The sequence below is a fragment of the Chryseobacterium sp. 1B4 genome (assembly GCF_036631475.1).
Taxonomy (GTDB): Bacteria; Bacteroidota; Bacteroidia; order Flavobacteriales; family Weeksellaceae; genus Chryseobacterium.
This window is the reverse complement of record NZ_JAPNUF010000011.1, coordinates 345229-402899: the sequence shown is the minus strand read 5'-3', so window position 1 is coordinate 402899 and position 57671 is coordinate 345229. Positions and strand designations below refer to the sequence as shown.

Annotated in this window: 57 protein-coding genes, 5 tRNA genes and 9 pseudogenes (2 of these 71 only partly in view); 19 read left to right on the top strand and 52 right to left on the bottom strand. The window is 37.7% G+C overall.

Annotated elements, in window-relative coordinates; all coding sequences use genetic code 11:
* From OWR28_RS24110 to OWR28_RS24065, 11 genes and pseudogenes are all read left to right on the top strand, one after another.
* Positions 1–33, top strand: the 3' end of a protein-coding gene (locus OWR28_RS24110; RefSeq protein WP_332388830.1) for an FtsW/RodA/SpoVE family cell cycle protein. The gene continues 1221 nt to the left of window position 1, outside the view; 33 of the gene's 1254 nt are visible here — the last part of the coding sequence; its start codon lies beyond the left edge, outside the window; its stop codon occupies positions 31–33.
* A gap of 1 nt (position 34) precedes the next feature.
* Positions 35–1126: an undecaprenyldiphospho-muramoylpentapeptide beta-N-acetylglucosaminyltransferase gene (murG, locus tag OWR28_RS24105; protein WP_332388829.1), complete on the top strand. Its 1092-nt coding sequence runs from the start codon at positions 35–37 to the stop codon at positions 1124–1126.
* 80 nt (positions 1127–1206) lie between these two features.
* Positions 1207–2577: a UDP-N-acetylmuramate--L-alanine ligase gene (murC, locus tag OWR28_RS24100; RefSeq protein WP_332388828.1), complete on the top strand. Its 1371-nt coding sequence runs from the start codon at positions 1207–1209 to the stop codon at positions 2575–2577.
* An 80-nt stretch (positions 2578–2657) separates the two neighbouring features.
* Positions 2658–2918, top strand: coding sequence for a hypothetical protein (locus tag OWR28_RS24095; RefSeq protein WP_332388827.1), 261 nt, complete (start codon positions 2658–2660; stop codon positions 2916–2918).
* 74 nt (positions 2919–2992) lie between these two features.
* Positions 2993–3601 (top strand): hypothetical protein, encoded by a 609-nt coding sequence (locus tag OWR28_RS24090; protein ID WP_332388826.1) that lies wholly within the window; start codon positions 2993–2995, stop codon positions 3599–3601.
* 104 nt (positions 3602–3705) lie between these two features.
* A pseudogene (gene ftsA / locus OWR28_RS24085) lies at positions 3706–5090 on the top strand (cell division protein FtsA).
* A 91-nt stretch (positions 5091–5181) separates the two neighbouring features.
* Positions 5182–6645, top strand: a pseudogene (gene ftsZ / locus OWR28_RS24080) (cell division protein FtsZ); the annotation flags it as partial.
* A gap of 198 nt (positions 6646–6843) precedes the next feature.
* The gene (locus OWR28_RS27370; protein ID WP_494168538.1) at positions 6844–7086 is read left to right on the top strand and encodes a hypothetical protein; all 243 of its coding nucleotides are present in this window, start codon (positions 6844–6846) and stop codon (positions 7084–7086) included.
* Positions 7087–7182: 96 nt separating this feature from the next.
* The gene (locus tag OWR28_RS24075) at positions 7183–7629 is read left to right on the top strand and encodes a GatB/YqeY domain-containing protein (protein WP_332388825.1); all 447 of its coding nucleotides are present in this window, start codon (positions 7183–7185) and stop codon (positions 7627–7629) included.
* Between the two features lie 454 nt (positions 7630–8083).
* The gene (locus tag OWR28_RS24070) at positions 8084–8494 is read left to right on the top strand and encodes a BrxA/BrxB family bacilliredoxin (protein ID WP_002981903.1); all 411 of its coding nucleotides are present in this window, start codon (positions 8084–8086) and stop codon (positions 8492–8494) included.
* Positions 8495–8599: 105 nt separating this feature from the next.
* Positions 8600–10114, top strand: a complete 1515-nt coding sequence (locus OWR28_RS24065) for a GH3 auxin-responsive promoter family protein (protein ID WP_332388824.1) — start codon at positions 8600–8602, stop codon at positions 10112–10114.
* 66 nt (positions 10115–10180) lie between these two features.
* Here OWR28_RS24065 and OWR28_RS24060 read toward each other — a convergent pair whose 3' ends face one another.
* From OWR28_RS24060 to OWR28_RS23990, 17 genes and pseudogenes are all read right to left on the bottom strand, one after another.
* Positions 10181–10591: a hypothetical protein gene (locus OWR28_RS24060; RefSeq protein WP_332388823.1), complete on the bottom strand. Its 411-nt coding sequence runs from the start codon at positions 10589–10591 to the stop codon at positions 10181–10183.
* 29 nt (positions 10592–10620) lie between these two features.
* Positions 10621–10983, bottom strand: a complete 363-nt coding sequence (locus OWR28_RS24055; protein ID WP_332388822.1) for a hypothetical protein — start codon at positions 10981–10983, stop codon at positions 10621–10623.
* A gap of 4 nt (positions 10984–10987) precedes the next feature.
* Positions 10988–11650 carry an endonuclease/exonuclease/phosphatase family protein gene (locus tag OWR28_RS24050; protein WP_332388821.1) on the bottom strand — a complete coding sequence of 221 codons (663 nt, stop codon included), beginning with the start codon at positions 11648–11650 and terminating at the stop codon, positions 10988–10990.
* Positions 11651–11732: 82 nt separating this feature from the next.
* Positions 11733–11957 (bottom strand): hypothetical protein, encoded by a 225-nt coding sequence (locus OWR28_RS27365; RefSeq protein ID WP_494168523.1) that lies wholly within the window; start codon positions 11955–11957, stop codon positions 11733–11735.
* A 74-nt stretch (positions 11958–12031) separates the two neighbouring features.
* Positions 12032–12817, bottom strand: a complete 786-nt coding sequence (locus OWR28_RS24045) for an endonuclease/exonuclease/phosphatase family protein (protein ID WP_332388820.1) — start codon at positions 12815–12817, stop codon at positions 12032–12034.
* Complete coding sequence (locus OWR28_RS27360) at positions 12793–13020, bottom strand: hypothetical protein (RefSeq protein WP_494168522.1); 228 nt, start codon at positions 13018–13020, stop codon at positions 12793–12795. The genes OWR28_RS24045 and OWR28_RS27360 overlap by 25 nt, the downstream gene beginning before the upstream one ends.
* A 9-nt stretch (positions 13021–13029) precedes the next feature.
* The gene (locus OWR28_RS24040; RefSeq protein ID WP_332388819.1) at positions 13030–13758 is read right to left on the bottom strand and encodes a rhomboid family intramembrane serine protease; all 729 of its coding nucleotides are present in this window, start codon (positions 13756–13758) and stop codon (positions 13030–13032) included.
* Positions 13759–13763: 5 nt separating this feature from the next.
* Positions 13764–15556, bottom strand: a pseudogene (gene mutL / locus OWR28_RS24035) (DNA mismatch repair endonuclease MutL).
* Between the two features lie 310 nt (positions 15557–15866).
* Positions 15867–16700 carry a YoaK family protein gene (locus OWR28_RS24030; RefSeq protein ID WP_332388818.1) on the bottom strand — a complete coding sequence of 278 codons (834 nt, stop codon included), beginning with the start codon at positions 16698–16700 and terminating at the stop codon, positions 15867–15869.
* 34 nt (positions 16701–16734) lie between these two features.
* On the bottom strand, positions 16735–17229 hold the full coding sequence (locus OWR28_RS24025; RefSeq protein WP_332388817.1) for a hypothetical protein: 495 nt from the start codon (positions 17227–17229) through the stop codon (positions 16735–16737).
* Positions 17230–17448: 219 nt separating this feature from the next.
* A complete protein-coding gene (locus OWR28_RS24020) occupies positions 17449–18342 on the bottom strand; it encodes a HAMP domain-containing sensor histidine kinase (RefSeq protein ID WP_332388816.1) in 894 nt (297 codons plus the stop codon).
* Positions 18343–18634: 292 nt separating this feature from the next.
* Positions 18635–18859 (bottom strand): hypothetical protein, encoded by a 225-nt coding sequence (locus OWR28_RS24015; protein ID WP_332388815.1) that lies wholly within the window; start codon positions 18857–18859, stop codon positions 18635–18637.
* A gap of 3 nt (positions 18860–18862) precedes the next feature.
* Complete coding sequence (locus tag OWR28_RS24010) at positions 18863–19570, bottom strand: response regulator transcription factor (protein WP_332388814.1); 708 nt, start codon at positions 19568–19570, stop codon at positions 18863–18865.
* A gap of 264 nt (positions 19571–19834) precedes the next feature.
* Positions 19835–20194, bottom strand: a complete 360-nt coding sequence (locus OWR28_RS24005; RefSeq protein ID WP_332388813.1) for a GNAT family N-acetyltransferase — start codon at positions 20192–20194, stop codon at positions 19835–19837.
* 14 nt (positions 20195–20208) lie between these two features.
* Positions 20209–21141 carry a PLP-dependent aminotransferase family protein gene (locus OWR28_RS24000; RefSeq protein ID WP_332388812.1) on the bottom strand — a complete coding sequence of 311 codons (933 nt, stop codon included), beginning with the start codon at positions 21139–21141 and terminating at the stop codon, positions 20209–20211.
* Positions 21096–21623, bottom strand: a complete 528-nt coding sequence (locus tag OWR28_RS23995) for a GntR family transcriptional regulator (RefSeq protein WP_332388811.1) — start codon at positions 21621–21623, stop codon at positions 21096–21098. The genes OWR28_RS24000 and OWR28_RS23995 overlap by 46 nt, the downstream gene beginning before the upstream one ends.
* A gap of 43 nt (positions 21624–21666) precedes the next feature.
* Positions 21667–22032 carry a hypothetical protein gene (locus tag OWR28_RS23990; RefSeq protein WP_332388810.1) on the bottom strand — a complete coding sequence of 122 codons (366 nt, stop codon included), beginning with the start codon at positions 22030–22032 and terminating at the stop codon, positions 21667–21669.
* A 206-nt stretch (positions 22033–22238) separates the two neighbouring features.
* Here OWR28_RS23990 and OWR28_RS23985 point away from each other — a divergent pair, with 206 nt between their 5' ends.
* Positions 22239–22856, top strand: coding sequence for a helix-turn-helix transcriptional regulator (locus OWR28_RS23985; RefSeq protein WP_332388809.1), 618 nt, complete (start codon positions 22239–22241; stop codon positions 22854–22856).
* 83 nt (positions 22857–22939) lie between these two features.
* Here OWR28_RS23985 and OWR28_RS23980 read toward each other — a convergent pair.
* The 5 genes from OWR28_RS23980 to OWR28_RS23960 all read right to left on the bottom strand — a co-directional run bounded on the left by OWR28_RS23980 (position 22940) and on the right by OWR28_RS23960 (position 23550).
* Positions 22940–23023 (bottom strand) — tRNA-Leu (locus tag OWR28_RS23980).
* Positions 23024–23096: 73 nt separating this feature from the next.
* A tRNA-Leu gene (locus OWR28_RS23975) sits at positions 23097–23178 on the bottom strand.
* 120 nt (positions 23179–23298) lie between these two features.
* Positions 23299–23382, bottom strand: a tRNA-Leu gene (locus tag OWR28_RS23970).
* A 6-nt stretch (positions 23383–23388) separates the two neighbouring features.
* Positions 23389–23464 (bottom strand) — tRNA-Gly (locus tag OWR28_RS23965).
* A gap of 4 nt (positions 23465–23468) precedes the next feature.
* Positions 23469–23550: transfer RNA gene (locus OWR28_RS23960), tRNA-Leu, on the bottom strand.
* 178 nt (positions 23551–23728) lie between these two features.
* Between OWR28_RS23960 and OWR28_RS23955 the strand changes: the two genes are divergently transcribed.
* The 4 genes from OWR28_RS23955 to OWR28_RS23940 are packed head-to-tail and all read left to right on the top strand — an operon-like array spanning position 23729 to position 26597.
* Positions 23729–24106, top strand: coding sequence for a DUF3127 domain-containing protein (locus OWR28_RS23955; protein ID WP_041461994.1), 378 nt, complete (start codon positions 23729–23731; stop codon positions 24104–24106).
* A gap of 57 nt (positions 24107–24163) precedes the next feature.
* The gene (gene aat / locus OWR28_RS23950) at positions 24164–24817 is read left to right on the top strand and encodes a leucyl/phenylalanyl-tRNA--protein transferase (protein WP_332388807.1); all 654 of its coding nucleotides are present in this window, start codon (positions 24164–24166) and stop codon (positions 24815–24817) included.
* Positions 24804–25682: an EamA family transporter gene (locus tag OWR28_RS23945; RefSeq protein ID WP_332388806.1), complete on the top strand. Its 879-nt coding sequence runs from the start codon at positions 24804–24806 to the stop codon at positions 25680–25682. Before aat ends, OWR28_RS23945 begins: the two co-directional genes overlap by 14 nt.
* 48 nt (positions 25683–25730) lie before the next feature.
* Positions 25731–26597, top strand: coding sequence for a hypothetical protein (locus tag OWR28_RS23940; RefSeq protein WP_332388805.1), 867 nt, complete (start codon positions 25731–25733; stop codon positions 26595–26597).
* Between the two features lie 45 nt (positions 26598–26642).
* Here the strand turns inward: OWR28_RS23940 and OWR28_RS23935 are convergent, their stop codons facing one another.
* From OWR28_RS23935 to OWR28_RS23895, 9 genes and pseudogenes are all read right to left on the bottom strand, one after another.
* Positions 26643–28025: a tetratricopeptide repeat protein gene (locus tag OWR28_RS23935; RefSeq protein WP_332388804.1), complete on the bottom strand. Its 1383-nt coding sequence runs from the start codon at positions 28023–28025 to the stop codon at positions 26643–26645.
* A gap of 206 nt (positions 28026–28231) precedes the next feature.
* Positions 28232–29200: a zinc-binding alcohol dehydrogenase family protein gene (locus tag OWR28_RS23930; RefSeq protein ID WP_332388803.1), complete on the bottom strand. Its 969-nt coding sequence runs from the start codon at positions 29198–29200 to the stop codon at positions 28232–28234.
* Between the two features lie 327 nt (positions 29201–29527).
* Positions 29528–29851 (bottom strand): hypothetical protein, encoded by a 324-nt coding sequence (locus OWR28_RS23925; RefSeq protein WP_332388802.1) that lies wholly within the window; start codon positions 29849–29851, stop codon positions 29528–29530.
* Positions 29830–30108 carry a hypothetical protein gene (locus tag OWR28_RS23920; RefSeq protein ID WP_332388801.1) on the bottom strand — a complete coding sequence of 93 codons (279 nt, stop codon included), beginning with the start codon at positions 30106–30108 and terminating at the stop codon, positions 29830–29832. Before OWR28_RS23920 ends, OWR28_RS23925 begins: the two co-directional genes overlap by 22 nt.
* Positions 30109–30156: 48 nt before the next feature.
* The gene (gene glmM / locus OWR28_RS23915; RefSeq protein WP_332388800.1) at positions 30157–31539 is read right to left on the bottom strand and encodes a phosphoglucosamine mutase; all 1383 of its coding nucleotides are present in this window, start codon (positions 31537–31539) and stop codon (positions 30157–30159) included.
* A 62-nt stretch (positions 31540–31601) separates the two neighbouring features.
* A complete protein-coding gene (locus OWR28_RS23910) occupies positions 31602–32618 on the bottom strand; it encodes a DUF4421 family protein (protein ID WP_332388799.1) in 1017 nt (338 codons plus the stop codon).
* Positions 32619–32835: 217 nt separating this feature from the next.
* A pseudogene (gene feoB / locus OWR28_RS23905) lies at positions 32836–34867 on the bottom strand (ferrous iron transport protein B).
* Positions 34867–35121, bottom strand: a complete 255-nt coding sequence (locus OWR28_RS23900; protein WP_332388798.1) for a FeoA family protein — start codon at positions 35119–35121, stop codon at positions 34867–34869. The pseudogene feoB and the gene OWR28_RS23900 overlap by 1 nt, the downstream one beginning before the upstream one ends.
* Positions 35122–35253: 132 nt before the next feature.
* On the bottom strand, positions 35254–36153 hold the full coding sequence (locus OWR28_RS23895) for a GLPGLI family protein (protein ID WP_332388797.1): 900 nt from the start codon (positions 36151–36153) through the stop codon (positions 35254–35256).
* Positions 36154–36453: 300 nt separating this feature from the next.
* Here OWR28_RS23895 and OWR28_RS23890 point away from each other — a divergent pair, with 300 nt between their 5' ends.
* On the top strand, positions 36454–36831 hold the full coding sequence (locus OWR28_RS23890; RefSeq protein WP_332388796.1) for a damage-inducible protein DinB: 378 nt from the start codon (positions 36454–36456) through the stop codon (positions 36829–36831).
* A 55-nt stretch (positions 36832–36886) separates the two neighbouring features.
* Here OWR28_RS23890 and OWR28_RS23885 read toward each other — a convergent pair.
* A pseudogene (locus tag OWR28_RS23885) lies at positions 36887–39570 on the bottom strand (hypothetical protein).
* 471 nt (positions 39571–40041) lie between these two features.
* Here OWR28_RS23885 and OWR28_RS23880 point away from each other — a divergent pair.
* The gene (locus OWR28_RS23880; RefSeq protein WP_232722697.1) at positions 40042–40923 is read left to right on the top strand and encodes a cupin-like domain-containing protein; all 882 of its coding nucleotides are present in this window, start codon (positions 40042–40044) and stop codon (positions 40921–40923) included.
* 59 nt (positions 40924–40982) lie between these two features.
* Here the strand turns inward: OWR28_RS23880 and OWR28_RS23875 are convergent.
* The 17 genes and pseudogenes from OWR28_RS23875 to OWR28_RS23795 form a co-directional block, all read right to left on the bottom strand.
* A pseudogene (locus tag OWR28_RS23875) lies at positions 40983–42706 on the bottom strand (M14 family metallopeptidase).
* A gap of 155 nt (positions 42707–42861) precedes the next feature.
* Positions 42862–43589 (bottom strand): annotated as a pseudogene (locus tag OWR28_RS23870) (metallophosphoesterase family protein).
* On the bottom strand, positions 43590–44087 hold the full coding sequence (locus tag OWR28_RS23865) for an RNA 2'-phosphotransferase (protein ID WP_494168534.1): 498 nt from the start codon (positions 44085–44087) through the stop codon (positions 43590–43592).
* A 56-nt stretch (positions 44088–44143) separates the two neighbouring features.
* On the bottom strand, positions 44144–44371 hold the full coding sequence (locus OWR28_RS23860) for an ADP-ribosylglycohydrolase family protein (RefSeq protein ID WP_494168533.1): 228 nt from the start codon (positions 44369–44371) through the stop codon (positions 44144–44146).
* Positions 44372–44493: 122 nt separating this feature from the next.
* Complete coding sequence (locus OWR28_RS23855; protein WP_332388794.1) at positions 44494–45084, bottom strand: ADP-ribosylglycohydrolase family protein; 591 nt, start codon at positions 45082–45084, stop codon at positions 44494–44496.
* Positions 45084–45770, bottom strand: coding sequence for an SIR2 family NAD-dependent protein deacylase (locus OWR28_RS23850; protein ID WP_332389000.1), 687 nt, complete (start codon positions 45768–45770; stop codon positions 45084–45086). The genes OWR28_RS23855 and OWR28_RS23850 overlap by 1 nt, the downstream gene beginning before the upstream one ends.
* Before the next feature lie 591 nt (positions 45771–46361).
* On the bottom strand, positions 46362–46994 hold the full coding sequence (locus OWR28_RS23845) for a DUF4291 domain-containing protein (RefSeq protein ID WP_332388793.1): 633 nt from the start codon (positions 46992–46994) through the stop codon (positions 46362–46364).
* Positions 46991–47790: pseudogene (locus OWR28_RS23840) on the bottom strand (TIGR02452 family protein). Before OWR28_RS23840 ends, OWR28_RS23845 begins: the two are co-directional and overlap by 4 nt.
* 489 nt (positions 47791–48279) lie before the next feature.
* Positions 48280–48753, bottom strand: a complete 474-nt coding sequence (locus tag OWR28_RS23835; RefSeq protein WP_332388792.1) for a macro domain-containing protein — start codon at positions 48751–48753, stop codon at positions 48280–48282.
* 52 nt (positions 48754–48805) lie between these two features.
* Positions 48806–49888, bottom strand: coding sequence for an adenylosuccinate synthetase (locus OWR28_RS23830; protein ID WP_332388791.1), 1083 nt, complete (start codon positions 49886–49888; stop codon positions 48806–48808).
* Positions 49889–49956: 68 nt separating this feature from the next.
* Entirely contained in the window at positions 49957–50595 is a 639-nt protein-coding gene (locus OWR28_RS23825) for a hypothetical protein (RefSeq protein WP_332388790.1), read from the bottom strand.
* Between the two features lie 217 nt (positions 50596–50812).
* Positions 50813–51148 carry a hypothetical protein gene (locus tag OWR28_RS23820; RefSeq protein ID WP_332388789.1) on the bottom strand — a complete coding sequence of 112 codons (336 nt, stop codon included), beginning with the start codon at positions 51146–51148 and terminating at the stop codon, positions 50813–50815.
* A 62-nt stretch (positions 51149–51210) separates the two neighbouring features.
* Complete coding sequence (locus OWR28_RS23815; protein ID WP_332388788.1) at positions 51211–51606, bottom strand: hypothetical protein; 396 nt, start codon at positions 51604–51606, stop codon at positions 51211–51213.
* 2 nt (positions 51607–51608) lie between these two features.
* Positions 51609–51788, bottom strand: coding sequence for a 2OG-Fe(II) oxygenase (locus OWR28_RS23810; protein WP_332388787.1), 180 nt, complete (start codon positions 51786–51788; stop codon positions 51609–51611).
* On the bottom strand, positions 51785–52060 hold the full coding sequence (locus tag OWR28_RS23805; RefSeq protein ID WP_332388786.1) for a hypothetical protein: 276 nt from the start codon (positions 52058–52060) through the stop codon (positions 51785–51787). Before OWR28_RS23805 ends, OWR28_RS23810 begins: the two co-directional genes overlap by 4 nt.
* A gap of 122 nt (positions 52061–52182) precedes the next feature.
* Positions 52183–52725 carry a riboflavin biosynthesis intermediates N-glycosidase gene (gene ybiA, locus OWR28_RS23800; protein ID WP_332388785.1) on the bottom strand — a complete coding sequence of 181 codons (543 nt, stop codon included), beginning with the start codon at positions 52723–52725 and terminating at the stop codon, positions 52183–52185.
* 316 nt (positions 52726–53041) lie between these two features.
* The gene (locus tag OWR28_RS23795) at positions 53042–53737 is read right to left on the bottom strand and encodes an NUDIX hydrolase (protein WP_332388784.1); all 696 of its coding nucleotides are present in this window, start codon (positions 53735–53737) and stop codon (positions 53042–53044) included.
* Positions 53738–53861: 124 nt separating this feature from the next.
* On the opposite strand from OWR28_RS23795, the pseudogene OWR28_RS23790 reads away from it, so the two are divergent.
* A pseudogene (locus tag OWR28_RS23790) lies at positions 53862–54505 on the top strand (DUF1579 domain-containing protein).
* A 47-nt stretch (positions 54506–54552) separates the two neighbouring features.
* On the opposite strand, the gene lepA reads toward OWR28_RS23790, so the two are convergent.
* The 3 genes from lepA to OWR28_RS23770 form a co-directional block, all read right to left on the bottom strand.
* The gene (gene lepA, locus OWR28_RS23780) at positions 54553–56349 is read right to left on the bottom strand and encodes a translation elongation factor 4 (protein WP_002982007.1); all 1797 of its coding nucleotides are present in this window, start codon (positions 56347–56349) and stop codon (positions 54553–54555) included.
* 124 nt (positions 56350–56473) lie between these two features.
* On the bottom strand, positions 56474–57493 hold the full coding sequence (locus tag OWR28_RS23775; protein WP_332388781.1) for a hypothetical protein: 1020 nt from the start codon (positions 57491–57493) through the stop codon (positions 56474–56476).
* A gap of 100 nt (positions 57494–57593) precedes the next feature.
* On the bottom strand, positions 57594–57671 hold the 3' portion of the coding sequence (locus OWR28_RS23770; protein ID WP_332388780.1) for a hypothetical protein. 54 nt of this gene lie beyond the right edge of the window; only the last 78 of its 132 coding nucleotides appear in the window; its start codon lies beyond the right edge, outside the window — the gene reads right to left on this strand; the stop codon is at positions 57594–57596.

The following is a 57671-nucleotide window of genomic DNA, read 5'->3' as shown; positions in this document are numbered from 1 at the left end:
CAAAGTATAGCAGAAATAAACGATATCGCTTAAAATGGACAAAAAATTAAGAATATTATTATCGGGCGGAGGAACCGGAGGACATATCTTCCCGGCCATCGCTATTGCTGATGAGATCAGAAAAAGATTTCCTGATGCAGAGTTTTTGTTCATTGGTGCCAACGGGAAAATGGAAATGGAAAAAGTTCCTCAGGCAGGCTATAAAATTGAGGGAATTGATATTGCTGGAATCGATAGAGGAAATCTGCTGTCCAACCTGGGACTCCCTTTCAAGATTTTGAAAAGCTTGTCCAAATCTAAAAGGATTATCAAAAACTTCGCTCCTGACTTTGCTGTAGGAACAGGAGGGTTTGCCAGCGGCCCCGCTCTTTATGAAGCCAGTAAAATGGGAATTCCGATTTTCATTCAGGAACAGAATGCCCACGCAGGGGTTACCAATAAAATCCTCAGCAAGAAAGCTAAAGCGGTCTTCACGGCTTATCCGAAAGTAGACGGCTTTCCCACAGAGAAAATAAAATTTCTGGGAAATCCGATTCGTTCAGCTATTATTTCAGGAATGCAGGAAACCGCTCAGGCAAAAGAGAAAATGGGACTGGATAAAGACAAACTTACCATTCTTTCAGTAGGAGGTTCTTTAGGATCCAGAACATTGAATAATGCCTGGAAAAATAACCTTGAAAATCTGAAAGAAAAAGGGTATCAGTTAATTTGGCAAACAGGAAAGCTGGATTACAACGAATTGTCAACCAGTCTTCAGCTTCCGGCTTCAATTCATTTGAAAGAATTTATTAAAGACATGGAACTGGCTTATTCTGCAGCTGATATCATCGTTTCCAGAGCCGGAGCTATTGCCATTTCAGAGCTGGCTGTAGCACAGAAACCGGTACTTTTGGTGCCTTTCCCTTTTGCCGCGGAAGACCATCAAACCAAAAATGCCATGAATCTGGTAGAAAAGAACGCGGCCAGAATGGTAAAAGACTCTGAAATGCAGGAAAAGTTCTGGAATACATTATCAGAAATCTGCGAAAATGAAAATATAAGAAAAGAAATGTCTGACAATCTGAAATATTTTGCCAAGCCAAATGCGGCAAAAGAGATTGTGGATGAAATATTTAATAAACTGTAAAAAGTACCATTGTAAAATGTATGAATGACAAAAAACTCATGAATACATTATACATGAATACAATAATACAAAACAAGAGAATGAACATTTTACAAACATATCAGACTTTTTACTTCGTCGGGATCGGAGGGATCGGAATGAGCGCACTGGCACGTTATTTCAACGCTTCCGGGAAAAAAGTATTGGGATATGATAAAACCAATACCAAACTTACCCGGAACCTGATGAATGAAGGCATTGATATTGTTTTTGAAGACCTCATTGATGAAAGGATAACTTCCCTTCAGAAAGAAGATACATTGGTGATCTATACTCCGGCCATCAAAACACTTGGCATATTGGATTACTTCAACCAAAATCAGTTTGAAGTTTTAAAAAGAGCCAAAGTCCTGGGATTAATTACAGAAAATACAGACTGTATTGCCATTGCAGGAACCCACGGGAAGACAACAACGTCTACCCTTGTTGCTCATTTATGCAAAGAAGCAAACCTTCCTTTCTCATGTTTTTTAGGGGGCATTTCTGAAAACTTTAAATCCAACTTCCTGTACAATGGTTCCACTTATTCTGTAGTTGAAGCTGACGAATATGACAGAAGCTTCCTGAACCTTTCTCCGGACTGGGCAGTGGTTACCTCTACAGACGCCGACCACCTGGATATCTATGGAGATAAGAACCACATTGAAGAAGGATTCAGACAGTTTGCCGCTTTAGTCCCTCAGGATAAACAGCTTTTTGTAAGAAAAGGATTGGAAATCGGCAGAGGACATCAGACTTATGCAGTCAATGAGCCTGCAGATTATTACTCAGACAACCTGCGTATGGATCATGATAAAATTTATTTTGATTTCCATACCCCAACTGAAACAGTAAAAGATTTTGTCTGGGAAATTCCGGGAATTCATAATGTGGAAAATGCTACTGCAGCACTGGCTATTCTGCATAATTTAGGCGCAGATTTTGATACGCTGAAAAAAGCAATTGCCAATTTTAAGGGAATTAAAAGAAGATATACCAAACATATTTATCAGAACGGTAAAATTTATATTGATGATTATGCTCACCATCCTACAGAAATCAATGCTGTAATGAGCTCAATCAGAACATTTTATCCTGATAAAAAACTTCTGGTAGCCTTCCAGCCTCATCTTTTCAGCAGAACACGAGATTTCGCAGACGGCTTTGCGGAAAGCTTAAGCAAGGCAGATGAACTTATCCTTCTTGATATTTATCCTGCAAGAGAACTGCAGGAAAATTTTGAAGGAATTACTTCAGACTGGCTGTTGGAAAAAGTAACATTAGATAAAAAAGAGGTATCGGCTTTATCCGATGCTTTTGAAAAAATAAAAGAAAAAGATTTTGATATCCTCCTTACGGTAGGGGCAGGAAATATAGACACCCTGTATGATCCTATTTGTGAATGGATAAGTGCTGTACAAAGTACAATGTAAGATGTACAATGTATTGCGGTGAAAAAATAATTAAGAAAAATATATAAGGTACACTGTACTTTTTACATTGTACAAAAAATATGAAAAATAAATACAGAATATTAAAAATTGTTGTCACTGTAATTATCTTAGGATTTTTACTGAGCTTCTCATTGAGGAGATTCAGCCGTGAGCAGATTACGGACAATAAGATTTCTGTAAAGATGAGCGAAAAAACGCCGGTGTATTTTGTGGATGAAAAAGACATCAGGGAGATTGTAAAAAAAGAAAACCCGTCAGGAAAAGTTGGAGATCTTAATATCCCTGCTTTAGAAAAAAGATCAACTCTTTACCGGCAGTAGACAGTGCCAATGTTTATCTGAACCTGAACGGAAAACTGAACCTGGATATCAAACAGAGAGTCCCGGTTTTCAGATTGAATAAAGATGGAAAAGACTTTTATGTGGATGAAAAAGGTGTTGAATTCCCGATCTCAAGAACCTATTCGCATCCTTGTATGCTGGTCACAGGAAATGTACAGCCGGATGAATATGAAAAGCTGGCGGAGCTGGTAGAAAAGATTGACAAAGATGATTTCAGCAAGAAATATTTTATCGGAATCTCAAAAAATAAAGACAGCTACAGCCTGCTTACAAGTGAAGGGAACTACAGAGTAGAAATCGGAGATCTTGATAATATTGATTTTAAAGTAAAAGGATTCAAAACCTTTGTGGAGAAATACCTGGTATATCAGGATCCTCAGAAGTACAGCATGGTTTCTGTGAAATACCAGAATCAGATTGTCACCACTTTAAACCCGTATTTTAAAGAAAATGACAGTATTTTAAAAGCAGGAAAAATGGAACTGGCAAAAGCGCCTACCGCAGCTGCAGCCAAAAAGACGGAGGTTAAGCCCAAAACAACGGAATCAAAAAAGCCAGCTCAAACACGGCAAAACCGCAAGAGAGTACAAAACCGAAAAACCATACAAAAGAAACGAAAAAAGCAGAAAAAAAGCCCCCGTCAAGGCACAGACCAAGTCTAAGCCAAAAGTAAAAATAGAATAAATCCGAAAGGACATTTATACACAAATAGGAGAATATCCTTATAGAAAAAAGGGAAAAGTAGAAAAAATCAAATCGATATAAAATGGAAAATCAAGAGTATTCAGTAGGTCTGGACATCGGGACAACGAAGATAGTCGCGATTGTCGGAAGAAGGAATGCACACGGGAAAATAGAAGTTCTCGGTGTAGGAAAAGCTAAAAGTCTTGGTGTTCATAAAGGTATTGTGAATAATATTTCGCAGACCATTAATTCAATCAAGGCTGCAGTATCCGAAGCACAATCCAGTGCCGGAGTTCCTATCCGCAAAGTCACGGTAGGTATTGCAGGAAAACACATCCGTTCTCTGCAGCACTCCGATTATATTATGCGTGAACATCCTGATAAATTTATTACAGACGACGACATCGAAGCATTAAAAGATCAGGTAAAAAAGCTGGTTATGCTTCCCGGAGAAGAAATTATCCACGTACTTCCTCAAGAATATAAAGTGGATTCCGAGGGGAGATTCAGGAACCTGTCGGAATGCATGGTAAGCGTTTAGAAGCCAACTTCCACGTTGTAGTGGGCCAGATGGGTAGCATCAGAAACATTGCAAGATGCGTTCGTGAAGCCGGATTAGAAATGGAAGCCCTTACTTTAGAACCATTGGCCTCTTCAGAAGCTGTCCTTACAAAAGAAGAAAAAGAAGCCGGTGTGGCGATTGTTGACATTGGTGGTGGTACAACCGATATCGCGATCTTCAAAGATAATATCATCCGTCATACCTGCGTGATTCCATACGGAGGCGGAATTATTACCGAAGATATCAAAGAAGGCTGCTCCATCATAGAGAAACATGCAGAACAACTGAAAGTAAAATTTGGTTCGGCTGTTCCCGAATTGGAAAAAGACAGTACTTTTGTAACAATTCCGGGGCTTCACGGAAGACCGGACAAAGAAATTTCTTTAAAAACGCTTGCCCAGATCATCAATGCAAGAGTAGAAGAAGTTCTTGAAATGGTAAATACCGAGTTGAAAGCATATGGCGCTTTTGAACAAAAGAAAAAGCTTATTGCAGGAATCGTGCTTACCGGCGGGGGTTCAAATTTAAAACACCTTCGTCAGCTGGCCAATTATACTACAGGTTTTGACAGCAGAATCGGTTTTGCGAATGAATATATCGCCAACGATAAAAATCAGTATCTGAAAGGCCCTGAATTTGCTACATCTATCGGATTGCTGATGGAAAGCTTGAAGATCAGGGACAAAAAGCAGAATATTGATGAAGTAACAGAAGTTGTCACTGAACAGCCAAAACCGGAAGTTGCTGCAGCACAGACAGAAACCGTTCAACCTGTTCAGCAGGCCGCTCCGGTCATGGAGCAGCATTCTGTTGAAAATGAAAGACAGGAGAACAGAAAAGCGAAATTAACCTTCGGGCAGTCGCTGATGGAAAAAGTAAAAAAATTCTTTGAAGAAGTAGAGTAAATTATAAATGATGAGTGATAAGCGATAAACGATCTTTTCCTTATCCATTATCATTAATCAATGACCAATTATAATTGTAAAAAGTATAGTTATGGAAAATATAGGTTCACAAGGATTTTCATTTGATTTACCAAAAGGAAATTCATCCATTATAAAAGTAATCGGTGTAGGGGGTGGCGGAAACAACGCTCTGAAGCACATGTACGAGAAAGGTATTCACGGCGTTGATTTCGTGATCTGTAATACAGATGCCCAGACTTTAGATAATAACCCGGTAGCCAATAAAGTTCAGCTGGGAACTTCTATCACAGAAGGTCTTGGAGCAGGTGCCGATCCTGAAGTTGGTGAGAAATCAGCCATTGAAAGTATTGAAGATATCAAAGCCGCTATGGGCCAGAACACAAAAATGGTGTTCATCACTGCCGGAATGGGTGGTGGTACAGGTACCGGAGCAGCTCCTGTCATTGCTAAAGTAGCAAAAGACATGGGAATTCTGACGGTAGGTATTGTTACCGTCCCTTTCAGTTTTGAAGGAAAAAGAAGATTGGAGCAGGCAGAAAACGGGCTTGATAAACTAAGAAACAATGTTGACTCGCTGATCGTGATCAACAATGATAAACTGAGACAGCAGTTCGGAAATCTTGGATTCAAGCAGGGATTCTCAAAAGCCGATGAAGTATTAACCAATGCTGCAAAAGGGATGGCAGAAGTTATTACAGGTTACTTTGATGTAAACATTGACTTCAGAGATGCTAAATCTGTACTTCAGAATTCAGGTACGGCATTGATGTCTACAGGGATTGCTTCAGGTGAAAATAAAGCGGAAGAAGCAGTAAGAAAGGCATTAGACTCTCCATTGCTGAACGACAATAAGATCACAGGAGCGAAAAACGTTCTTTTATTGATCAGAAGCGGTGCTGAAGAAGTTACCATGGATGAAATCGGTGTGATCATGGACCATATCCAGAAAGAGGCCGGGAATACCGCGGATATTATTTTCGGGGTAGGTGCTGATGAAGAATTGGGAGATGCGGTAAGCGTCCTTGTTATTGCTACAGGATTCTCTAACGATAATAAAAAATTTGCTGGTCCTACAGAGAAAATCAGAATCAGTCTTAATGACAGTTTCGAAGCTCCGAAAAATTCTCCTTTCAAAACAAGAGAAGAAAGAGAATCTGCAACAGAAACGACACACGATTTTGGAGGAAAAAACCTTTTCAGGCTGGATGACGAAGACCACGACATCTCTTTCAATGTGAAGTCTACTGAAAAAAAATGATCATTGAAGAAGAACAGCCAAGAACTGAAATAAAATTCTTTGATAAAGAAGAAGATACGGTCAATACTCCTGAACAGAACTGGAGAAATGAAGAAGGCGGAGAAGAAGAATACAGCTTATTTTCCATTGATGAGGAGCATGATGATCCTAACGATCTTGAGATCCAGTCTTTCTCATTTGATTTTGAAAATAAAAAGATGAGCCACAATCCGGAGCTCCCTTACAAGCTCTTTTTCAGAGGAAAAACCTGTTGAATTCAGTTTCTTTGTAAATGAGCCTGTCAGAAACGAACCGAATACGGATTTCGGACAGCCAAAAGCAGAATTTAATGCTCCAACAAACGCTGCTGTAGCTGAACCAGCTCAAAAGATTGAAACATTCTATCAGAAACAGGAAGAGCCTAAGGCTGAAACAAGACCAGCTTTTGAAAACAAAACTGAAACTCCGAAAACTGAAGAATCAGAATTCACTTTTGTGAATAAAACGATCGATCAGGAAAGAGTTATCGAAAGAAGAAATAAATTAAAAGAATTCAACTCCCGCTATCAAAGCTTTGACAGCACCAGTGAATTTGAATCTGTTCCTGCTTTCAAAAGAAAAAATATTTCGATCGACGGAAACAACGCATCGGACCAGAATATCAATACATACCTGTCTGATAACAACGGTTCCATGCAGATCAGAGAAAACAGGTTCTTAAATAAAGATGTAGACTAATTAATATATAACAATGTAGAAATGTACCGATGTAACAGTATGTATTAATCAATCATTGGTAAACTGCTACATTGATACATTGTTAAATTTGAAACCATGAGTTTAGAAAATACAATAAACGAAGCTATAAAAACAGCAATGAGAGCTAAAGACAAAGTGGCTTTAGATTCTCTGCGTGCTGTAAAATCTCAGATATTACTGCTTAAAACTGAGGCTGTAGGGGCTGAAGTAACAGCAGAACAGGAAATTGCTATTCTCCAGAGAATGGTAAAACAACGTAAGGATTCTTATGACCAGTTTACGGCACAGGGAAGAAATGACCTTGCTGAAGTAGAAGATGCTCAAATGAAAGTTATTGAGCAGTTTTTACCAAAACAGCTTTCTGCTGAGGAGCTGGAAACAGAAATGAAAAACATTATTTCTGAAACCGGAGCTGAATCTGTTAAAGATTTAGGGAAGGTAATGGGAGTGGCGTCAAAAACGCTAGCCGGAAAATCTGACGGAAAAAGTATTTCCGAGATGGCTAAAAAGCTCCTTTCTTAAACCGTGATCTGCGCGTTTGATTCAGAGTCATTCTGAAACCCAACAGCACGGTTCACACCATAACTATAGGATATACAACCTTTGCATATCGATTTGATTAAAGAAGCCCTGAACTGTTCGGTTCAGGGCTTCATTTCTTTGGATATTAAAGTTTATCAGTCAGTTGGATTCTAAACTGAAAAAAGCGTCAAAATACTACCATATTTCAGACAGTGTTTAAGTTGTTGATTGCTTGAGGGAAAGCTTCTAAATGTTTTTTCACGGTCGTTTGTTTTTCAGAATCATTTCAAATTTAATAATAATATTTCATTATTCCTAATCTTAATTCACTTTTTTGAATATTATTACATTATTAATATTCTATTAATTTTATATGACTAAACGATTGATAGTTTTTATATATTGAACAAACGCAAAGAATTGCTTAACTTTGTACAGATAAAAAACAAAATATATGTATCCAACAGATTTAGTAATGCCTATGAAGGCAGAGCTTACAGATAAAGGTTTCCAGGATTTAACAACTCCGGCTCAGGTAGAAGAAGCTTTGAAGCAATCCGGAACCACATTATTGGTAATCAACTCCGTATGTGGCTGTGCGGCAGGTGCGGCAAGACCAGGAGTAGTATACTCTTTAACAGGAGATAAAAAACCAGATCATTTAACAACCGTATTCGCAGGATATGATACTGAGGCGGTGGTAGAAGCAAGAAAACACCTTGCACCATTCCCTCCAAGTTCTCCATGTGTAGCGCTTTTCAAAGATGGTGAATTGGTTCACATGCTGGAAAGACACCACATTGAAGGAAACCCTGCAGGTGCTATTGCTGCTAACCTTCAGGCTGCATACGATGAGTACTGCTAACAAACAATCAACTAAATATCAAACCGTTACAAAATTTGTAACGGTTTTTTTATTTAATCACGTAAAAAATTTTCTGAAAATTCAAATATCATTATATTTGTTGGAATGGCAACCAAAGCACTTTTCAACACCGTAGTCAACTGGTTTATCCGTCAAAGGATTGATCAGATACAGAATTTCATGGACCATCCCATTGAAACACAAAAAGGGATACTCTTCTCCCAGCTGTTTCATGCAGAGGACACGGAATATGGTAAATTATACGGATTCAATTCTATATCAAGCTATCAGGATTTTAAAAATAAAGTTCCCATTGTCACTTATGAGGAAATGGAGCCTTATATTGAAAAAGCAAGACAAGGGCATAAGGACGTAAGCTGGCCAGGCCTCATCAAGCATTTTGCCAAATCATCCGGCACTACCAATGCCAGAAGCAAGTTTATCCCTATCTCTGCTGAAAGCCTTGAGTACTGCCACATGAAGGCAGGAAAGGACATGGTTTCCATGTATGCCAACAATCATCCGGAAAACCAGCTTTTTAACTATAAAAATTTACGTTTAGGCGGCAGCTCTGAACTGTATGCAGATTTCAACACCAAATTTGGAGATTTATCGGCTATTTTAATTGATAACCTTCCGTTCTGGGTAGAGATTACCACAACTCCCAGCAAGAAGGTTTCTCTGATGGGAGAATGGGAAAGTAAGCTGAAAGCAATCACTTCTGAGGTAAAAAATGAAGACGTTGGAAGTATCCTTGGCGTACCAAGCTGGATGATGGTTCTTTTGCAAAGAGTACTGAAGGAAACCAATGTAGGAAGCATTTCCGAGCTATGGCCTAATCTGGAGGTGTTTTTTCACGGTGGAATCAGCTTTAAGCCCTACAGAGAGCAATACAGACAGATCATCGGAAAAAACATCAATTACTACGAAATTTACAATGCTTCCGAAGGGTTCTTTGGGATCCAGGACAGATCAGACAGTGATGAGATGCTTCTGATGCTGGATTATGGTATATTTTATGAATTTATCCCGATGGACCAGTTCCATTTTTCAAATCCAAAGGTCGTAAGCCTGGAAGATGTGGAAGTAGGGAAAAATTATGCCATGGTCATTACAACCAACGGAGGGCTCTGGAGATACCTGATTGGTGACACTGTTGTCTTTACCTCAACCAATCCTTTCAGAATAAAAATAACAGGAAGAACAAAGCACTACATCAATGCTTTTGGCGAGGAACTCATGATTACCAATGTAGAATCTGCTCTTTCCAAAGCCTGTGAAGCTACAGGTGCACAAATCACCGATTTCACAGGAGCTCCTGTCTTTATGAAAGGAAATGAAGGTGGTGCCCACGAGTGGATCTTTGAATTCAGCCAGCATCCGGATAATCTGGACAACTTTATAGATGCTTTCGACAAACATCTGAAAGCTATTAATTCAGATTATGAGGCAAAAAGGTACAATAACATGACTTTGAAAAGGCCTATTGTACATATCGCCAAAGAAAACCTTTTCTATCAGTGGCTGGAGGCTAAAGGAAAGCTTGGCGGCCAGAATAAGGTGCCGAGACTGAGCAATGACAGAGAATATATCGATCCGTTGCTGGAGATGAATAAATAAGCGAGTCCTGACTCTCATTGCATATTAAAAAGCCGTAATTCTGTTGAACTACGGCTTTTTTATTATTTATTTGCTTAGATCTTGCTGCACTTTTTTGGCAGCTTCCTCAACTTTCGAAGCTCCTTTTTTGGCAGCTTCTTTTGCATCTTTTCCTACTTTATCAGCTTCAGCTTTAATGTCCTGACCGGCTTTGTTAAGATCCTGTTTTGTCTTGTCTGCAGTAGCATCAATTTTATCTTTCGCCTTTTGAGCAGCTTCGTCAATTTTATTCCCAGCTGCATCTACTTTAGTCTTTACATCTTCTTTAGCATTGTTAATCTTTGCTGTATCCACAACGTTCGGTGTTTCTGTAGTGGTAGTAGTTGTAGTAGTAACTGATCCGTCAGGATTTTCTACCTGTTCCGTTTTTGTTGTTGATTTTGTACATGCTACCGTGAATACTGAGATCACTACTGCAGCGAAAATTTGTTTTTTCATATTATTTATTTGTTTAATGTTTTTTGAATTTATTCTGATTTAGTTTCCTGGGCAGCCGGTTTTTCCGCTACCTTCTGCTTCTTTTCTGTTTCTGCCTTTTTCTTTTCCTCCTCCAGCTTTGCTTTATTTTCTTTTTCCAGCTCGGCTTTAATTTTATTTTCTTCGTCCTGAAGTTTTTTAGCCTGTTTTACCGAATCAATATACTGGGGAGAAGACATCCTTATTTTGCGTGCAATATCCACTGAAACAGCACCCGTAGAAAAGGAGTCAACAGCAGTAGTATCATAACTTATTTTAACATCCTGCTCGACTCCGAATCCCGGTGATTCTTTCTTGGAGCAGGCAGTAAAAAAGAGGGCAAAAATAAAAATTGCAGCCGGTAAATTTTTCATGGAACTAATTTAACAGAAATTCTGCAATTACAGGATAATGATCCGATAATTTCACAGACTGATCTACTTTATAGCTCAGCGGAATGATTGATTTCGAACTGAAAATATAATCAATTCTCAAAGGTACTTTATAATCATGGAAACTGCTTGCACTACCCTTTCCGGCTACCAAGAATGCGTCCTGAAGGTCTTTTCCAAGGTTATAATATTCATATGAATTGGGAACTGAATTAAAATCTCCTGCCAGAATAACAGGATACGGCGACAAGTCAACCATTTTTCTGATTCTTTTCACCTGATCTTCATGAGCCTGGAATGTAGGGGTCATATGAGAAAGTAATGTTGAAACATTTCCCAGCCCTAATGCATCCAGTTTTGTAAACATCGATTTATTAAGTCTGAAGGGCTCAAGGTACACATTAATAATTCTGACTACTTTTCCATTGATATCTATATCAGCGTAGAATGAATTTCCACGCGCTTTTTCATCAATTAATTCTGCCTGTCTTACAATTTTATGTTTTGTTTTAAGAATGACTGACGGATACTTTATAAGATCACGTTTTATAACACGGTTTGTATCTTTTTCCTGCACAAGAATAATATCGGCATCCTGCGCCTTGATATAGTCTTTTACTTTATCCCAGCCATATTCTCCGTATTTCACATTAAAAGTTAATACCTTGATATCCCGTATTGTTTTTAAATTCTCTGTTTTTGGGGAAAAGTTGATCCATCTTCTGATAGGGTTATAGAAGATAAGTGTACCTAAAGCAAAAGCTATTGCAATTTTTTCTTTTAAAGATCCAGATCAGGGTAAGCATCACATGGGCAAGAATCAGATAAGGAAAACCAAGAGACAGAAGATTCAGATTGCCCAGAATATTGGGTGGAATCCATGCATTCCCCAATGTGCATAAGAGCAAAACAGCAACAACGATATGTATAAATAGTAATATCTGATTCGACTTCATGAAAAAAAGGTCTTGGTACGGTTTTCTTTCAACAAAAATCCTACCAAGCATAAAAATTTTAACTATTTTTATGATTATTTGCTTTCCGAAGAAAATTTTACCATGACAGGATAATGATCTGAAATACTTACAGAACGGTCAACTTTGTAAGATATTGCCTTTAAAGATTTTGAAGAAAAAATATAGTCGATTCTGATAGGAAATTTATAGTCATGAAAGCTTGTTGCACTTCCTTTTCCGGCCGTTAAAAACGTATCTTCAAGCCCGTCTGATATATGGTAATATTCATAAGAATTAGGTACAGAATTGAAATCACCTGCAAGAATAACAGGGTAAGGTGAATTTTCAATAGCTTCATGAATCAGATCAATTTGTTCCTGATGCTTTTTAAAGGTGGGAATCAGCCTTTTAATAACATCTTTTATTTTTTGTTCGTTGGTATCGGTATTTCCATTAAGTTTCACCATCTCTTTGTCAAAGCGAAAAGGGTTGAGATAGACGTCAATGAACCTATAGGTCCTGCCATTAATTTCTATATCAGCCAGCAAACCGGGAATTCTTACCCCTTCATCCTTTGGATCTATAATCTGCTGTTTAATGATTTTATGTCTGGTCAGAATGGTTAAGCCTCCTCCGGGATTGGCTTTCTGATAACCTTCAAACTGATATTCATTACCTACATCCTCCTGCAGAAGAAAAACATCTGCATCCTGAGATTTCAGGTAGGGTGCAATTTCTTTGTTTCCTCTGCTGCCTGCCCTTGTATTGAAAGAAACAACCTTTATCTCCGGTGTTCCTTTCTGATCAGAATAATTAACCCATCTTTTTACGGGATTTATAAATGCCAAGCCGGCAAACATAAATACAAACGCTCTTTTTTCCAGCTGAATATCCAGAATACGGTCAGAATGAGATACAAGATAATAAGTACCGGAAACCCTAAAGAAAGCAGATTAAACCACGGAAACATCTTTGGCGGTACATAGGCATTCAACAAGGTACCCAACAATAGAAATAAAATTCCCAGGTGGATAATCAATACTATGAGTCGGAAAATCTTCACAACATTATTTTAATTGAACCGGTACAGGTGTTTTTTCCAGTTGAGTGCCAAGAGCCATCCTACCAGAGCACCCCCTACGTGAGCCAGATGGGCAATACCTCCGCCGTTTCCTGAAACCCCAAGATATATTGAAATCACAACAATAATAGGTAACAGATATTTTACTTTTATAGGAACAGGAATAAACATGATTCCAATTTTTGCATCCGGATATAATGTGGCAAAAGCGGCTACTACTCCGAAAATTGCTCCGGAAGCGCCTACCATTGGTGTAGCAACAATAGCTTTTAAGCTTTCCAGTAATTCTTTCTGTTTAAGAACAGAGCTCGTATTTCCTGCAAATTCAACACTTGCTCCGGACAAATAAGCATTTACATTGAACCCTAGCTGTTCCAGTTCACGGGAAAGTTGTTGAACCTCAACAAAATTCCATGCATTAAAAAGAAAAAATGCACCTAAGCCACTTGCAAAATATAAAAGCAAATATTTTTTGTCTCCTAATGTCTGTTCCAGAATTGGCCCAAAACTAAAGAGTGTCATCATATTGAATAAAATATGCATGATACTTCCATGCATGAACATATGGGTAATAATCTGCCATGAATGGAAAAATGGTGAGAAAGGATAAAAGCCCGCAAGGTAGCCAATCATCTGGTTTCCCATGAAGTAAGTCAAAATAAATATTACAACATTGATGATAATAATATTCCTTGTAATGGGCGGTATATTGTTAAACATAATTTTTAAAATTTGTTTTTAAAGTCATTAAACGGAACTTCATAAAAGCATCTTTTGCCATCCGGTAAAAATTCCGGGAAGCCTAATGCTGTAAAATCTTTGATAAGCTGTTCCGCATCTTTTTTATAAATAAAATCAAATCTTGACTTCGACTGCATTTTATTCCATTGGTTGTGGTAATACTGCATGAATTCCTCTTCTGTCTTGTATTCCAGGATCTCAAAAAGGTTTTCCAGGAACTTCATCGCCTGGGTTTCCTTTAACCCTTCAGGAAGTGAATCTATACGAAGTACACTTTCATGAGCAATTTTCATGTCAAACCCTAATTCCGGAAGATATTTTTTAATCGCATTGTATTTTGTCTTCTCAATCTCATTCATATGATACTCCAGAGAGAAAAGAAGGGCGTGGCTGTTTGTGCTTGATTTTCTGACAGATTTATTGCTTTCAGATACCAATAGCCTGTGCATTCTTCCAAGATCAAGCATAAGTGTCACATCTCCTTTGTTAAAAAGCCAATAGCCGTTTGGAAGCCTCATAAGGTCTTCATCAAAATCTTCATCTTCAAATAAATTGATTTTTGAAGGTTCTGCTGTAATATTCTGATGGTACATTTCCGTAAGGTTCTGGATTTCTTCCGGATGTACTACATTTTTTCTTCCAGGAACGGATTATAATCTTTATCTACAATAATTTCAGGCATTTTAATAACGCCGCTGCTTCCGCCGCTGTTGCTTTTGCTGGGAATCGGTTTATTCATCATTTCATCCAGTTCCGGGTCTCTGTCGAAATCAAGACTTGGAGAAACATTGTAAATTCCCAGGGATCTTTTGATGGTTGAACGGAGCAAAGCAAAGATGAGATGCTCATCTTCAAACTTCACTTCTGTTTTCTGCGGATGGATGTTGACATCAATTTTTTCCGGATCCAGCTCCAGGAAAAGGAAAAACGAAGGTACATATCCGGGCTGCAGAAGTCCTTCAAAAGCCTCCTGTACCGCTTTATTAAAGTACGGACTTCTGAAATATCTTCCATTGACAAAAAGGAATTGCTCACCCCTTGCTTTCTTGGCACCTTCAGGCTTGGCAACAAATCCATGAAGCTTACACCAGATAATATCTTCTTTAATAGGAATCAGTAGCGGCTGAAGCTTTCTGCCGAAAACATCTACAATACGCTGCATCTGGCTTCCTTTTCTGAGCCTGAAAACAGCTTCATCATCATGGAAAAGGGAAAACTCCAGATTCTCATGAGCCAATGCAACCCGCTGAAATTCATCAATGACGTGTCTGAATTCAATATTGTTATTTTTCAAAAACTTCCTTCTTGCAGGAACGTTGTAGAAAAGATTTTTCACTAAAAAATTTGATCCGTCTGCTGTCTGAACAGGATCCTGAAACTGGAAAACTCCTCCTTCGATATAAATATTGGTTCCAATGGAAGTATCTTTCTGTTTTGTTCTCAGCTCCACCTGTGAAACCGCTGCAATAGAGGCCAGCGCTTCACCCCGGAATCCTTTTGTGGCAATCCTGAAGATATCTTCTGTTCCTTTGATTTTGGAAGTTGCATGTCTTTCAAAAGCCATACGGGCATCTGTCTCAGACATTCCTTTTCCATCATCTACCACCTGAATAAGGTTTTTCCCGGCATCTCTGATGATCAGTTCAATTTTCGTTGCATCTGCATCAATAGCGTTTTCCAAAAGTTCCTTCACGATGGATGCAGGCCTCTGCACCACCTCTCCTGCTGCAATCTGGTTGGCTACATGATCCGGTAAAAGCTGAATAATATCTGACATAAAAACGTAAATCAACTTACAAAAATAGTCAATGAAAACGGGAATTAAAATACCAAAAACGTGATTTAATATTTAATTATCAACATTTTTCCCTATTTATCCCCAACTGATTTTTTTAATGTTTGTAATGAAGGGCGTTAGCAAGTTCATTGATTTGATTCCATAATTTTTATTTGAACAACCATAAAAAACAGGACAAAAAACAATCAAATTATAGATATTGAAGTTAATTTTTAAGAAAAATGCCCCTATTCTATGATAAAATAAGGGCACTTACAGCTAGTTTACACAAAAAATTAATAGTGTGTTTTTATATTTTAATCCTCAAAGACAAGTTTTCTTTTCTTCTCTTTTTAGGAGCTCCATGGATTTTCTCATACAGGTAGGCAAAAATATTGGGCTTTCTGTAGATCCTGTTGTATCTGTATTTTGTATTGAAGTGACGGATGTGAATTTTATAGGCATCATAACCGATCACAATCAGCAGACATATACTGATCACATAAAACACCCTGAATTCCAGATAGTAATAGGTAAGCCCCGAGAATACAGCTCCCATGACATAGGCAAGCATAATACTCATCAGAAGTTTAGCCCTGCCGATCAGCTCACCGTTTTTTCTGTATTTTTTTTGTGTAAACATTGATACCAGGATTCCCAGGTCGGTGGTTGTTCCGGTAAGGTGGGTGGTTTTCACAGAGAAATTAGAAATACTTGCCGTTAAACCGTTTTGCAGTCCGGTTGCAAAAAGCATCAGTGCTACCAGGTATTCTGTTTCCTCTAAGGTTTTCTGATAATAAAACTGCCCGTATACCCCTACAAAAAGCAAGCATATGATTTCCAGCACAATCGGCATGGCATGAGCAAAATATTTGCTTTTCTTATTAAAATTGATGACAATAAAGTTGGATACAAAGCTTCCAAAGAAGAACAGGAAGATCCATGCTCCCACTACAGCTACCTGGGTCCAGTTCCCTTTACTGATCTCTGCTGCCAGAATAGCATAGTGTCCCGTTACATTCGATGTAAAAGAGAGAAATATCAACAGGGAAGCAATATTTATAGTACCTGCGGTGAAGGCAGTCAGCGTCCCCAACCTGATATTGTCTCCCAGTGTCCTGCTGTTACTATAATTTCTTAACATTTTTATTTTTTTTAAATTGTGTTTACTGTTACTTTTAGACTTCTACGAAGATCTCTGCCAGCCTGCCTCTTTCCGGGAGCCTTTCTCTTGCTTCAATGGTAATTTCATGAGACTGAAGCTCTTTGCATTTTCTGATGTAAGGAATCAGGTCAAATTTTCCATTCCCCTTGCTTCTTATAGATGGAGAATAATAAGCCTCTTCAATATTTTCAGCCTTTACATATTGGTTGAATGTTCTCTGGAAGCTCCCTGTAAAAATGTCACAGATGATTTTATTAATCAGATGGGGGTATTTATTACTGATGATTCCATAGGCATCGCAGAACTCTTTCGGCCTTATTTTATTGAAAACCGATGTTTTGGTGCTGAATAAAAGTTCCCTGATAGAATCTCCGGAATCATATCCTGAAGTCAGAAGAATATTATACCGGTTCTGATCTTCTGCTGCATCTTTCTCTTTAAGTACCTTTTTCAATATATTCAATGACTCAAGAGAATAATCTGTTGCAATTAAAATTGTTTTAGCCATGTTCTTTATTATTTTGTATTGTGTTTATCTTTTTGATGATACAAAACTAGAACGATGGTATTAGAAGATCTTTGGAACGGAATTAAAATGTGATTAAAGAGATTAAAATGAGATTAGAAAATTGTTAAGAGGAGTTAATATGGCGAAAAAGTGAAATAGCAAAAAGATAAAAGAGCCTTTCGCAAATTTGCCGTTTGCGATTTTACTATTGTTTCCGGCTTACCCTTTAACTTCTTCTTCTTTCTGCATACTATAGAAATTCGGGAAGCGCATCTGTACGGTTGTTCCCTGATTTTCGTGTGAACTAACGATCAGTTCGCCGTGATGCATTCTCACAATATTTCTGGCCAGCGGAAGCCCGATGCCGTAACCTTCGTAGTTGTTCGTATTGGATGCTCTGAAGAACGGATCATAGATTTTATTCATTTCTTCCTCAGGGATTCCGATACCATTGTCTTTTACAATGATATAAACATCGGTATTGGTGGCTCCCAAAGAAACTTTAACCTGCTGGAAATTAGAATATTTACAGCCATTGCTGATGATATTAGCTACTGCAAGATGTAATAGCTGCTCGTTTCCCTGGACCTTCAGTTTTTTCGGATTATCAGGAAGCATGCTGATGTCCAGATAGATATTATTTCTGGAATCAATTCTTCGCAGGGTTTCAATAACGTCCCAAAGCAGCTGATCAATTCTTACCTTATCCATTTTCTGGATCTTTCCGTCGAATCCGGTTTGGGCAATCATTAGCAAAGCTTTGATCTTTTTATCGAGCTTTTCGGCTTCGTCCAGAATAATTCCGAGGGTTTCTTTGTATTCATCGGCTGTTCTGCTGATCGATAGCGCAACATCTGCTTCTCCCATAATAGAAGTAAGAGGTGTTCTCAGCTCGTGGGAAACATTTCCAATGAGGTGATTTTGGGTTTCAAAGGAAGTTTCAATACGGTTGAGCATATCATTGAAGGTATCTACCAGCTCATTAAGCTCTTTATTATCAGGTTGTGATTCCAGTCTTAAATGAAGATTTTCAGAACTTATTTCCTTTACCTTTCCTGTGATTTTTAAGATAGGTCTGAATAAGGTTTTAGACAGATAAAAAGAAAAGATCATACTGAAGAACAGGGAAAGTACGATACACGTAATCAGTGTTCTTTTCAGAAACCCGAGATAATAGACAACATAGTGATTTTTTGCAGAAGCTATCGCTATATAATCCTTATCATCATACCTGAAACTCTGCCCGATATAGTAAAATTCTTTGTCATTATAATTGGATTCACCTTCTTTAATGATATTTTTAAAGAAATAGTCCGGAATATGAACTTCCTGGGATATTTTTTGAAATTGGAATCGGTGGGAACCGCAAAAACATAGTCTTTTTCCATCGGAAGCTCCTCATCATTCAGGCTGTTGAGAATATAATTTTCCGGAAGATCGAGATGATCTTTACTTTTTCAATCTGGACAATGGTTGCTGTCCTGATTTTCAGCAGCTCATAGAATCGCTGATGTGAAAAATTGACGATAGAAAAGTACACCAAACCACTGAACAGCAAAATGATGGCTGTAAAAACCAACATTAAAAGCACCATCGTTTTGGTTTGATTTGTAATGACTTTATTAAACATTCATTATGCTTTTTTCAATACATAGCCCATTCCTATCACGGTATGAATCAGTTTATTATCTTCCTGATTGTCCAGCTTTTTTCTTAAATAGTTGACGTACACATCCACTACATTGGTGCCCAGCTCATAGTTTACTCCCCATACCGCATCAAGAATCTCAGCTCTGGAAATTACTTTTTCAGGGTTATTTAAAAAATACAGCAGTAATTTATATTCTGTGGAAGTAAGTGAAATCTCTTCGCCTCCGCGTGTTACTTTCTTCGTATAATCATTCACTGTCAGATCCGAAAACTGAAATACATGTTCGTTATCCGGCTCCGGTTCAGCGGTTTCCTGTGGACCGTTGTTGTTGCTTCTCCTCAGCAAAGACTTCACGCGCGCTACCAGCTCAATAAATTTGAAAGGTTTTACCAGATAGTCATCTCCGCCGCTTTCCAGCCCCAGAACTATATTTTCAGAAGTCCCCAAAGCGGTCAGAAACAGAATAGGAACACTCTGATTGGTTTTTCTTATCTCTTTACACACATCCAGTCCGTTCATTTCCGGAAGCATGATGTCTAAAATGACCAGGTCAAAATCGTTTGCCTGCACCAGCTGCACTCCTGTACGGCCGTCAAAAGCTACAGAAATTTCATATCCGTTTTCCTGAAGTCCTTTTTTAATGAAAGAGACTACACTGGTCTCGTCTTCGATAAGAATAATTTTTTTCATAAATGAAATAAGGAGTTTTACAAAAATAGGGAAATTTTCCTCGGATAGACAAAAAGGTACAACCGGAAATTTTCACCTAAAATGAGAACTCCTTACCATTAATTGCTTTAAAATCAATATTTTATCAAGAAACAATGGCTTATCTGTTAAAAACCAGCTCCATTTGAACATCTGCACGATCATATCCGGCATTGCTAACAGGAGTATGGATAAAGCCCAGTTTTTCATAGAGTTTAATTGCCGGAACAAGTATAGAATTCGTTACTAAAAAGACTTTTTCTGCATGTAATTCTCCCGCTTTTTCCACCAAAGTTTTTCCCAGCAGATACCCAAGCTTTTCCCTTGGGCCTTTGGACTCACCGCCATCTTTGACAGCTCAAAAGTAAGGGGATAATCCTGGGTTTTTACTAATGCGCAGGTTCCTACAGGCTCATCATTTAACAAAGCAAAAACAATATGTCCTCCTTTATTCAAAATATGCTCTTCAGGATTGTCCAGCAGTTTATAATCACCGGCTTCCATGACAAAGAATGTTTTAATCCATTCTTCATTTAAAGCTTTGAAAGCTTCTTTATATTCAGGTTTATACGCTACGATTTTTACTTCATTATTGTTATCATTCATCGCTGTAATGTTTATTAAATTCTGTTTTTTATCATTTTACCCAGCTTCTCAAGATCGCTTTCCACTCTGTCGGTCCATTCCAAAGCGTAATTCAGCCGCATGCAGTTCTGGTACTGATTATATTGTGAAAACATTCTTCCCGGAGCAAAGTTTATTTTCTGCTCAAAAGCCACATCATAAAGGTCTTCGGTACAAATTCTTTTGTCCAGTTCCAGCCACAGCATAAAGCCTCCTTTGGGTTCTGAGATTTTAGTATTGTCAGGGAAGTATTCGGCTACCGATTTCTGGATCTGAAGATAATTGGCATACAGCTTTTTCCGGAACATTCTCAAATGATGGTCATACCTTCCATGGGCCAGAAAATCCGCAATTACATCTGAGAATAGCGACGGGCTGGAAACCGTCTGAACCAGCTTCTGACGGATAATTTTTTCTTTAAATTTTCCCGGGGCCACCCATCCTGTCCTGAAACCGGGAGCAAGGGTCTTGGAAACCGATCCCACCCACATCACAATTCCGGCTTCATCATAAAATTTGCAGGGCTTTGGTCTTCCTGCCCCGAAATAGATGTTTCCGTAGACATCATCTTCAATAAGGGGCACATTTTGTTCAGTAAGCATTTTCACCAGTTCCTTTTTATGTTCATCGGGCATCTGGAACCCTAACGGATTATTGTAATTCACCACAAAACAACAGGCGGAAAGCTTTGGAAGCACTTTTTTTAGAGCATCCAGATCAACCCCTGTAATAGGATGGGTTGGAATTTCCACAGCCTTGAGCCCCAACAGATGGATAGCCTGCAGGATTCCAAAATATACCGGGCTTTCTACCGCTACACAATCTCCCGGTTTCGTAACCGCCATCAGACCGTGATAAACTCCATTCATCGCCCCTGAAGTAATCACCAGATCATCTTCTGTGATTTTCCCTCCATCACAATTGACCATTTGGCAATTTCACGCCGAAGCTGCTCGCTGCCCTGCACTGATTCGTAATGGACACCGCTGTCACTTTTCCTCTTTACCACATCAATCATACATTTCTTCATCTTGGCTACCGGGAGAAGGCTCTTCCCAGGAATTCCCAACGCAAACTGTGTGACATCCGTACCGGCAATAGTTCCGAATACCTTGTCAAAAAGATCCTGAGGCGTATTCTCCCCTTCTGAATGTTTCATCTGAGCTACAGAAGGCAGGGCCAGTTTCCGTTGGGAAGACTGGCTTACATAATACCCATATTTAGGCCGTGATTCTACCAGAGAACGGCTTTCAAGCTCCATATAGGCCTGTTTTATCGTATTCAGGCTTACATTATATAGCTTTTGGGCGCTTCTCAGCGAAGGCAGTCTGTCTCCAAACTGCAGGGTTTCGCTCTTGATCTGCTCTGTGACAGAATTGGCTATTTTAAGGTACAGAACATCTTTGGACATAGAATCAGGGTTTTAAGTAAATGTACAATTTTTCCCATCTTTATTAAGGATTAAGCCAGCTGATCATACTGCTGATACTGCTTTTTAATTGTTCCGGATCCTTGAAGTTAGGTGTATTATTATTTTTAAAATATCTTTCTGCACAGGAAAAGAAGTTCCGCTTTTCAGCATCAGTCATTTTTCTTTTATCATATATTTTAAAGGAAATTTCATTCTTTTCATTTACGATGAGACTGGCAAAAGCAACTACTTCCCCTCCATTCTTAGCCAAAAGAAAAGGAAGTCCGAAATTCTTATCTGCGATCTTCAGATGCTGTGTTTCCAGAAAAATATTTTTCAGCACCAGCATGTCTGATATATAAGCTTCAACATATTGAAACTGTTTCTGATGTTGAACCATTGTTTCCATATTTTCTTCTTTAGCCAAACAAAATTATGGAGTATTTAAGTTTGGATACAGATACAGAACTATACAATATTATGGGTACAGATTTTTTAAAGGAACTTTATCTTCCTTTTTCAGAACAATTTGATTCTATCCGAAACAGCATTCATGCAAATATATTTAGCATAAGGTGTTTTGCATTTTTATATTTGCAAAAAATTTTGGACAGGATGAGCTTTTTCGGAACTAATATTAAGAAAATAAGACAGGTTAAAGGATTGAGCCAAAAGGCTTTCGCCGATCTGTTCGGTCTCAACAGGGGTGTGATAAGTTCTTATGAAGAAGGGCGTGCAGAACCTAAAATTGAAACTATACTAAAGGTTGCCGATCATTTTAATCTTACCCTTAATCAACTGCTGACTGAACCTGTCCGGGAAAAACAGCTGAAAAGTGTTTCTGATACTGATCAACATATACTTTTTCCTGAATTAATGATGCAAAGCAGCGTAGAAACAGAGAAAGACCCTCTTTACACTTCAATATGGCAAAAAATATTAGCATCGGTTGATCTCGTTTATGAATTTACTTCTGAAAAACCTCCACTTCCTCAATATCAATCCGGTGATATTTTATTTCTGAATAAAACAGATCCGAAAACGGACTCCATTAACAATTTGCTGGTGTACACCAACAAAAATCTTCAGTATGCAACTGATCATCAGTCTATAAACAATCAGGAATATTATAAGATTGTAGGGTATGTTTCAACTGCTGAGAAAAATATTTTCACAAGCATTTTTGAAAGACTGGAAAAACTGGAAAAGAAAACGGATCTGCTCAACAACTGAGAAAGCATCAGCTTATGGACTTTGCAAAAAGTTTGAAGATTATAAAACAGAAAAACCCTCCGTACTTTCATACGGAGGGCTTGTACCCCAGACGGGACTTGAACCCGTACGTCCTTGCGGACACAGGATTTTAAGTCCTGCGTGTCTACCAGTTCCACCACCAGGGCATGGTGAAGGGCGAAAAAAAGATTCGAACAAAAGTTCCAATCTTCCGGTAACTCCAAAGAGTTTTTCGCATAGTGCGGATGAAGGGACTCGAACCCCCACGCCTCACGGCACCAGATCCTAAGTCTGGCGTGGCTACCAATTACACCACATCCGCTGGTTTGCTGATCTGAATTTACAGATTCAGGCTATATTTCTTACAAATATAAAAATTTTATTTAAAGAACACTCTCTATTAAAACAAAAAACCCTCCGTAAGATATTACAGAGGGTCTTGTACCCCAGACGGGACTTGAACCCGTACGTCCTTGCGGACACAGGATTTTAAGTCCTGCGTGTCTACCAGTTCCACCACCAGGGCATGGTGTGGAGCGAAAAACGGGATTCGAACCCGCGACCCCAACCTTGGCAAGGTTGTGCTCTACCAGCTGAGCTATTTTCGCATAGTGCGGATGAAGGGACTCGAACCCCCACGCCTCACGGCACCAGATCCTAAGTCTGGCGTGGCTACCAATTACACCACATCCGCTGGTTTTTTATATTGTAAGTTTTAAAGAGCTTGCTTCGTTTTTGTGAGTGCAAATATAGGACAATTTCCTTTAGTACCAAACTTTTCAGGAAAAAAAATTAAAATTTCCACATTTTTTTTTCACGGCACCTTTTATTACATTTCATTTTCTTACTTTTACAACGTTAATATTTACGATATGGAATTACAAGGAACGGTAAAGAAACTTTTTGATGCTCAAACATTTGCGAGCGGGTTTCAAAAAAGAGAAATGGTTATTTTGACCCAGGAACAGTATCCACAGCCGATAAACATAGAATTTTTATCTGATAAAATCAGTTTATTAGATAACCTTAAGGAAGGAGAAAATGTAAAAGTAGGAATCAACATCAGAGGTAGAGAATGGGTTTCTCCTCAGGGTGAGACTAAATATTTCAACTCTATTACAGGATGGAGAGTAGAGAAAGTATTTGATAATGCTTCAGAACCTACTCAGGCAATGCCTCAGCAATCTGCTTCTCCAGTTTCAAATGAGAATCCGTTTGCTGGTGATGACGATGATGATTTGCCTTTTTAATTAAAGAATAAAGATCAATATAAATCCTGCTTTTTGAAGTGGGATTTTTTTCTAAAAATGGTCCGATTAGACGAGAACGAGATTTCATTTCCAGACCCTGAACTGTATGACGGTCATGAGGGAGTGATTGCCTTTGGAGGTGACCTCTCCGTAGAACGTATTTGGTTTGCCTATCAATTGGGGATTTTTCCCTGGTACAATCCCGGAGAGGAGATTCTTTGGTGGTGTCCGGATCCAAGATTCGTGCTAATTCCTGCAGAATTGAGGGTTTCAAAATCTATGAGAAAAATCCTGAACAGGAATGTTTTTACTTTTTCTGAGAATAAGAATTTCAGGGAGGTGATCAGAAACTGCCAGCAGGCAACCCGGAAGGGACAGTCAGGTACATGGCTTTCCGATGAGCTGATGGATTCTTTTATCCAGCTTCATGAGTATGGGCTGGCCAGAAGCGTGGAAGTATGGCAGGATGGGGCGCTTGTAGGAGGTTTTTACGGATTGCAGATCGGGAATGTGTTCTGTGGAGAAAGTATGTTTGCCAAGGTGAGCAATGCTTCCAAAGCCGGGTTTATCCATTTTGTAGAAAGTAACAAAAATACAATTGAATTGATTGACTGTCAATCCCATACAGAGCACCTTGAAAGCTTAGGGGCAAAAATGATTCCTAAAAAAGAATTTCTAAAAATCTTACACGAAAATAATGAACGCAGATAAAGAAAAATGGGTTCTTCTGATTGTCCTGAGTATTATCTGGGGATCATCCTTTATTTTAATCAAAAAATCACTGGAACATTTCAATCCTTTTCAGGTAGGGTCTTTGCGAGTGCTTATTGCCGGGATCATTTTACTTCCGGTTGCCATTTCCAATTATAAGCTTTTCCCTAAAAAACATCTGAAATGGTTGATTCTGGCAGCTTTTACCGGAAATTTCATTCCAATGTTCCTGTTTCCGATTGCTGAAACTGAGATTAGCAGCAGCATTGCAGGGATTATCAATTCCATGATGCCTATTTTCGTGATCATTGTCGGCGCACTGGTGTGGAAGTTTGAAACAACCAAAAAACAGATCATCGGAACGTTAATAAGCTTCACAGGGGTCTGTATCCTTGCATTTGGAGGTGATGACAGCGGAGAGTTTAAAATGATTCCGATTCTTCTGCTTTTATTAGCTACTTTATGCTACGCCCTGAGTACAACAACTGTAAAATCAAAACTTATGGAAGTCTCCTCCACTGTTTTGTCTGCTTTTGTTTTCTCGTTTGTTTTGATATTTCCTTCTATTATTGCATTGACATGTACAGGTTTTTTTTCTGAATTCAGTTTTTCGAAGGATAATCTGCTGGGGCTGATGTTCGTCAGTCTTTTATCTATTTTCGGAACGGGCCTGGCGATGATGATGAATTACCGTTTACTGAAAGTTTCCAGCCCTCTTTTTGCTTCAACTGTAACTTTGGTAATGCCCATTGTAGCCATTATCTGGGGGATTATTGATGGCGAACAGCTGACTTATTTACAATTTACAGGAGCAGGAATCATCATAGGCGGACTGATATTTTTAAGAACAAATCCTAAAAAGTAATATGATGTTATAAATTAAATTATATTTGGGCCGATTTAACTTATAGCTATGAAAAAACTTCTACTTTATGGCTCCATAGCCTTGTTTACCCTATCCTGTTCTGATTCAGACAACATCTCTTTTGACAACAGCGACCCTTCGGCTCAGAATGTGATACTTCCTACTAAAATGACAATAGATGGTATTGTCATGAAAGTCAATTACAACGGAACGAAGATCATCAGCATGATCAATAACATTAACCATGGTCAGAGAGTGGAGTTTTCCTATACTGACGATTACATTACAGGTATCAAAAATTACGAAAATAATGTTCTTGAAAGTACTGTTGAGTATAGCTATTCCAGTGGGCGCATGTCGTCAGCAGTCATTAAGGAATATTCCACTACCGGAACATTACAAAACACTGTTTCATTTACCTACACCTACACCAGTAATACAGAAATCAATGTAAAAAGACAGACGAATTCGGGAACTGCCGGTTCTTCGACCATCAACAGCGTGTTTACCTACAGCAACGGAAATATGGTAAGCAGTCTAGGTTCAGGGACAGGAACCGTAAATGGAAATACAGTTAATTATACAGAAAAAGAAACCTATACTTACACGGATAAAAATTATCCTTTTAAAAATGTGAAAGGTTTTGATAAGATCATATTCAATGGAAATGAGAGCAGTGATGGTGTCAGCATGTTATTTTCGAATATAAAAAACAGCTTAAGCAGTTATAAGGGAGAGTTTACCAGCTCCACAGCCGGAGGGGGAACAGCCACCGGAACAACTCAGCATAAGTATACAACAACTTTTAATACTGCCGGTTATCCATCTGAAGAAAGCAGACAGTCTCTTGACGCGAACGGAAACCCTAACAGCAGTACACCAGATAAGTTTTTTTACGAATATAATTATCAATAAAAAAACCTGCAGTTTTGCAGGTTTTTTGTTATTTTTCAGATAAATCTAGTTCTTTTTCTTCACTTTACCGGCCTTAACCTTTTTTACTTCATCTTTAATGAAAGGATATTTTTTCTGCATATCCTTAACCAAAGACGGATCAAGATCCAGTGCTTTCTGAAGTGATTCCATTCCTTTATCCTGCTCTTTCAGATTGAAATAACAGTTGCTTAACTGATAAAACAGTTCAGCCCTGTGATGCCTTTTAATAGCTTTATTCAAAACCGTCACCGCATCTTCATATTCTCCTACCAACATCAAAACTTCTGAATAGGCATACCAGTTGTAAAACCTTGAAGGCTCTGCATCTACCAGCTTTTTAAGACATGAGAGGCTTTCTTCAAACTTCCCGGAATCGATGAATAAAAACGCCAGTCTCTTCTGATAATCAAGGTTGTTTTCATTCAGCTGGGTAGCTTCTTTGGCAAAATGCAATGCTTCGGACATTCCGCCCATTTCTTCATAAAGATAAGACTGTTCCATCATGGCAAGATAAAACTGAGGGTCTTCTCTCAATGATTTCTGGAATGCATTCAAAGCCAGGATAGGTTGTTTTAAAGCCTTGTTGCATAATCCGATCTTATAGAAGGTAAATGCTTTTGTATATTCCAGCTCCAGCATTTCTTCATAAGTGTCGATTGCCTTCTGGTATTGTCCCAAAGCTTCATAACAGGCTGCTTTATTGGCATATACTCCTACTGAATTGGAGTTGATTGCCAATAAATAATCATACCCTCTTATCGCTTCATCATAATTTTTTCTGTTGAAATAGAATTGTCCGTATTCAAACCAGGCGGTTTCAGAATAAGGGAATTCATCTAAATATTCATTAAGAAAGGCAATTGCCTCCTCACTCTTATTCAGGTCACTGAAGCATACCATACAGTTTTCCAGCGCATATTCATCCGCCGGATCTTCTTTCAGTGCTTTCCTGTAATGCTTAAGAGCGTTAAAAGGATCTCCGAGATTCACATATTCATCCGCAATAAAGTTGTGGAGAAAGTTTTCTTCTTCCTCTAATGTCAAAGCTTTTTTGCAGATTTCAATGGATTTTCTGGGATTTCCTAAGTTCGAATAATACTTGGCGTAGCAAACCAAAAAGTCTGTATTCTCCATAGAAGCGCCTTTCAGTTCGTCAATAAGTTCTTTCGCCGTATTATACTCTTCCCACTCCAGAAGGATCTCAAGTCTTTTGATCTTAATATCCAACGAATTAGGGTGAAGCTTAAGCCCATAATTAACCGCCATATCTGCGTAATTAAAATCACCAAGCTCCAAATAATAAACAATAATGTCTTCCAGCTCTTCGGTATCGAAGTAGAATTCGTCATTGTTTTCCATCATTTCCTCGAACTTTTTTACAAGTTCATTTCCAAAATACTCTTCCAATAGTGTCCTCTTTGTCGGCCTGATGTCTGAATTTACTTACAAACCTCGGCAAACGTTTAGTTAATAATACATCTGAAACTGATATTCAAATATTTATGCAAAGTTGCAACTTTTTTTGAATTTTCCATTTCATAAATTTCTATTATAAAAATAGTAAAAAAAGAAAACCGATAAAAGGATTGTGGATAAAAAAACGGAAATTGGGGTTAAATTCTTATGACCAGGCGTTTTCCGCTTTGTATCTCAGCGTTCCATACAGTTTCGATATTTTTAATATCAATGTCCTGTGTTTCCATTTTTATTTTTCCATCTACGGCGGCCTGAAACATTCCGGGAATAATTTCTGAGAACAAAAGTACTGTTTCTTCCTTCGTCCAGCTTCCCAATCCCGATCCGGAAATCTGAATATCAGTCCCCCGCAGAACCTGTGAAGACAGCTGAATGACATCTCCGCTCATTCCTCCTACGTTTACCAGCCTTGTTTTATGGGAAAAGCTGCCATCTCCTTTAAGGGCAGATAATATCATTTCTACGGAATGTCCCCAGATATAATCCAAAATAATATCTATAGGCCTTTCCCTGTGAATTTCTTTTATTTTTTGCTTAAAATCATGTTCCTCCAGTTTGAGAGAAACCACCTCATCGGCACCTAATTCACGTAAAGCTAAAAGCGATTCTTCATTTCTTCCGGTAACGATAATCTTACCCGCTCCGTATAGCCTGGCAACCTGAACCGCAATTTTACCCGTAATTCCTGTTGCCCCATTGATCAGAACAGTATTACCCTGTCGTAATCCCGCCTTGAATTTTAATGCCATTGCAGAGCCCATCACCGCATTGGGCAATGCAGCTGCTATAGAGAAATCCAGTTTTTCAGGAATCGGAATGATCATTTTTTTATCTGCTGCTGCTTTTTCTGCTACGGTTCCTTTTTTACTGAAAAAATAGACTTTATTTCCGTTTTCCAGATATCCTGCTCCGTCTGTCCCGATAATTGTTGGCTGGTGTTCCTGATTATCTGTTGAATAGTGATTTCCACCAGCTCTGGCTCTGTCAAGGTTTTTAATAGCCGCGGCTTTCACTGTAACTATAATTTCATTTTCCTGTGCTTCAGGCTCAGGAAAATCGGTGTATTGAGGAATATTTCCTTTTTCAAATACTACTGCTGCTTTCATTCTTTTAATTTTTAAACAAAATTATGAGGAGTGAATGCTATGGAACGATAACATTTGTTATCATTTTAAGAAAGGAAGCCGGAAGCAGAAGGCTGGAAGTTTATAAGCGGGCAATAGATTAAAACGCAGAGAACGCCAGGAAATAGAAGAGCAAGTATTAATTTGTTCGCAAGGGCACTTCGTTCAGCAAATAACAATTAACATCACTGAGAGGAACGCCTTTGCGAACATTTTCAACAATACCTATTATTCTTTGCGAACATTGCATTTAAGATGAGTCAGAATTTATGCAGTTTCTTTTTAAACTTCCGGCTTCCATCTTCCTGCTTATTCCAGTCTTTCTTTCAATATTTTGCTTTTGATCCTGCTGAGATGTACGGTGGTAATACCGAGATAGGAGGCAATATAATGCTGGGGGACTCTTTTGATAATCTCCGGTTTTTGCTTTACCAGATTCAAATATCGTTGCTGCGGTGTGTCTTTAATGAATGAAAAGAAATGCTTCATATAATCAAATATTCTTTCAAAAAGAGCATCCATAAAGAGATTTCTGAGTTCGGGTTTTTCATAAACTTCTTCCAGGAAAGCTTCCACATCAGATCTGCTGATTTTATATAAAATACAAGGTTCTATGGTCTCGAACGATACCATACTTGGCGAGCCTTTTTTAAAGCTTTCAAGGGAAGAAAACATCGTATTTTCAAGAAAAACTGGAATGTTACGTCTTTTCCGTCATTATTATACCAGGCTCTTGCCATTCCTTTTTCTATGTAATAGGCATTACAGGAAATCTCCCCTTCCTGTAAAAGCAAAGTTTTGGCAGGAACTTCCATACGTTCGAAGCCGCTTACAAATTTTCTCCATTTTTCTTTGGGGAAAGGAAACCTGTCTTTGATATGTTCAAACATTCCTGATATAAAAAAGAACGGACGCATTGTCCGTTCTTCGTATATTTTTTAGATTAAACTCTTGATTTTTGCAATGATATCATCTCCCAACTGATCTGCTTCTTCCTGAGATTTAGCTTCAGTATAAATTCTGATGATTGGCTCTGTATTGGATTTTCTAAGGTGAACCCAATTGTTTTCAAAGTCTATTTTAACACCATCAACAGTAGAAACTTCTTCATTCTGATATTCCTGTTCCATTTTACTTAAGATAGCGTCTACATCAATCTCCGGCGTAAGTTCTATTTTCTTTTTACCCATAAAATAGCTTGGATAGCCTGCTCTTAGTTCAGAAACGGTTTTGTTTTCTTTGGCTAAATGAGTCAGGAACAGGGCAACTCCTACTAAAGAGTCTCTTCCGTAATGTAAATCTGGATAGATAATTCCTCCGTTTCCTTCTCCTCCGATCACTGCGTTTTTCTCTTTCATCAGAGTAACTACATTTACTTCCCCTACTGCGCTTGCAAAGTATTCTGAGTTGTGTGCATGTGCCACATCTCTCAAAGCTCGGCTTGAAGAAAGGTTGGAAACAGCCACTCCGTTTTTATGTTTCAATAAGTAATCAGCAACGGCTACCAGCGTATATTCTTCTCCGAACATTTCTCCTTTTTCATCAATAAGGGCTAATCGGTCTACATCCGGATCTACCACTACTCCTAAGTCTGCATTTTCTTTTTTTACCAGCTCACAGATATCTCCCAAATGTTCTTTCAAAGGTTCAGGATTATGTGGAAAGTGTCCGGTTGGTTCACAATACAATCTGATGGTTTCACAGCCTAATTTATCCAAAAGCATAGGAATCGCGATTCCTCCTGTAGAGTTCACAGCATCCAGAACCACCTTAAATTTCTTCGCTTTGATTGCTTCCACATCTACCATCGGCAGATCCAGAATCTGCTGGATATGAATATCAAAAGCATCATCTCTTGTTTCATATTTCCCAAGATCGTCTACTTCTGCATAGTTGAAGTCTTCACTTTCTGCCAAAGCCAGTACTTCTGCTCCATTTTCCCCGCTGATGAATTCTCCTTTTTCGTTTAATAATTTAAGGGCATTCCATTGTTTTGGATTATGGGAAGCAGTAAGGATGATTCCTCCGTCTGCATTCAGCTCAGGAACCATTACTTCAACAGTTGGCGTGGTAGAAAGACCAAGATCTATTACATTTATTCCCAGTCCCTGCAAAGTAGCAGTAACCAGGGAAGAAACCATCTGTCCAGAAATTCTGGCATCTCTTCCAATGATAAGGGTAAGATCTTTTTTGTTTTTATTATTCTGAAGCCATGTTCCGAAGGCGGATGCGAATTTTACCACATCCAGCGGTGTCAGGTTATCATTTACTCTTCCTCCAATGGTTCCGCGAATTCCGGAAATAGATTTTATTAATGACATGATGTTTTTTATTTTGTTTTTCTAAATTTTCCATCGCAAAGATACTTAAAAGACCTTTGAACTTATAGAACGGGAATCTTTTTTTGAATTTTATCGTAGGTATTTTTTACAACTTTCGGTGGTGCAAAGCGATAGCCTATATATAACAGTCCATAAAGGTTATTATTTTCCACAGTCTGGTTATCTTTCTGGTCGTATGCATAGCTTTTAAAATTCATTTTACCTCCGAATAAAAACCGGTCAGTATTATAGCCTATATGAAGGCCTCCCTGCATTCTTATGGTTGCATACTGCGCATTTTTTTTAGCACTCCCGTTCTCAATATCCGTGTAGCTGGAGAACTTTCCTCCGATCCCGACGGTCAGATAAGGTGAAATATTAACCTTATCTCCAATCACCCAATTATAGAAATACCCGATATTTCCTCCGATATTATACTGTATTTCCTTGCTTTTGACGCCGTCAATTGTATTTCTGAAAATGGTAAGATCATAATCCACAAACGGAATCCAGCTGCCACTGCTTTTCTTCTGCCATTCTCCCTGGGTGTAGATGCTTCTTGCTGAAAAATTTTCCTTGAGAATATAGGATGTTGAACCGCCAAAGGTTTGCACCCTCAGATCCGGAAACTGAATGTACGGATCTCGTCCTTCCTGCCATCCTGGGGAAAGGTCTTTCATATTTTCTACATAAAAGCCCCTTACATTTTTATAATAAACGTTCTGGATAAATCTTCCGGGAAAAAATCTGAAGCTTAGATCGGTATAAGAACTTTTTCCTTTCATTTCATCATCATTATTTCCGTCTAAAAACCTGGGCGCAAATGATACCGTCGCACTTATGATTCTATAATCGACAGAAAGGGATGTTTTCGTTTTATTGTTGATTGACAGGTCCATCCTGAACGCATCCTTACCTTCTCCTGCTGAAAAAACATAGCTCTCAATATTAGTATCAAGATTGACACGAATCATTACCTGGTCTGCATAAGACTTGGTATTGACAGTATCTGACTGTGCCTTTACCTGAAGGACAAATAAAGAAAATAATATCGGTAATCCTGTCTTTAAGAAATTCAAATTAATAATTTACATTAGAAAAATGAAATTACTACATTTTTTTTAATTATCCGATGAACCCAATATTAAGAACAGCCGCAATCTTTATCGCAGTGGGTTCTTTTGGAACTGAATTTCTTAGGAGCAAAGTTCTTTTTTAGTACTTTAAACAGAGAGTAGCAGGCGAATGCTACAATGAGTATAACAAGTACATACTGAATGATTAATGATGAGTCCATTACTTTAAAATCTGATATACTATCATCGACACAAAATATGCCAAACCTGTCATCATGACCACCTGAAAGCCGGTCCATTTCCAGCTTTTGGTTTCTCTGTAGACTACTGCCAGTGTAGAAACACACTGCATTGCAAATGCGTAGAAAAGAAGAACCGAAATTCCGGTTGCAAAGCTGAAAACTTTTTCTCCGTTGGGCTTTACATCTCTTCTCATTTTATCAATTACTTTTACTTCCGGGGCATCATCTTCAAGACTGTAAAGTGTAGACATTGTGCCTACGAAAACTTCTCTTGCCACAAAGCTGGTAAGGATTCCTACCCCATTTTCCAGTCGTAGCCGAGCGGAGCAATAACAGGCTCTATTCCTTTACCCATTTTCGCAAGGTAAGAATGATCAAGGTGAACATCGGTAGCGACGAACTGATCTGCTTTCTGGCTTGGCCCGAAGTAACTCAGGAACCAGATAATGATACTGACAATAAAGATTATTTTTCCGGCTCCGGTAATGAAATCCCATACTTTTCCTAAAACCATTTTAAAGTCATATCCGAAAAGTGGTTTTTTATAGGCCGGAAGGTCCATTACGAGATAGGTTTTACCTTTACTTTTAATAAATCTTTTAAGAATTGATGCTGAGAATAAAGCGACCAGGAAGCCCAGAAGGTACATTCCCATTAAGACCAGTGCTTTATATTTTATTCCTAAAAATGTTCCTTCTGAAATAATCAGTCCGATGATGATACTGTATACAGGAAGTCTTGCCGAGCATGTCATAAAGGGTGTTACCAATATCGTCAGCAGCCTTTCTTTCACATTCTCAATGTTTCTGGTAGAAATCACTGCCGGGATAGCACAGGCAGTACCTGATACAAGCGGAACGATACTTTTACCGTTTAGCCCGAAAGGACGCAGCAGTCTGTCCATCAGAAATACAACCCTTGCCATATATCCGGAATCTTCCAGCAGGTAAAGGAAGTACAGCAGGATTCCGATCTGTGGTGCAAAAACTACGATTCCTCCTATTCCGGGAACGATTCCATTTGAAATCAATGAATTAATTGGTCCTTCGGGAAGATGCTCGCTTGTAAATGCGGCCAGCCAGGAGAAAGTATCTTCAATCCAGCTCATCGGATATTCTGCCAGGAAGAAAACGCTTTGGAAAATAATCAGGAGAATCGCTAAAAAGACTACGTATCCCCAGAATTTATGAACTAAAACTTTGTCCAGCTTTTCAGTAACTAATTCTTTGAACTGAGCTTTTTTAGAAATAATATCAGCCAGGATTTTGTCTACATTCTGATATCTTCTGACAGTTTCCTGAACCTGTAATCTTTTAGGAACCAGACTTTTGGAATCAGGCTCATTGAGCAGTTCCATTACCGAGCCTATTCTTCCGAGATCTGTCCCCAATGAGAGGCTCATCCAGGCTTTATATTCATTGTCAAAACCTTTATGGGCTGCCAGCTTCTGAATAAAATCCCTATGTTCGTTTGGTGTTTCAAAAGAAACTTTATCTGTTTTTACAAATTCATTGCTGTAAACGGCTTCCCTTACTGCATCAATTCCTATTTGCTCTTTGGCATTGGTCTGAATAATTTTAATGCCCAGTGCTTCTGAAAACTTTTGAATATCTATAGTAATACCTCTTCTTTCTGCCTGATCAATCTGATTAACAATCAGAATCATCGGAATTCCGAGGTCCTGGATCTGCTGAAACAGAAGCAGGCCCCTTTTAAACTTAATGCTTCAAGAATATAAACAACCCCCGCATAGTTTTCCTGCTCGTCAATCAGGTATTTGGAAAAAATAGCTTCATCTTCTGAACTCGGGTATACGCTGTACGAACCCGGAAGGTCTATCACCTCCACTTCTTCGTTTTTATAAACATAGTTCCCCGAATGACTGGCAACGGTAACGCCGGCGTAGTTTCCGGTTTTCTGCTTTTTGTTGCAAAGTGTATTGAAAACCGTTGACTTCCCTACATTAGGATTCCCGACTAAAAGTATCTGTTTTTTCTTGTTTTCCTGCATTAATTCAATTCTTCAACAATGATGTAATCTCCTTCTTCCTCACGAAGAGCAATCCGGCTTTTTTCAGCTCCAAACTCTACATACATGGGGCCGCTGAACGGAGCCTGATACAAAATCCTGAAAGTGGTTTCCGGAAGAAGTCCCATTTCAATAATTTTATTGGGCATTTTAAGATGGTCGTTATCATATCCCAATATCTTCCCCATTTTATTTTTAGGGAATCCACTTAATTTATGTAATCCGTTCTCTTTCAAAGCCTAATTTTTAGTCCTGCAAATATACGCTATTTAAATTTAATCTAAATAACGTTTTATCATAAAAGAAATCACCCCAAACACATTGCTGTATCTGGGGTGATTCAAAATATAATTTAGTTGATATGAAGTCTATTTCTTCTTCTTGTCAGAAGGTTGTTCTTTTTCTATTGGATTGTCATTGGATCCGAAGAAATCTTTCACCTGTTTTTCAAGTCTTTTCATAAAGTCTCCTACTGTTCCATCTGTTCCAGGCATTGGCCTGCTCATATTTTCTGCTGTCATATATGGACGAGATTCAGCGAAAGGATCTGCTTTGTATCCTTCATAAGATTTCAAGAACTTTTCTTTAGATGTAGGAGTTATTGTATTGCTCATCATTCCCATTTTAGCATTGATCTTATCTGCATATGACAATTCATCATAGTTTTCGATCTTCTTATTTCCGCTCAGTTGCCAAGAATAGTTTTTATCAGCATCTTCAATTTTTACAATCAGACCTGGAAGACCTTTAAACTTATACGGTCCATCCTGAAAAGGAATATCTGAGCTGAACCATGCTGTCCATTTTCTGCCACCAAATTCAGTAGTTGCTTTCTGAGCATTATATTCTCCTACTTTTTGTTTATCTGGCAAAATGCTCCATTGTAATTTCGGATCATCCTCATATGAGAACAGGTTTCTGCTGATTCTGTCTACATACTGAACCTTCATGTCCGGATAACTTTTAATAATCTTATAAGAGAATTTCGGCCATTTTATCAGCTTAGTCATATCTTTAAAAGACTTGGTCTTCTCCATTTCTTCTATCTGTACTTTAATGATAGAATCCTGAGCCGGCATAGTATAATCCTGATAAATTGATTTTTTGGGTGTGATATCAAGAATGGTAATAATCTTATCCAGTTTCGCTGAATCTTTCTTAGGCTTAAAAGTCAGTTCATAAAAGAAACGGTTGGCTGTCTCTTTAGATTCCTGAGCTCCTGCAAAAGCAAAAAGTGCAATAAGAAATATGGAGAATAACTTTTTCATTGTAACAAGTTTATATAATTAGTAACCGCATGTTTTATTTTGTTACAATTTTTTTCAAATTTTATTTTCCAGTAAAAAATATTCTTCCGTTTCAATCTTTACAACTTAAAAAATTATGATTCTCTTAAAACATTTTCATTTTTAAAACGCTTACCTTTAAGTTTCTAAAAAACAAAATATTATGGATACTTTATCTCAATTAAAATCCGAACTGGAGGGAGAATTCCAAACCACAAAAAAATTTATTGAACGATTCCCTGAGGGAAAAATGATTATGCTCCCCATGAAAAAAGCATGAAAATGATGCCTCTTGCCACACACCTTGTAGAAGTTTTTGAATGGCCGAATACTATTTTGAAGACTTCCGAACTTGATTTTGCCAAAGGAGACTACAAACCAACAGTTCTTTCCACCAAAGATGATCTTATGAAAAAGCTGGAAGAAGACTATCAGTCAGCAAAGACAGCATTGGAAAACAGTACTGAAGAGGATCTGAAACCAAGCTGGACCATTAAAAATGACGGCCATGAACTGGCAAGCTGGAGTAAATACGGGGCCATACGCCACGCTTTAAACCAGATTACCCATCACAGGGCTCAGCTGGGCGTATATTACAGACTGAATAATATTCCTTTGCCGGGAAGCTATGGGCCTTCAGCAGACCAGCAAAGTTTTTAATTACTATCTAAGTATATCTCAACAAAAAACCAATCCATGCGGATTGGTTTTTATTTTATTTAAAGTTGAATTTTACGGTTAGCATAACCTGGCTTGGGCGGAGTTGCATAGTTGTCTGGGTAATAGTTGCATCCCCAACATTTATTTTTTCAAATACTTTTCTATCTGCAATATTCATCCATTTTAATTCAAAATCAACTTTTTTCTTAGACCAGCTGAATTGGTATGAAACATCAAAAAACCCATTGTTTAATTTTGTTTGCCCTAATTTTGAATTGATCTGATCCCAGTAAAAACCAATAGTATGATTTTCCAAAGGATAGAAAAATACATTTAAATTATGAGTATATCCCTCCGTTTTACCAAGATCATTCTGAATGATTCCATTACTTTGCTTATTCCATGATTTGGTCATATTGAAATCAACACTCATCCACGAGAAATAGGTATTATTGAATTTAAATCCTAATGTATTACCATTAGTTTTAGTATCAATAAGATCTGTGTTTCTTATAGATTGAGATTTTGAGATGCTATTATTATAGCTGAATGATGCATTGGTTTTAAACTTCGGAAAATATTTTCCAATTTCTGCATATAAACTGTTGTTTGTTCTTTTGTTTTCTTTTTCTATATACTCAATTTCACTAAATCCTGATTCGTTAACTATGCTTGAAGCCAAAAGGTTATTTTTTGTATCACTTAGCCTATAGCCTACATTAAAAAATAGATTATTCAGCGGATTTCTGTACTCCAATCGCAATCCTCCATTTTTTGTATTGGTTTCAGGTATTGGATTTTTAGGATTCATTTTATTAAATCCACCTGGACTTATTAAAATATAGCCGGCATAAGCAGTCTGAATATCTCCAAAATTGTTACTGATTCCTCCATTCACACTGGCTTTGAAGAATGAAGCAAATGAATATTGTGCAAAAATATTAGGAGTAAATGTTACTTTGCTAAGAGATTTCGAAACATTTCTGAAAGCATCTTCAGCTTTGATATTATTAAAATTAACAGGGAAACTTGAAAATAAGCTCCATGATTCAGATTTATAATTAATTCCCACTGAAGCAGATGGATTAATTCTCGTAAACTTTAAGTCATTTTCGTAGTTTAATGTCGCAAAGTCTGGTTTGTCATTAACTGTACTTCCATCGAAATTTGTTATCAGTTTATCTGTTGAAAAGTCGAGTCCTACTTGCGGTGTAAAAGTCCAACCCTTAGAAGAAAAACTGATATTTGCAGAATGCGAAGTATCTAAAGATTTAATTCTGAAATATTGCAAAACAGTACTTCCTGGCGTGAATTTAATAGTAGTTAAGTCTGTACTATTTGATTCTTTGTAAGGAAACTGCAAATAATCGGCTGGAGAAATTTCTAAGGTCTGCCTGTCATTCTGATAATTAATATAAGATTTAAAGTTTACCATTTTTTCCTTCCATGGAATAATGGTACTCAGAGAGTTCTGGAAAGATGTTGTGGGTGATTCCAAAGCTTCATTTCCTATCCTGTAACCATTTTTATCATTTCTTTCTGCAAAAGCCCTATCCCCGTTCCAAAACTGTGAAAATGTAGTTGTATTTTTAAAAAACCCTTTTTTAGCATTTTTTGTAAAGATCAATTCTCCTTTTAGTTTATCCGTATAGAAATTATTCAGGAACCTTGTTGTGTATTGTGTTCCCTGCTGGATATCTCTGGTAACACTATTTGATTCTCTTTCTACTGCGTTATTAGTGTAGTTTGCATTGGCCTTAAGCTCCCATTCTTTCTTTTTATCAATATTGGTAAGGTAATTTGCAGAAAGGTAATGAACACTGTTCATTAAATATCTTTTTACCGGAAGGTTAGGAGTCTCTGCATTCTCTACACTCAACCAGTTATTCTGAGAAATATTACTTCTTCTTCCTTCCCATGAGCTTCCGAATGCCAGAATATTTCCTTCATTTTCCACCTGCTCACCCATATTATTGGTTTTATAATTGACCACCCACTGGCTTTTCTGCCCGAAAAACATGGGAGTCAGTTTTACATTCCAAAGCCATGGATCTCCGAAACCGGATCCCACTTCTCCTCTACCTGTCATGGTTACAGAATTTTTCAGCTTGATATTGATGGCTGCCTGATCTGAAGGTACTTTATCCTGCAGGATTTTTACCGGCTGGTGATTTTCGAGAACTTCTACTTTCTGTACCGCATCCTTTGGAAGAGAGTTGTTGATGGTTCCATAACCTCCTTCCATAAGGTCTTTTCCGTTGACATAAAATTTATTGATGGCATTCCCCTGGTACAGAATTGTTCCGTCATTGTTGACTTCAATCCCCGGAATCTTTTTCATTACATCTGCCAGGGTTCTGTCGTTTTTGCTGTTGAACGCTTTAAGATCGTAAGAGATCGTGTCTCCTCTTGCGGTGATCATTTTCGTTTTCAGCTGTACTTCTTTAATTTCTGTTGCTTCAGACTGCATTTTGAAATTCAGGGTCTGGTCGCTGTTGCTGATCTGTTTTGTAAGGGGTTTCTGGTTAAAGGCCTTCACTTTAAGATCCACATTGGATTCTGCTGAAGTAAAGGTCACTTTATATTCCCCTTGGAATTCGTAATTCCGTAAGCCAGAATAGCATCTTTTCCAGGCTCTTCTATCGTCACACTGGCACTTGGTATCGCCACTCCGTCATCATCAGTGATCTTTCCTGAAACCGTTTTCTGTGCGAAAGTAAGCACCGTAAAGAAAAGCATCAGAAATAAGGAAATATTTTTTTCATACTTATTATTTGCTCAATTAGTTAATGGTTATTGGTTTTTGTTACACTTTTTATAAAGATGAATTTTATGGATAAAGGTTAAATCATTTATCACTACAAATGTAGTGATATTTATTAAAGTTTTGATTTTTTCAATAAAATATGCATTTAAAAATCAATTCATCATAACTTATAGATCTTTACACTACTGATTATTTTTCTTAAAAACTATATTTGGCATATCAATTTTATAAAAACGCAGCCTGATTATTTTTTTAATCCTGTAACAAAGTCTTTATGTATTTTGTCTTATTAAATCAATAAAGGAATATTCTTACCAATAATAGAAATTTTGATATTTTTATCTGTTCCAAATAGTAAAATCTGATTTGAATCATAGATTAAAAAAATTAAAAACTGGTACATCAATATATATTTAATAATTTTGTAACATAAAATTTATAAAATGGGAATTATTTTAAAGCCTATAGATGTTGTAGATGATATTTCGAAAGAAGATTTCTACGAAAAATATCTGAAGCCAAGAAGGCCCGTTGTCATCAAAAATATGGCAAAAAAATGGCCTGCTTATCAAAAATGGACGATGGAATACATGAAGGAGGTTGTAGGAGATGTGGAGGTCCCGCTATATGACAGCTCAAAGGCAGATCCCTCTGCTCCCATCAATGCATCTGCAGCAAAAATGAAGTTTGGAGATTATATTGATCTTATACAAAGAGAGCCGACTGATCTCAGAATCTTCCTTTTTGACCCGATAAAATATGCCCCTAAACTTCTAGAAGATTATATTTCTCCCAAAGAATTAATGGGAGGTTTCCTGGATAAGTACCCCAATATGTTCTTTGGCGGTAAGGGATCAGTGACGTTCCTTCACTTTGATATTGATATGGCTCATATTTTCCATACTCACTTCAACGGCAGAAAACATATTCTTCTGTTTGATTATAAGTGGAAAGAAAGGCTTTACCAGATTCCATATGCAACCTATGCACTGGAAGATTATGATATTGAAAACCCCGATTTCACCAAATTCCCGGCGTTGGATGGTGTAGAAGGCATTGAGTGCTATCTTGAGCATGGTGATACTTTATTCATGCCTACAGGATGGTGGCACTGGATGAAATATCTGGACGGAAGTTTCTCTATTTCTTTAAGGGCATGGGACAAATCATGGGCCGTAAAAGCACACTCTCTGTGGAACCTTACTGTACAGCGTAAATTTGACGACATTATGAAGTCCAATTTCAAAAAGAAATACATGGACTGGAAAGAGAAAATGGCCATTAAAAGAGCTGAGCTAGCCTTGAAAAGAGGTTTACCAAGATAATAAAAAAAGACGTTTCTCCGGAAACGTCTTTTTTAGTTTACTTATTAATTAACAAACATTTACAACACTCTGTAAACAGGATATTGCCTGAATGTTTTTTCTTCAAAATAAGGAGAGTGCCTGTAAATCCAATCCAGCTGTGCAGTTCCGTCCTCCGACAATTTTTTATCTGATGCCCTGGCTGTTTCGAAAGCCTCTTTCAGTTTTTTATCTTTTTCAGAAGGTCAGCGGCTGTATCTTCGAAGATATAGGCAGAATAATATTCTTTCTGTGCCAATATTCCATCAAAGAAATTCCAGTTAAAGAAAGAGTCTAACGCCTCAGGCTCAAGCGTTTCTATAATGTATTTTACGCCTGGCTGACTGGTAGGAACCAGATAATCACCTGCAGAAAATGTTATGTTTTTAGTGGAAGCATCCACAGTCGTTTCAAAATGCAGATAATGCCCTTCATAAGGATTTTTAACGGTTTTGAAATCTTTGATTTTATAAGATTGAACCGCTAAAGTACTGTCCTTCTGAATCGGCTTCATCTGAATATGATTTCTTTTGAACTCTTCAAGAACCCGGTACTGTGACTGAGGGATCACATAATATTTAGGAATAGTAATATATCCCGTTGGGACAGCAGTAGTAAAGAGTTTTATATTTTTTGTAAAAGGTTTATTTCGGTCATAATACAGTCTGGGCTTACCTGAAATTTCACTTGGTTTGTATTTTCCTTCATAGCCTTTAAAATCCATCGTAGAAAATTTCGTAGAATCAATTTTCCAGCGGATTCCGTATTGTTTCCCAGCCTGATACTGTTTTAAGTTTTCAAAGCGAAGCTGTTTTATTTTTTGATAGTCCTTATCTAAATTCTGCAGATTCACCAGCATATATTTGTAAGTAGCATCAACCCTTTTGTCATAAGGCTTCAGCATATGGGTTTCAGGAACAGTTCCTAAAGAATTGAAAAGGGAAGTATATCCTGTGGAATATCGGGGAGAGTCTTCAAATGAGGCAAATCCAACTTCCGGAACATCTCCGTGAATATTTACATAAGGAGTACTTTCATACCCCAGTTTCTTCATGTCTTCAAGATTTTTAGCCTGATACTCATTGTAGAAATAGTTTCCGAGAGTGGTTCCCAGACGTTCTTTAAAAGTGGAAATATAGGTAAATGTATACTGATAATCCGCTCCGTTGCTGACATGATTATCAATAAAAACATCCGGTTTCAGCCATTGATAGATTTCCTGAAAGCTTCTGGCATTTTTGGAATCTGCCTTAACGAAGTCCCTGTTCAGGTCATAATTCCTTGCATTTCCTCTGAAACCGTATTGTTCCGGTCCATTCTGATTGGCTCTGGAATAGGAGCCTCTGTTAAGCATTCCACTGACATTGTAAGCAGAAATGGCAGCAATAATAAAGTTCTGCGGGGTTTTGATCTTTTGGGTGGCAAGATCTCTCATCAGCATCATGGTAGCATCTATTCCATCCGGTTCTCCCGGGTGAATGCCATTGTTGACAAAGAGAATTGCTTTTTCTTTTCTTAATTTTTCAAGGTCTTTTTCAGGAAAAGGATTATAAATAACGACATATATCGGTTTTCCATTGTCATCTTCTCCTTTTTTAAGGTATTGAATGGTATTGAAGTTCTTAGCCAGATCCTGATAGTAGCTGTTCATTTCATCATAGGTAACCGTCTGATTACCATTGCCTTTTTCAAAAGGAGTCTGAAATGATTTCTGTGCAAAAAATAAGGTAGAACTCAGGGTGAATAAAAGGTATTTCAGTTTCATTGAAGTCATATTTTCAGACTTTAAAAGTAGTTATCTTTTGTGAGAAATGGGAATGTGTTAGCAGGCAAAATTGCGAAAAAGTGAAAATGCAAAATTACTTTTAAAATAAAAACCTAACAGGTTTTGAAAACCTGTTAGGTTTATTCTCGACAGTATTAATTTCTGCCCTTTTCTTTAGGATATAAGGAGGGAAGCGGATCACTTTGCCAGAATTCTTTGGTATTAATATCCATGATGGATAAAGCTCCGGTATAAGCTGCTCCGGTATCCATATTCCAGACATTGGCTTTATTGGCAGGAACCCTAATTCCAATATCAAGAGTGGGCGTATGTCCGATGAATATTTCTTTGTACAATAGTAGTCTTTTGGGATATAATGCTGAATTTCTCTGCAGCTTTTTATCCATTGCAACAGCGGTTTCCCAAAGGGTTCTGTCCCAGCGGTAATTACTGGAATAAACTTCCTTCTCAGGACCGTGCATAGAAGCATACCCCGCATGAATAAACAGGCGGTTCTGATCGTCGATATAATAGTTTTTCATTTTTTGAAAGAACCCAAGATGAATATCAAGATCTTCCGGGAGATAGTTTTTATAACTTTCTACGGTACTTTTTCCTCCGTTGAAAAGCCATACATCAGGACTTTTACCTGATGCCAGCCAATCTTCGCACCAGGCATCATGGTTTCCTTTGATGAAAATACATTCCTGCTTTTGGAGAGATCCATTAAAAACTGTATAATTTGAGAAGATTCACTCCAGCCATCTACATAATCTCCCAGGAAAATCAGCTGATCATTTTCCGTGACTCCGGCTCTTTCGAGAACCTGCTGTAAGGCCTTATATCCTCCGTGAATATCTCCTGCTACTAATGTTCTGTTCATTTACTTTGAAATATATTTTGTATCCACAAAATCTGTGAGCCAAACCCCGTTTGCAGACTGAAAGAAAACCAGTCCATCCTGATGCATTGTCCCGGTTCTGATCGTAAGAATCACAGGCTTGCCGTGCCTCATCCCGACCTTTGCAGCAGTCTCTTTATCAGCGCTTAAGTGTACATGCTGGCGGGTTCTTTTTTCAATTCCTTTTTCCAGAATAGAAGCAATATTGGTTTCTGCTGTCCCGTGGTACAAAAATTCAGGTGGCTGTAGGGCTTCCAAAGCCAGGTCAATATCAACGGAATGTCCCTGACTGGCTCTGATCATGGTTTTATCTTCATTAAAAGCGAAACGCTTTTTATTATTGGTTTCTACTACCTCATCCAGTGCTTCGGGAGTAAAATATATTCTTCTTTTCGCAGATTTTTCTCTCAGCTCTTCTACATCTGCCCAGCCGTTTTCATCCAGAGTAAGCCCTATACTTTCCGGCTGATGCCGTAAGATCAGGCTTAAAAATTTACTTATTTTTTCTTTTCTATTTCGTTCATGGTTTGTGCATTTTAATTCATTAACTTTTGGTGTAATTTCTCACACAGCTTCTCAATATCGTCCTTTCTCACCAGCTCAGCAATCCATTCTTCAGGAATATTTTCATATCCATAATAAATTCCGGCAATTCCTCCGGTAATGGCTCCTGTGGTATCGGTGTCTTCTCCGAGATTAACCGCTTTTAGAATGGCTTCAGGATAGCTTTCTGAGTTGAGAAAACACCATAGAGAAGCTTCCAGGGTGTGAAGGACATAGCCGCCACTCCTGATTTCATCTTCAGCATATCCGGAAATATCATTTTTTAAAACCCTATTGAAAAGTTCAATTTCTTTTGGGTTAAAACCTTGCTCTTCAGCGTATTTCAGAGTGATATTTTGTGTTTGTTCATATGCTTCTCTTTATTCTTCCCTTTCAGCAGCTGAACGGCAAAAATGACATAAATGAAACAGGCAAAAACAGAACGGAAATGCCCGTGAGTAATTGCTGAAACCTCTTTTACCGTCAGATAGAGCTTCTGAATATCATCTTCTTTTTCAAGATAAAAAGCAAGGGGAAGAATTCTCATCAAAGAGCCATTTCCGTTGTCTTCTTCAAAAATATTTCCTGAAAACTTCGCACTTTCACCTTTAATTAATCTCGCCAGGGAATGTCTTGTTGTTCCCCCAATGTCAAAAAGCCTTCCATGAGCAGTCCAGTGCCCATATTTGTTCCATTTCACAAAGCTCTGTCCTATTTTTTCCAGATCATATCCTTTGGAAAGTTCATCAGCAAGGCAAAGTGTAAGAGAGCTGTCATCACTCCAGGTTCCTTTGGGCTGATTCCAGGACATATATTCCAGCATTTTTGTTACCGGAAAACGTTTTAAATCTTCTCTACTTTTAAATTCCACCGGAACACCAAGGGCATCACCGATGCACACGCCCATAATTCCTGCTTTTACTTTATTTTCCATCAGGCAAGGTTGACCAGTTTATCAAACAACAATTTCATTCCTTTAGTTGCCGGCTCTTTCATGACTACGGCTCTCTGTCCGTAGCCAAATCCTGTTTCATTAGGATTGATCACGATCAGAAGACAGTCATCCTTGATATCATGAATCAGTCCGGCTGCCGGATATACCTGCAGAGAAGTTCCTATTACGAGCAAAATATCCGAATCTTTAACAATTTCCCGTGCAGTCTGATACAAAGGAACATCTTCTCCGAACCAGACGATGAAAGGTCTTAACTGTGCCCCATCTTCGGCTTTATCCCCAATTTTAATATCATCTTTTTGTTCATAAACCAGATTTTTATTGTTGCATGAGCATGATTTGAACAGTTCTCCATGGATATGAAGAATATTGGTAGATCCTGCTCTTTCATGAAGATCATCAATATTCTGGGTAATAATCTGAACCTCAAAATATTTTTCCAGTTCTGCGAGTAATTGATGAGCCTCGTTGGGCTGTACTTCATGCAGCTGGCGTCTTCTCTGGTTGTAAAATTCCAGAACCAGCGCTCTGTCTTTTCTCCATCCTTCCGGACTTGCCACATCCGTTACATTATGATTTTCCCAGAGACCGTCTCCGTCTCTGAAGGTTTTTATTCCGCTTTCGGCACTGATTCCGGCGCCGCTTAATATGGTTAGTTTTTTCATGGTTTTTAATTTTTCTTTTACATTCTGAAAAATAATAATGATCAAAATGATTATAAAAACAGGAATTAATATTATCCATACAAGAATATCCTTTATTCCTATTTTTTCTTTTATTCTAAATTTTTCTTTCGTTTTGTAGTTGATAAAATCTACAAAATTTTCTTTATTTATAAGCTCCTTTTCATATCCCCTCCAGTCAAAATTTGTGATAAAATCTCCAAAAACATACAAATCAGGAGATTTAGGATCGGATAAATCGAAAAAATAAAAGGTTTCAAAATCCTGCCCAACCAGAGGTTCATACTCAATATGATGCTGGAAACAAAAAAGACTTTCAGTACTCAACAGATTCCTTTCTTTTAAAGCCTTTTTCAGTTGCTTCTGATATTTTTCCAGCTTTGTAATATTATATTCCACAGGAAAAACATTTGATCTTTTTCCTGCTTTCTGAAGATAATAAATATAGTTTTCAGGAAACTGCAGATTTAATTCTTTCTGAAGAAAAGCAATTTCTTCATTGGTCAGTCCTATGTTAGGGTCTTCAGGTTGATCTACAAATCTGAAATTATATTTTTTCACTTTAAAATTCTTTTATCTTAAATTGAGTTTTTTATTTAAAACTTCATCAAATAATAATGGTTTTTCTTCAGGAACAATCAGATTATCCAAATCATCATTTAAAACGAACTGGTATTGTTCTTTCACAAAATCTGAAATATTTTCAATTAAAATAATATCGTCTTTGGCAAAAGATCGGATAAATTCATTTCGTAAACCTATTTGGATTGCTCTTCGTTCAAGTTTATTTCCAAATGGGTCATGATCCGGATCCCACTGGAGCCTTACTGAGGATTCTTTCACCTGATCCTGCCATTCTTCTCTTGAGATTCCAAGTTTTTTATTGTAAGAAGAATATACTGCATTTTCCAGATATTTTCTGAATGCATCTTTTTTCAAATGAATTGCAAGAACACACTCCTGATCTTCTTTTCTTCCCCAGCCATTGCGATACATCATCCAAAGAAAATTAGGTTTTATCCAGGTCATTCTTTCAAAACTGAAACCTCCACCAAAAAATTGGTTTTTAACGGCAAATTCTCCTATCTCGTTTCTATAGGATTGATATACTACAATTTTTTCATCATCATATTGAGCCATGATATGATACCCTTGTTGAGGCCATTCCAGAAGCTGTTCTTTATATTTTTTTAGTTTAATTTTCATTGGATTTCTTCAAACGGTTTCAGCATTTCTTCTTTCCTGGTAAGCACTGCAAAAACCACTCTTTTAAATTTATTTTTATATTTCCCCTGAAGATGCTTTTTAAACAATCCTGCAATTTCTTTTGGATCGTTTTTAAACACGCCACAGCCCCAGGCTCCTAAAATTAATACCTCATTTCCTTCGTGCAAGGCAAGGGAAAGCATTTTATCCATCCGGAGATCCATTACATCAAGTATTTCATGAGCCTTTTCCGGTTCCTGGCGCTTTACCACGCCTGCATTAACAGCCGGAGAAGTAATAAAATTGCACAGAACGGGCTTATCCAGTAACTCTCCCTTATCTTTTCGGAACACCGGAACTTTCGGGCTGTAAATCATTGTGTCGGTATAAAAACAGGACTCCATTGCACGGTGGATTTTATAATAATCCCACGCCTGAAGCAGACTTTCATGCAATCCGGAAGTTCTTGCCAGGCTTTCTTCCTGTGCTTCTGCCCCGTTGATAAATCCTCCCCGGGATTTTTTGCCGAAGCGAAGTTCAGACACATGATTTTTTCCTGATTTTCTTCTTGGCTTAATTGTAAAATTGCCTTCAGAGAACTGCAGTTCCAGGTTTCAATTTTTGTTTCAAAACCAGTTTCCGGCATCGGAAGCTCTATCATCTCAGAAAGGTGTTCCGGAGTGAAAAGAACGGTTTCCTCTTTACTGATTTCCAGCTCGTTTTCTATATTTATTTTTTGGTTATGTCCGTTAATATAATATTTTCTGGCAAGGATATCCAAGGTATCTTTTGCCATTCCTTTATTAGTCATAGTTAGTTTTTTAATGTTTAACATCAATTCTTCCAAATCAGCATTTTCTGTTTTTTCAAAATCATCACCTATAAATACTTTGGTTGCTTTAATATCTCCTATAATCGCGTTATTAAAGCTATTCAGTTCTTCAGAAGGGATCCATAACTCATTATGGTTTCCAGCCCCGACATTCTGTGCCGGATATTGATCTGCGACTTCTTCCAACACTTCAAACTGAGTTACAAAACCAAGATAGTTTCCGGCTTCGTCTCTGGTATTCCATTTTTCAGCAATTTCTGAAGCATATTCTTCATTAAGAACAGGATAAAAAACAGGCTGCCATTCTAATCTTGGAGGAAATTTTTTAAAACCGCTTTCCATAATCAATATCATTTCCTTTTCTCCTACCGGTCTGTATAATGTTGTTGTTTTCATGTTTCCCATCTATTTTATTATATTGCGGTTCCAATTTCTATTTTCTGTATTAATTTATTAAAAATCATACACATACACTTCCACATTCTTTGCAAGCAGTGCTCTTTCAATAATAGGTTCTATTTCTTCCCATTTTCCGCCTGCCAGACCACATCCTATTCTCGGCATATGAACACTTGCATTAAGCAATAAAGCTTCATTGGAAAGTTTTTCCAATCCTTTTTCAATAGCATCATATCGAACAGGAACACCATTACTTCCTGTTTTTATTCCTTTTTGTCCGATTATATTGGCTACATAAACGTATGTTTCAACCTGCACCAACTGAATCTCTCCTAAAGCAAAATTATTTTTACTTCTGAAGCGGTGCCAGTTTCTGTATTCTTTTTCCGGCTCTTCCCATCTTTTGGAAACTGCCAGTACAAAACCTTTTCCCCAACCTCCGATATCATTGCAGATATGAGCGATGATTTTTATTCCTTTGGACTGTGGGACCGTAGCATCTCCTTTCAAATATTGTATCGTTTTCATGGATAATTACTTTTATTCAATATCATTTCCTCCTCAAATAAAATTAATATTTTTAACTGCAGGATTTAAAAATCCGTCTAAAATCTTTTGAGTACGGAGAATAAGAGCCATACACAGCATCAAACTCCACATCAAGATTTTCTACTTTAAATTCCTCATCAATCTGATCCAGGCAGGTAATGACAAGATTCTTTTTAGTCGGAAATATATAAGTTCCGTCCACTTTCAGGGCATAATTCAGCAGCTTATCATCTAATTCTCCTGTTCTCAGCTCCTTCTGATATTCATTAAATATACAGGTTTCCTCTTCATTATTTCTAAGTTTCATTTCTTTTTCATTGCTCATCCAGCCGTTTCCGTGGCGGGTTGCATAGCTTCTGGTGACATAATACATTTCAATGTCTTCAATTTTCAAAAGCTTACAGACTTCGTAAGCATTTTTCGAAGTGGTATGAGCATAGGTCACATTGGGGAAAATACCATGATCCATATCGAGTAAAATACCCTGGCTTCCTTCAAAAATAAGGTGATTGAACGAAGCCAGCCAGGTATAATCATTTATTTTCCAATCAATTCTATCAATAGCTTCTAAAAAAGGCTGTAAAAGCTCACTGATCTCGTTTTCATCTGTAAAGCCATAGTAATAGGCAATTCCTTTCAACTTTTCCATCAGCATTTCTCCGGGCGCAATCAGATCTATAGCAAACAGTTTATAGGGACTTTCATTTCTTTTCATCGTGGCTCCTACTCCTTTTCCGCAGGTTCCGTGTTCCAGGTTTCTTACATTCGTCCTGTTCTGCCAGACATCAAAAGGGGTAGTAACCTTTGCCAATGGATGAATATGCAGCTCAATATTTCCATTCTTTGTCTTCAGTTCTTCTCTTTCATTAAGGAGAAAAATGGGATGAACAGTACAATGTTCTGTAAAGTAAGAAGGTAATCCTCGAAGAGATCCACTCCCAAAACTGGAATGCACATGCTTTCGATCATCAATCATGACAGTATGAGCAGCCTGCTGACCCCCTGAAAACCGGACTACAACAGCCTCAGGATTCTGAGAAGCCAGAAAATCTGTGGTAATTCCTTTCCCTTCATCACCAAAACCAAGTCCTATTACTATTTGCGCCTTTTTCATCTCTTTTTATTTTTAAAAGCTTGCTATCATCATTTGTGTTTAATTTTCCTGATGGCAATTGCTCTGTTTTAAAGCATTTGAATCTGATCCAACCCTTCTGTTCCTGTTGTTCCAAAGGTGGAATTTTTAAACTTATCACAGATAATTCCTTTAATAACATTCGGAATCTCTCTGTGATCTTCTATGGAGATGCAATGTTGTCCTAATAATTCTCTCCACCCTCTGTCTGCTCTCAGTGCCTGATCCGAATGCAAAACACTGATGTGGTAAACTTCATATTTCTTCTTTGCTTCTTCGAGCAATTCAACATGAGTATAGGTCTGCTGCCCTTTCCCCATAATTTCTCTGATTGCGGAAGCAGGAAGTGTTTTTAAGCAAGGTTCATCCCCAACAGTAAACAGCAATCCTTTTTGTTTTCTTTTCTCAAAGGCATCTGTTCTGGTGTGGAAAGCTGCAAAATACCATGCTAACAGGTAGCTTTCACCGGCATTTCCTCCTCCGCCCGATTCAATATAAGTACGGGTAAGCCACATATCCAGCTCTGCATCCCCGGACTCAAACTGTCCTACCTGAAGCGGATAGCCATCACATTCATGATCTCCGATTCCAAGGAACAATAAGGCCGGATCAGGAACGCCTCCCTGGATAATTCCGCCCATCAGCTTAGGCAATCCATCTCTGATCAGTTCATGAGGAATATGCCCCATACTTCCGGTAACATCCAGTCCTAAAATAATCGGAACCGAGTTAGGGTGAACTTCCGAGTCTCTGGATTCCTGAAAGAAATCCCGTGAGGATTCATGGATTCATGAGCCATTCTTTTGGCATTCTGGGTGAAAATTTCTCCCGCGGATTTTGTTCCGTAACCTGCTTTTCTTGCTCTGTCATAACGAGCCTCTAAATCATATCTTGTACTTCCCATGACTATAATGTTTTTCCAAATAAATATTCAAATCTTCTCTGGGTTACTTCCAGCTGAATATTCAGATTTCTGATTGTTAATGATAATTCCATGTCTTTCTGAACAAATGCTTCCGGATTGAAATCCACAAAAGTCAGACTGTTTCTGTCCAAAGGACTGATATCAATAAGCCCTTCCTGTTCACGCTCGAGTCTTTTAATTTTAAGTTCGATATCTTCGACGCTGCGTCTGTAGATCAGTTCGGAATCTGCTCCGATGATCCTTGCCCGGTCTTCTCTGATCTGATCATTATTTCTTTGTAATGATCCGATAAATCTGGGTTTTAATTCATCTTCCATAATCAAATATTTTTATTTGTGTTTGTATTACGCAAAAAATAGAAGGCATAGTTTTATATTTTTTATTTTCCTAAATCAAAGCATGCCTTAATGTTCTTCAAGGTTCCACTTTTCCTTCTCTCATCAGAATTGAAATCAATACCTAAAAAATGAGTGCACATTGTCATGCCATATTGATCTCTTTCTTTATCCGTTTGAAATCCTCCAATTGTTTTCCAGTTTTCCGCCTGGCAATTGAATGTATTTACAGAATATCTTGGTTTCTCGCCTATATGAAGTATAGTCACATTAGAGGTCTTATCTTTTAAAAATTCCATCATTAAGGTATCTGTTCCAGTAAAATCTCCAATCAGAAATTCGCATTCTGACAGATTACATTCCTTTATAGGTTCTATATAAAACCGATGAAAATTATCCCAGGATATATTTCCATTTCCAAAAACATATATTTTTTTCATGATCATTTTTTCAGGTACATTACATCTGTTCTCAACACATATTTCTGCCCGCTGATCAAAGTCTTTCCTTCGTGTCTCAGTGGATGATAAAAAATAAGGGCTGTTCCTTTCTTTGGAACTACAGTAAATAAGTTCTCAAATTCTGTTTCTCCTCCTTCAAAATCATCATTCAGATAGATCATAAAGGTGTAAAAGCTTTTTCATTTTCATTCCGTATATAGCTTCCATCTCTGTGCATTTTAAACTGCTGTCCGGGCGCATATTTATAAATCCTGAGCATTTCATTAAAGTTAAGGACCTGGTATCCATCCTGTTCCTGAGGCAAAAACTCTACAGCCTTGTTAAAAAGCTCCTCAGCAATTGTTGTATCAAAGATCATCAATCGGTCATTATTTCTGATTCCTTTATTCATCTGCTGGCGGCCGAATACATTGATTTTTGCTTCTTCAAACACTTTTTCCAGTGAAAGATTGATATAATGATCACATTCTGCTTCGGTCAGAAAATCTTCAATCAGAAATATCTGTGGGTGTAATTCTATTTTTCCATATTAATATTTTGTGTCTGGTTATGTTTTTACCTTCTTAATTCATCCCTTACTTGCATCAAAGCAAATCCTAACAGGTTTTCTCCGTTCCATAGTAAAGGATTTTCTGCTCTGTGATCTGTTTCCAGCATTCCGATTCCCCAGATTCTGTCATAAGGACTCGCTTCTACCAAAACTTTGTCCCCGGTTGACAAAAGAAAGTCTTTAAATTTCTGATTTTGAGAGAATTTCAAAAGATTTCCCTGCGTTACAATTTCAAATTTATGTTTGTCCCACTGTTTAGGATCAAAGTTTTTTACTTTTCTGCCTAAAGCTTTTGCCTGGTTAGGGGTATTTGCTTTTAAAATCTCCTCTTCGGTTTCATGATCATTAAATAATCTGGCCTTTCCTGCCATCATATAATGTTCTGCCGTTTTATAAATGATCCCGTTTTCTTCAAAATTTCCGGGAAACCACTGACTGAAACATGATTTGGTAACGGCATCTTTTGCCGTGTGGCCCCAGAAAAAGAGTAATTTTATCTTTTCTTTTTTCTGAAAGCGTTCTTTTATATTCTGCAAATTGTATTTCATGATTGCGTTATTTTTACACAAATTTAAAGCAATATCATTTTCCTTTCAAATTTATTTGTGTTAAATTTACGCTAATAATTGTAACCAATTGATTTACAGAGATAAAAATTTATTTTATAAAACATAAATTTGTATCACAAATGGTACCATCTTTAAGATGTTTAGGCTAAAGCCGATCGAATTGATCATAAAAAAACGGGCTAAAGCCCGTTCCTGTTGAATGTTTTCAATTGATATTTATACTGTGGCTTCAAAAATGTCATAAATATGAGTGGATATTTTTGCAAAACATTCGTGAAATTTGTGTTTGTAGATCTTATTTAATCTCGAAATAAAACCCCTGCTCTTCAAGCTCTTTATACTTTTCCTTATTGAAAGTAAATAGTTTTCCAGGTCTTCCGCTGCCTTCTTTTTTTACGTTATTGGTTTCATTAAGCAGCCCGTAGCTCATAATTTTTTTGCGAAAGTTTCTTCTGTCGATTTCCTGTCCTATAATGGTTTTATAAAGGTTTTCAAGATCTGAAAAAGGGAATTCTTCGTTGAGAAGATTGAATCCGATCGGCTGATACTGAATTTTTGTACGAAGTCTTTTTAAGGCAGTATCAATGATCGTTTTATGGTCGAAAGCCAATGAAGGAAGCTTATTAATGCTGAACCATTGTGCATCTTCAGCATCAGAGTCCGCGAAAAGCTCATGATAAGATGGGTTCACAAGTCCCAAATAAGCCACAGAAACAACTCTGTTTCTCGGATCCCGGCCCAGATCACCAAATGTATACAGTTGTTCCAGAAAATCGGGTCTTATACCTGCCTCTTCATACAGTTCTCTTTTTACTGCGTCATCCACACTTTCATCATCAAGAACAAGCCCTCCTGGCAGTGCCCATCCTCCTTTAAAAGGTTCAATATTTCTTTTAATCAGAAGGATCTGAAGATCTTTTTTATCAAAATATCCGAAGATGACGGCATCTACAGCCACTTTTATATCCTGTAATTTTTTTGGAGACTCCATAAAATTGATTTGCGTTACGAATACACAAAGTTACAATTTATGCGCATAGTAAAAAATAATTAGAGGTATAATAAAAGTTCTTATCTTTAAGTTATCATTCTAACCATCTTAAAACTAAACCATTATGAAAAATTTATTATCTATTCTTGTCGCAGCTTTTTTATTAACGGCTTGTGAGAAAGGAAAAACAACAGCAGCCAATAGTACTGATAAAGCCGATTCCACAGCTGCAAAATCTGAATGGAAACCAGTAGATTCTGCGACAGCTATGAAAGCATGGATGGAGTACTCTACTCCGGGAGAAATGCATAAAATGCTGGCAAAATCCGACGGAATATGGACAGGAGAAACCACCATGTGGATGGAAGACGGAGGAAAGCCTATGATGAGTAAATCTGAGACTACCAATAAAATGATGTATGACGGACGCTATCAGATCAGTAATCACAAAGGAAATTTTATGGGAATGCCTTTTGAAGGAATGAGCATTGTGGGTTATGACAATTCCAAAAGAAATTTATCAGTTCCTGGATCGACAATATGGGAACCGGCATTATGCATGGTGAAGGAGAATGGAATCCTTCTACAAAATCGGTTGAATTCAAAGGAAAAATGACAGATCCTTCAAGACCCGGAAAAGATTGTGATTTCAGGGAAGTTTTCACTTTTGTAGATGACAATACCCAAAGGCTGGAAATGTACGGCCCGGACTCCAAGACAGGAAAAGAGTACAAAACCATGGAAATAAAATACACCCGTAAGAAATAATCAACAAAAAACCGCTTCTGATGAAGCGGTTTTTATTTTATAATGAATTAATCATTCAGCTTTAATACAGCCATGAACGCTGATTGCGGTACTTCTACCCTACCAATCTGCTTCATTTTCTTCTTACCTTCTTTCTGCTTTTCCAATAACTTACGCTTTCTGGAAATATCTCCACCGTAACATTTTGCGGTAACGTCTTTTCTTAAGGCTTTAATGGTTTCTCTTGCAATTACTTTCGTACCCAAAGCAGCCTGAACAGCAATATCAAACTGTTGTCTCGGGATCAGCTCACGAAGCTTTTCACACATTTTTTTACCAATGTGATACGCATTACTGTCATGAATCAAAGATGAAAGTGCATCTACCATATCACCATTGATCAGGATATCCATTTTTACAAGCTTGGAAGCTCTGAATCCAATTGGATGATAATCGAATGAAGCATATCCTTTAGAGATCGATTTTAACCTGTCATAGAAATCGAAAACAACCTCAGCAAGCGGCATATTGAACACCAATTCCACTCTTTCAGAAGTTAAATAGCTTTGATTAACTATTTCTCCTCTTTTTTCAATACATAAAGTCATTACCGGACCTACGAAATCAGACTTGGTAATGATAGAAGCCTTGATAAACGGTTCTTCCACTCTGTCCATAATAGACGGATCCATCATTTCAGAAGGGTTGTTGATCAGAATCGGAACTTCAGGTTCTTTTTTGGAATATCCAAAATAAGATACGTTCGGTACCGTAGTGATCACATTCATATTAAACTCTCTGTCAAGACGTTCCTGTACGATTTCCATGTGAAGCATTCCCAGGAATCCGCAGCGGAAACCGAAACCAAGAGCGGCAGAACTTTCCGGTTCGAAAACCAGGGAAGCATCATTCAGTCTTAATTTCTCAAGAGAGAACCTCAGCTCTTCAAAGTCCTCAGAATCAATTGGATAAATACCGGCAAATACCATTGGCTTTACTTCCTCAAATCCATCAATCGGAGCAGCTGCAGGTCTGTCAAAAGAAGTGATGGTATCCCCTACTTTTACTTCACGGGCATCTTTGATCCCGGACACCAGGTAACCCACGTCTCCGCAATGGATTGTTTTCTTAGGTACCTGCTTCAGTTTTAATGTTCCTACTTCATCAGCCCCATATTCTTTTCCTGTAGCGAAGAATTTGATCTTTTCATTTTTAGTAATGCTTCCGTTTACTACTTTGAAATACGCTTCAATACCTCTGAAAGGGTTATAAACAGAGTCGAAGATCAAAGCCTGAAGCGGACCATCGGGATCTCCTTCCGGTGCAGGAATTCTTTCAACAATCTGCTCTAAAAGGTTATGAACACCTTCTCCTGTTTTTCCGGAAACTCTCAGTACATCTTCATAGTCGCACCCGATCAGGTTCATGATCTCATCGGTTACTTCCTCAGGATTGGCAGACGGAAGGTCAATTTTATTCAGAATCGGAATGATTGTCAAATCATTTTCCAGTGCCAGATACAGGTTACTGATGGTTTGCGCCTGAATACTCTGTGCAGCATCCACAATCAGAAGTGCTCCTTCACAGGCAGCAATGGAACGGGAAACTTCATAGGAAAAGTCAACGTGTCCCGGTGTATCAATAAGGTTTAAAATATATTTTTCTCCTTTATATTCATAATCCATCTGGATAGCGTGCGACTTAATCGTAATCCCACGTTCTTTCTCCAAATCCATATCATCAAGCGTCTGAGACTGTAGTTCTCTTTGGGTAACGGTATTCGTGTACTCCAACAGACGGTCTGCCAGGGTACTTTTACCATGGTCGATATGGGCGATTATGCAAAAATTTCGTATGTTTTTCATTTAAGAATCTTGTAGTTTGCAAAGATAAGAAAATGCAGGAGAATTTTTCATTCTTAATTCTTTCTTTTAACTGAAACACAGATAACAATAAGAAGAGAGGCAAAACTTTCCCCCTTTTCAAATATTATTTTGTTTTGCCAAAGTCTTCCGGTAACACATAATTTCCGGTAAAAGGATCAAGATAAACTTTGGGTCCTACAGTATTCTTTCTTTTGCCTGATAAACTGACATCAATCACTGCACCAATAACGCCACCAATCAGACCTCCTGCAGCAGCACCAATTGTAACCCCCGTTGTTGCCGTTTCAGGAAATAATTCTGCTTTTGTTACCTCAATAAAAACACCCTTATCATCTTTGAAAATCTCAGTGTAACCCACGGGGATATTTTTGTATGCAATGCCTTTATACACAAAACCATAAAAATGCCTTATTGCCGTTTTTTCTTCTCCTTTTACGGCCTTTGTAACGATTCCTTTATCATTAGTCTGCAAAGTAAATCCGGGTTCAGGATTGTGAGTAAAAAAGCTGTAATAGTCTTTATAAACTCCTTCTTTTAATTCATCTGCTTTCAGAATACTAAGTTTTTCTTTTAATATAGGAACATAGTCTGAAAGCTCGTTTTCTGAAATACTAAATTCCCAAGGTGTTGCTTTATAGGATTCTTTAAAAAGATCAGTAAGAATTAAAGTTACTTTTCTTGCCAGACTTTGTGCCAGATAAGGAGTTGTTCGTGATGAGACTGTTGCTACAGTATCTTTTCTGTCAATAAAATGATATCCGTCTTCTTTCTTAATAAATGTACTTGCCTTTAATTCAAGCATTCCGATAGAGTACTTTTCTTTTTTGTCTTCTGAAATATTTAACTTCTCCAACAGAATGACCATATCATTATTTCCTCTTACCGGATTGTATTTATAAAACCAATCCTGTATGTCTTTGCCGGCACCGTTCTCGAAAATAATTTTCACCTCATCCTTATGGTGCATAACCATTCCAATTTCCTGATTTTCCCTTTGATCTATTACCGTAAGACTCTTGATAGAATTTTTGCCATCCTTAATAGATTTTGAAAGATCAATGGTTTCTATTTTCTGCGCTGATGCAAAAACTGACATAAGTAAAAGGAAAAAAAGGTTTCTCATAATTTATGTTTTAACTACAGCAAAAATAGGAATTTGAAGCAAAATTAAACGGCTCTCAGAAATATCTGTAAGAGCCGTCCAACATTAAAAAAATAAACTATTATGGGTTTTGTTTTGGTCCTGAAGCATTATTGTTGTTTCCATGAGGTCTTCTTTCATCCATTTTATCCTTCATCAT

Excerpts from the sequence above, each read along its gene's own strand:
- murG (WP_332388829.1), top strand. The coding sequence starts at position 35 with ATGGACAAAAAATTAAGAATATTATTATCGGGCGGAGGAACCGGAGGA.
- OWR28_RS23830 (WP_332388791.1), bottom strand. The coding sequence starts at position 49,888 with ATGAAAAAGGCGCAAATAGTAATAGGACTTGGTTTTGGTGATGAAGGG.
- OWR28_RS23895 (WP_332388797.1), bottom strand. The coding sequence starts at position 36,153 with ATGAAAAAGTTATTCTCCATATTTCTTATTGCACTTTTTGCTTTTGCA.
- OWR28_RS23890 (WP_332388796.1), top strand. The coding sequence starts at position 36,454 with ATGATGCCTCTTGCCACACACCTTGTAGAAGTTTTTGAATGGCCGAAT.
- aat (WP_332388807.1), top strand. The coding sequence starts at position 24,164 with ATGGTCCGATTAGACGAGAACGAGATTTCATTTCCAGACCCTGAACTG.
- OWR28_RS23995 (WP_332388811.1), bottom strand. The coding sequence starts at position 21,623 with ATGTCCAAAGATGTTCTGTACCTTAAAATAGCCAATTCTGTCACAGAG.
- OWR28_RS23795 (WP_332388784.1), bottom strand. The coding sequence starts at position 53,737 with ATGGAGTCTCCAAAAAAATTACAGGATATAAAAGTGGCTGTAGATGCC.
- ybiA (WP_332388785.1), bottom strand. The coding sequence starts at position 52,725 with ATGAAATACAATTTGCAGAATATAAAAGAACGCTTTCAGAAAAAAGAA.
- OWR28_RS24000 (WP_332388812.1), bottom strand. The coding sequence starts at position 21,141 with ATGGTCAATTGTGATGGAGGGAAAATCACAGAAGATGATCTGGTGATT.
- OWR28_RS24065 (WP_332388824.1), top strand. The coding sequence starts at position 8,600 with ATGGCAACCAAAGCACTTTTCAACACCGTAGTCAACTGGTTTATCCGT.
- OWR28_RS24005 (WP_332388813.1), bottom strand. The coding sequence starts at position 20,194 with ATGAATGATAACAATAATGAAGTAAAAATCGTAGCGTATAAACCTGAA.
- murC (WP_332388828.1), top strand. The coding sequence starts at position 1,207 with ATGAACATTTTACAAACATATCAGACTTTTTACTTCGTCGGGATCGGA.
- OWR28_RS24095 (WP_332388827.1), top strand. The coding sequence starts at position 2,658 with ATGAAAAATAAATACAGAATATTAAAAATTGTTGTCACTGTAATTATC.
- OWR28_RS24040 (WP_332388819.1), bottom strand. The coding sequence starts at position 13,758 with ATGTTTAACAATATACCGCCCATTACAAGGAATATTATTATCATCAAT.
- OWR28_RS24010 (WP_332388814.1), bottom strand. The coding sequence starts at position 19,570 with ATGAAAAAAATTATTCTTATCGAAGACGAGACCAGTGTAGTCTCTTTC.
- OWR28_RS23925 (WP_332388802.1), bottom strand. The coding sequence starts at position 29,851 with ATGGTATCGTTCGAGACCATAGAACCTTGTATTTTATATAAAATCAGC.
- OWR28_RS23880 (WP_232722697.1), top strand. The coding sequence starts at position 40,042 with ATGGGAATTATTTTAAAGCCTATAGATGTTGTAGATGATATTTCGAAA.
- OWR28_RS23955 (WP_041461994.1), top strand. The coding sequence starts at position 23,729 with ATGGAATTACAAGGAACGGTAAAGAAACTTTTTGATGCTCAAACATTT.
- OWR28_RS24060 (WP_332388823.1), bottom strand. The coding sequence starts at position 10,591 with ATGAAAAAACAAATTTTCGCTGCAGTAGTGATCTCAGTATTCACGGTA.
- OWR28_RS24075 (WP_332388825.1), top strand. The coding sequence starts at position 7,183 with ATGAGTTTAGAAAATACAATAAACGAAGCTATAAAAACAGCAATGAGA.
- OWR28_RS27365 (WP_494168523.1), bottom strand. The coding sequence starts at position 11,957 with ATGAAGTCGAATCAGATATTACTATTTATACATATCGTTGTTGCTGTT.
- OWR28_RS23775 (WP_332388781.1), bottom strand. The coding sequence starts at position 57,493 with ATGAGAAACCTTTTTTTCCTTTTACTTATGTCAGTTTTTGCATCAGCG.
- OWR28_RS23825 (WP_332388790.1), bottom strand. The coding sequence starts at position 50,595 with ATGGGGCATATTCCTCATGAACTGATCAGAGATGGATTGCCTAAGCTG.
- OWR28_RS23920 (WP_332388801.1), bottom strand. The coding sequence starts at position 30,108 with ATGTTTGAACATATCAAAGACAGGTTTCCTTTCCCCAAAGAAAAATGG.
- OWR28_RS24045 (WP_332388820.1), bottom strand. The coding sequence starts at position 12,817 with ATGTTTGCCGGCTTGGCATTTATAAATCCCGTAAAAAGATGGGTTAAT.
- OWR28_RS24070 (WP_002981903.1), top strand. The coding sequence starts at position 8,084 with ATGTATCCAACAGATTTAGTAATGCCTATGAAGGCAGAGCTTACAGAT.
- OWR28_RS23815 (WP_332388788.1), bottom strand. The coding sequence starts at position 51,606 with ATGAAAAAAATATATGTTTTTGGAAATGGAAATATATCCTGGGATAAT.
- OWR28_RS24025 (WP_332388817.1), bottom strand. The coding sequence starts at position 17,229 with ATGGCTAAAACAATTTTAATTGCAACAGATTATTCTCTTGAGTCATTG.
- OWR28_RS23855 (WP_332388794.1), bottom strand. The coding sequence starts at position 45,084 with ATGGAAAATAAAGTAAAAGCAGGAATTATGGGCGTGTGCATCGGTGAT.
- glmM (WP_332388800.1), bottom strand. The coding sequence starts at position 31,539 with ATGTCATTAATAAAATCTATTTCCGGAATTCGCGGAACCATTGGAGGA.
- OWR28_RS23990 (WP_332388810.1), bottom strand. The coding sequence starts at position 22,032 with ATGGAAACAATGGTTCAACATCAGAAACAGTTTCAATATGTTGAAGCT.
- lepA (WP_002982007.1), bottom strand. The coding sequence starts at position 56,349 with ATGAAAAACATACGAAATTTTTGCATAATCGCCCATATCGACCATGGT.
- OWR28_RS23835 (WP_332388792.1), bottom strand. The coding sequence starts at position 48,753 with ATGAAAACGATACAATATTTGAAAGGAGATGCTACGGTCCCACAGTCC.
- OWR28_RS24055 (WP_332388822.1), bottom strand. The coding sequence starts at position 10,983 with ATGAAAAATTTACCGGCTGCAATTTTTATTTTTGCCCTCTTTTTTACT.
- OWR28_RS23985 (WP_332388809.1), top strand. The coding sequence starts at position 22,239 with ATGAGCTTTTTCGGAACTAATATTAAGAAAATAAGACAGGTTAAAGGA.
- OWR28_RS23850 (WP_332389000.1), bottom strand. The coding sequence starts at position 45,770 with ATGAAAAAACTAACCATATTAAGCGGCGCCGGAATCAGTGCCGAAAGC.
- OWR28_RS24030 (WP_332388818.1), bottom strand. The coding sequence starts at position 16,700 with ATGTTAAGAAATTATAGTAACAGCAGGACACTGGGAGACAATATCAGG.
- OWR28_RS23820 (WP_332388789.1), bottom strand. The coding sequence starts at position 51,148 with ATGGAAGATGAATTAAAACCCAGATTTATCGGATCATTACAAAGAAAT.
- OWR28_RS23945 (WP_332388806.1), top strand. The coding sequence starts at position 24,804 with ATGAACGCAGATAAAGAAAAATGGGTTCTTCTGATTGTCCTGAGTATT.
- OWR28_RS23930 (WP_332388803.1), bottom strand. The coding sequence starts at position 29,200 with ATGAAAGCAGCAGTAGTATTTGAAAAAGGAAATATTCCTCAATACACC.
- OWR28_RS24015 (WP_332388815.1), bottom strand. The coding sequence starts at position 18,859 with ATGTTTAATAAAGTCATTACAAATCAAACCAAAACGATGGTGCTTTTA.
- OWR28_RS24020 (WP_332388816.1), bottom strand. The coding sequence starts at position 18,342 with ATGATCTTTTCTTTTTATCTGTCTAAAACCTTATTCAGACCTATCTTA.
- OWR28_RS23845 (WP_332388793.1), bottom strand. The coding sequence starts at position 46,994 with ATGAAAATTAAACTAAAAAAATATAAAGAACAGCTTCTGGAATGGCCT.
- OWR28_RS23940 (WP_332388805.1), top strand. The coding sequence starts at position 25,731 with ATGAAAAAACTTCTACTTTATGGCTCCATAGCCTTGTTTACCCTATCC.
- OWR28_RS23810 (WP_332388787.1), bottom strand. The coding sequence starts at position 51,788 with ATGATCTATCTGAATGATGATTTTGAAGGAGGAGAAACAGAATTTGAG.